The organism is Rhizobium sp. BR 362 (genome assembly GCF_036528765.1).
In the GTDB taxonomy this organism is placed as follows: Bacteria; Pseudomonadota; Alphaproteobacteria; order Rhizobiales; family Rhizobiaceae; genus Rhizobium.
On record NZ_JARWGH010000025.1, the window covers coordinates 1 to 57671 of the forward strand.

50 protein-coding genes and 1 pseudogene (1 of these 51 running past the window's edge) are annotated in these 57671 nt (G+C 58.5%); 19 read left to right on the forward strand and 32 right to left on the reverse strand.

Going from position 1 to position 57671, the window contains the following annotated elements:
- From QDY28_RS22975 to traI, 9 genes are all read right to left on the reverse strand, one after another.
- Positions 1 to 169 (reverse strand): transposase (locus QDY28_RS22975; RefSeq protein ID WP_331383942.1); only part of this gene is annotated, 169 nt, incomplete at its 3' end.
- 71 nt (positions 170 to 240) lie between these two features.
- Entirely contained in the window at positions 241 to 1419 is a 1179-nt protein-coding gene (gene trbL, locus QDY28_RS22980; RefSeq protein WP_028753547.1) for a P-type conjugative transfer protein TrbL, read from the reverse strand.
- A 4-nt stretch (positions 1420 to 1423) separates the two neighbouring features.
- Entirely contained in the window at positions 1424 to 1600 is a 177-nt protein-coding gene (trbK, locus tag QDY28_RS22985; protein WP_028753546.1) for an entry exclusion protein TrbK, read from the reverse strand.
- Positions 1594 to 2397, reverse strand: coding sequence for a P-type conjugative transfer protein TrbJ (gene trbJ, locus QDY28_RS22990; protein ID WP_028753545.1), 804 nt, complete (start codon positions 2395 to 2397; stop codon positions 1594 to 1596). The genes trbK and trbJ overlap by 7 nt, the downstream gene beginning before the upstream one ends.
- Positions 2369 to 4819 (reverse strand): conjugal transfer protein TrbE, encoded by a 2451-nt coding sequence (locus QDY28_RS22995; protein ID WP_028753544.1) that lies wholly within the window; start codon positions 4817 to 4819, stop codon positions 2369 to 2371. The genes trbJ and QDY28_RS22995 overlap by 29 nt, the downstream gene beginning before the upstream one ends.
- A 9-nt stretch (positions 4820 to 4828) precedes the next feature.
- Positions 4829 to 5128, reverse strand: a complete 300-nt coding sequence (locus QDY28_RS23000; protein ID WP_028753543.1) for a conjugal transfer protein TrbD — start codon at positions 5126 to 5128, stop codon at positions 4829 to 4831.
- A complete protein-coding gene (locus QDY28_RS23005; protein ID WP_028753542.1) occupies positions 5121 to 5504 on the reverse strand; it encodes a TrbC/VirB2 family protein in 384 nt (127 codons plus the stop codon). The genes QDY28_RS23000 and QDY28_RS23005 overlap by 8 nt, the downstream gene beginning before the upstream one ends.
- Positions 5494 to 6471 carry a P-type conjugative transfer ATPase TrbB gene (gene trbB / locus QDY28_RS23010; protein WP_028753541.1) on the reverse strand — a complete coding sequence of 326 codons (978 nt, stop codon included), beginning with the start codon at positions 6469 to 6471 and terminating at the stop codon, positions 5494 to 5496. The genes QDY28_RS23005 and trbB overlap by 11 nt, the downstream gene beginning before the upstream one ends.
- An 11-nt stretch (positions 6472 to 6482) precedes the next feature.
- Positions 6483 to 7109, reverse strand: coding sequence for an acyl-homoserine-lactone synthase TraI (gene traI, locus QDY28_RS23015; protein ID WP_028753540.1), 627 nt, complete (start codon positions 7107 to 7109; stop codon positions 6483 to 6485).
- 388 nt (positions 7110 to 7497) lie between these two features.
- On the opposite strand from traI, the gene repA reads away from it, so the two are divergent.
- From repA to QDY28_RS31035, 5 genes and pseudogenes are all read left to right on the forward strand, one after another.
- Positions 7498 to 8712 (forward strand): plasmid partitioning protein RepA, encoded by a 1215-nt coding sequence (repA, locus tag QDY28_RS23020; RefSeq protein ID WP_028753539.1) that lies wholly within the window; start codon positions 7498 to 7500, stop codon positions 8710 to 8712.
- The gene (repB, locus tag QDY28_RS23025; protein ID WP_028753538.1) at positions 8709 to 9734 is read left to right on the forward strand and encodes a plasmid partitioning protein RepB; all 1026 of its coding nucleotides are present in this window, start codon (positions 8709 to 8711) and stop codon (positions 9732 to 9734) included. The genes repA and repB overlap by 4 nt, the downstream gene beginning before the upstream one ends.
- 155 nt (positions 9735 to 9889) lie before the next feature.
- Positions 9890 to 11104 (forward strand): plasmid replication protein RepC, encoded by a 1215-nt coding sequence (gene repC / locus QDY28_RS23030; protein WP_028753537.1) that lies wholly within the window; start codon positions 9890 to 9892, stop codon positions 11102 to 11104.
- Positions 11105 to 11919: 815 nt separating this feature from the next.
- Entirely contained in the window at positions 11920 to 12882 is a 963-nt protein-coding gene (locus QDY28_RS23035; RefSeq protein WP_028753536.1) for a hypothetical protein, read from the forward strand.
- A 23-nt stretch (positions 12883 to 12905) separates the two neighbouring features.
- Positions 12906 to 13410 (forward strand): annotated as a pseudogene (locus QDY28_RS31035) (class I SAM-dependent methyltransferase); the annotation flags it as partial.
- Positions 13411 to 13724: 314 nt separating this feature from the next.
- On the opposite strand, the gene QDY28_RS23040 reads toward QDY28_RS31035, so the two are convergent.
- Positions 13725 to 14642: a recombinase family protein gene (locus tag QDY28_RS23040; protein ID WP_028753534.1), complete on the reverse strand. Its 918-nt coding sequence runs from the start codon at positions 14640 to 14642 to the stop codon at positions 13725 to 13727.
- A 402-nt stretch (positions 14643 to 15044) separates the two neighbouring features.
- Between QDY28_RS23040 and QDY28_RS23045 the strand changes: the two genes are divergently transcribed.
- On the forward strand, positions 15045 to 16181 hold the full coding sequence (locus tag QDY28_RS23045) for an RHE_PE00001 family protein (protein WP_331383928.1): 1137 nt from the start codon (positions 15045 to 15047) through the stop codon (positions 16179 to 16181).
- 122 nt (positions 16182 to 16303) lie between these two features.
- On the forward strand, positions 16304 to 18574 hold the full coding sequence (locus QDY28_RS23050) for a hypothetical protein (protein WP_331383929.1): 2271 nt from the start codon (positions 16304 to 16306) through the stop codon (positions 18572 to 18574).
- 304 nt (positions 18575 to 18878) lie between these two features.
- On the opposite strand, the gene QDY28_RS23055 is transcribed toward QDY28_RS23050, so the two are convergent.
- A complete protein-coding gene (locus QDY28_RS23055) occupies positions 18879 to 19376 on the reverse strand; it encodes a gamma-glutamylcyclotransferase family protein (protein WP_331383930.1) in 498 nt (165 codons plus the stop codon).
- A 355-nt stretch (positions 19377 to 19731) separates the two neighbouring features.
- Here QDY28_RS23055 and QDY28_RS23060 point away from each other — a divergent pair, with 355 nt between their 5' ends.
- Complete coding sequence (locus QDY28_RS23060) at positions 19732 to 20661, forward strand: AAA family ATPase (RefSeq protein WP_331383931.1); 930 nt, start codon at positions 19732 to 19734, stop codon at positions 20659 to 20661.
- Between the two features lie 809 nt (positions 20662 to 21470).
- Positions 21471 to 22883: a S8 family peptidase gene (locus QDY28_RS23065; protein WP_331383932.1), complete on the forward strand. Its 1413-nt coding sequence runs from the start codon at positions 21471 to 21473 to the stop codon at positions 22881 to 22883.
- A 6-nt stretch (positions 22884 to 22889) separates the two neighbouring features.
- Here QDY28_RS23065 and QDY28_RS23070 read toward each other — a convergent pair whose 3' ends face one another.
- The 3 genes from QDY28_RS23070 to QDY28_RS23080 are packed head-to-tail and all read right to left on the reverse strand — an operon-like array spanning position 22890 to position 25380.
- A complete protein-coding gene (locus tag QDY28_RS23070; protein WP_331383933.1) occupies positions 22890 to 23234 on the reverse strand; it encodes a DUF6527 family protein in 345 nt (114 codons plus the stop codon).
- Positions 23231 to 24631, reverse strand: coding sequence for a ThiF family adenylyltransferase (locus QDY28_RS23075; RefSeq protein WP_331383934.1), 1401 nt, complete (start codon positions 24629 to 24631; stop codon positions 23231 to 23233). The genes QDY28_RS23070 and QDY28_RS23075 overlap by 4 nt, the downstream gene beginning before the upstream one ends.
- Positions 24628 to 25380, reverse strand: a complete 753-nt coding sequence (locus QDY28_RS23080; protein WP_331383935.1) for a multiubiquitin domain-containing protein — start codon at positions 25378 to 25380, stop codon at positions 24628 to 24630. Before QDY28_RS23080 ends, QDY28_RS23075 begins: the two co-directional genes overlap by 4 nt.
- Before the next feature lie 228 nt (positions 25381 to 25608).
- On the opposite strand from QDY28_RS23080, the gene QDY28_RS23085 reads away from it, so the two are divergent.
- Genes QDY28_RS23085 through QDY28_RS23100 form a run of 4 tightly spaced genes read left to right on the forward strand, consistent with a single transcriptional unit; the run spans position 25609 to position 29808 of the window.
- On the forward strand, positions 25609 to 25953 hold the full coding sequence (locus tag QDY28_RS23085; protein ID WP_113159258.1) for a helix-turn-helix domain-containing protein: 345 nt from the start codon (positions 25609 to 25611) through the stop codon (positions 25951 to 25953).
- Positions 25954 to 25957: 4 nt separating this feature from the next.
- On the forward strand, positions 25958 to 26920 hold the full coding sequence (locus tag QDY28_RS23090; RefSeq protein ID WP_331383936.1) for an ImmA/IrrE family metallo-endopeptidase: 963 nt from the start codon (positions 25958 to 25960) through the stop codon (positions 26918 to 26920).
- 16 nt (positions 26921 to 26936) lie between these two features.
- Positions 26937 to 27644: a hypothetical protein gene (locus QDY28_RS23095; RefSeq protein ID WP_331383937.1), complete on the forward strand. Its 708-nt coding sequence runs from the start codon at positions 26937 to 26939 to the stop codon at positions 27642 to 27644.
- Between the two features lie 55 nt (positions 27645 to 27699).
- Positions 27700 to 29808 carry a CHAT domain-containing protein gene (locus tag QDY28_RS23100; RefSeq protein ID WP_331383938.1) on the forward strand — a complete coding sequence of 703 codons (2109 nt, stop codon included), beginning with the start codon at positions 27700 to 27702 and terminating at the stop codon, positions 29806 to 29808.
- Positions 29809 to 30045: 237 nt separating this feature from the next.
- On the opposite strand, the gene QDY28_RS23105 is transcribed toward QDY28_RS23100, so the two are convergent.
- The 16 genes from QDY28_RS23105 to QDY28_RS23180 form a co-directional block, all read right to left on the reverse strand.
- Complete coding sequence (locus QDY28_RS23105; RefSeq protein ID WP_028753521.1) at positions 30046 to 31068, reverse strand: TRAP transporter substrate-binding protein; 1023 nt, start codon at positions 31066 to 31068, stop codon at positions 30046 to 30048.
- Between the two features lie 49 nt (positions 31069 to 31117).
- Complete coding sequence (locus tag QDY28_RS23110; protein WP_028753520.1) at positions 31118 to 32989, reverse strand: TRAP transporter large permease; 1872 nt, start codon at positions 32987 to 32989, stop codon at positions 31118 to 31120.
- Between the two features lie 776 nt (positions 32990 to 33765).
- Positions 33766 to 35607, reverse strand: a complete 1842-nt coding sequence (locus QDY28_RS23115) for a methyl-accepting chemotaxis protein (protein WP_245276592.1) — start codon at positions 35605 to 35607, stop codon at positions 33766 to 33768.
- A 441-nt stretch (positions 35608 to 36048) separates the two neighbouring features.
- Entirely contained in the window at positions 36049 to 37326 is a 1278-nt protein-coding gene (locus QDY28_RS23120) for a DUF3422 domain-containing protein (RefSeq protein ID WP_028753519.1), read from the reverse strand.
- A 164-nt stretch (positions 37327 to 37490) separates the two neighbouring features.
- Positions 37491 to 38324, reverse strand: coding sequence for an NAD-dependent epimerase/dehydratase family protein (locus QDY28_RS23125; RefSeq protein ID WP_081670363.1), 834 nt, complete (start codon positions 38322 to 38324; stop codon positions 37491 to 37493).
- A gap of 98 nt (positions 38325 to 38422) precedes the next feature.
- Positions 38423 to 39070 carry a 3-oxo-tetronate 4-phosphate decarboxylase gene (gene otnC, locus QDY28_RS23130; RefSeq protein ID WP_004129830.1) on the reverse strand — a complete coding sequence of 216 codons (648 nt, stop codon included), beginning with the start codon at positions 39068 to 39070 and terminating at the stop codon, positions 38423 to 38425.
- On the reverse strand, positions 39067 to 40341 hold the full coding sequence (otnK, locus tag QDY28_RS23135) for a 3-oxo-tetronate kinase (protein ID WP_028753518.1): 1275 nt from the start codon (positions 40339 to 40341) through the stop codon (positions 39067 to 39069). The genes otnC and otnK overlap by 4 nt, the downstream gene beginning before the upstream one ends.
- A 3-nt stretch (positions 40342 to 40344) precedes the next feature.
- Entirely contained in the window at positions 40345 to 41823 is a 1479-nt protein-coding gene (locus QDY28_RS23140) for an aldehyde dehydrogenase (protein ID WP_028753517.1), read from the reverse strand.
- Between the two features lie 14 nt (positions 41824 to 41837).
- Positions 41838 to 42548: a haloacid dehalogenase type II gene (locus QDY28_RS23145; RefSeq protein WP_004129810.1), complete on the reverse strand. Its 711-nt coding sequence runs from the start codon at positions 42546 to 42548 to the stop codon at positions 41838 to 41840.
- On the reverse strand, positions 42545 to 42874 hold the full coding sequence (locus QDY28_RS23150) for a putative quinol monooxygenase (RefSeq protein ID WP_028753516.1): 330 nt from the start codon (positions 42872 to 42874) through the stop codon (positions 42545 to 42547). Before QDY28_RS23150 ends, QDY28_RS23145 begins: the two co-directional genes overlap by 4 nt.
- The gene (locus QDY28_RS23155) at positions 42871 to 43986 is read right to left on the reverse strand and encodes an isocitrate/isopropylmalate dehydrogenase family protein (RefSeq protein ID WP_028753515.1); all 1116 of its coding nucleotides are present in this window, start codon (positions 43984 to 43986) and stop codon (positions 42871 to 42873) included. Before QDY28_RS23155 ends, QDY28_RS23150 begins: the two co-directional genes overlap by 4 nt.
- Before the next feature lie 12 nt (positions 43987 to 43998).
- A complete protein-coding gene (locus QDY28_RS23160; RefSeq protein WP_281414474.1) occupies positions 43999 to 44646 on the reverse strand; it encodes a GntR family transcriptional regulator in 648 nt (215 codons plus the stop codon).
- Positions 44647 to 44737: 91 nt separating this feature from the next.
- Complete coding sequence (locus tag QDY28_RS23165; protein WP_004129798.1) at positions 44738 to 45598, reverse strand: NAD-dependent epimerase/dehydratase family protein; 861 nt, start codon at positions 45596 to 45598, stop codon at positions 44738 to 44740.
- Positions 45599 to 45627: 29 nt separating this feature from the next.
- On the reverse strand, positions 45628 to 46605 hold the full coding sequence (locus QDY28_RS23170; protein ID WP_004129795.1) for an ABC transporter permease: 978 nt from the start codon (positions 46603 to 46605) through the stop codon (positions 45628 to 45630).
- The gene (locus QDY28_RS23175; RefSeq protein ID WP_013984663.1) at positions 46595 to 48178 is read right to left on the reverse strand and encodes a sugar ABC transporter ATP-binding protein; all 1584 of its coding nucleotides are present in this window, start codon (positions 48176 to 48178) and stop codon (positions 46595 to 46597) included. Before QDY28_RS23175 ends, QDY28_RS23170 begins: the two co-directional genes overlap by 11 nt.
- Positions 48179 to 48232: 54 nt before the next feature.
- Positions 48233 to 49363 carry a substrate-binding domain-containing protein gene (locus QDY28_RS23180; protein WP_028753514.1) on the reverse strand — a complete coding sequence of 377 codons (1131 nt, stop codon included), beginning with the start codon at positions 49361 to 49363 and terminating at the stop codon, positions 48233 to 48235.
- 444 nt (positions 49364 to 49807) lie between these two features.
- On the opposite strand from QDY28_RS23180, the gene tkt reads away from it, so the two are divergent.
- Genes tkt through derI form a run of 5 tightly spaced genes read left to right on the forward strand, consistent with a single transcriptional unit; the run spans position 49808 to position 55173 of the window.
- Entirely contained in the window at positions 49808 to 51817 is a 2010-nt protein-coding gene (tkt, locus tag QDY28_RS23185) for a transketolase (RefSeq protein ID WP_051264138.1), read from the forward strand.
- On the forward strand, positions 51814 to 52836 hold the full coding sequence (locus QDY28_RS23190; protein ID WP_028753512.1) for a class 1 fructose-bisphosphatase: 1023 nt from the start codon (positions 51814 to 51816) through the stop codon (positions 52834 to 52836). Before tkt ends, QDY28_RS23190 begins: the two co-directional genes overlap by 4 nt.
- Before the next feature lie 6 nt (positions 52837 to 52842).
- Positions 52843 to 53892, forward strand: a complete 1050-nt coding sequence (gene fba, locus QDY28_RS23195) for a class II fructose-bisphosphate aldolase (protein ID WP_004129785.1) — start codon at positions 52843 to 52845, stop codon at positions 53890 to 53892.
- Positions 53893 to 53934: 42 nt separating this feature from the next.
- Positions 53935 to 54705 carry a triose-phosphate isomerase gene (locus QDY28_RS23200; protein ID WP_028753511.1) on the forward strand — a complete coding sequence of 257 codons (771 nt, stop codon included), beginning with the start codon at positions 53935 to 53937 and terminating at the stop codon, positions 54703 to 54705.
- Between the two features lie 12 nt (positions 54706 to 54717).
- Positions 54718 to 55173: a D-erythrulose-4-phosphate isomerase gene (gene derI / locus QDY28_RS23205; protein ID WP_013984669.1), complete on the forward strand. Its 456-nt coding sequence runs from the start codon at positions 54718 to 54720 to the stop codon at positions 55171 to 55173.
- A 216-nt stretch (positions 55174 to 55389) separates the two neighbouring features.
- On the opposite strand, the gene QDY28_RS23210 is transcribed toward derI, so the two are convergent.
- Complete coding sequence (locus QDY28_RS23210) at positions 55390 to 56091, reverse strand: FadR/GntR family transcriptional regulator (protein ID WP_004129783.1); 702 nt, start codon at positions 56089 to 56091, stop codon at positions 55390 to 55392.
- Between the two features lie 100 nt (positions 56092 to 56191).
- On the reverse strand, positions 56192 to 56986 hold the full coding sequence (locus QDY28_RS23215; RefSeq protein ID WP_004129782.1) for an SDR family NAD(P)-dependent oxidoreductase: 795 nt from the start codon (positions 56984 to 56986) through the stop codon (positions 56192 to 56194).
- A 151-nt stretch (positions 56987 to 57137) separates the two neighbouring features.
- Between QDY28_RS23215 and QDY28_RS23220 the strand changes: the two genes are divergently transcribed.
- Positions 57138 to 57671, forward strand: the start of a protein-coding gene (locus QDY28_RS23220; RefSeq protein ID WP_028753510.1) for a four-carbon acid sugar kinase family protein. Its footprint extends 819 nt past the window's final position; only the first 534 of its 1353 coding nucleotides appear in the window; it begins with the start codon at positions 57138 to 57140; its stop codon lies off the right edge, out of view.

Sequence of the window (57671 nt, forward strand, 5' to 3'; positions counted from 1 at the left end):
GTCCATAGACGTCGGCGCAGTCCGCCCAGCGGCCACCACATCGCAGGGCATGGACGATTCCGCTCAACACGCGACGATCGTCCACGCGCGGCTTGCCCCGCACATCCGTTGGCAGCAGCGGTTCGATCCGTTCCCACTGCGCATCGGAAAACCAAAAGAAATCAGACATCTCACCGCCCTTTCGTCGCGGCAATGAATCATGTCTCAGCGCTCAAGGAAAGCCAATTATGGGTCCGGACCCTAGTCTTTGCGTTCGGGAGGTGGCTTCGGCCCGCTATGCCCGCTGCGCGCTTGGTCGAGCTTGGCGTTAGCGAGACCGAGGATCGATCCGGCATAGGCTCCGGGAGAACCGATGGCCTTTTCCTTGGCAGCGGACCCCGCCGCTTTTCCCGCGGACCCGATTCCTGCACCGAAACCACGAAGAGCTGCACCTGCAACGGATGACCCAGCAGCGCGAGCAGCCTGGGCAGCCGCAAAGCCTGCGCCCGCCGCACCCGCTGCAAGGAACCCGGCGCCCGTGGCGAAGGATGCCGCTTGGCCGCCGTGGCGGATCGCCTCCATTCCGCCCGAAACCGAGGCGCCCTGGACAACGCCCTGCATGATGTTCGGCACATAAATCGCGACAATGAAAACGACGACGGCAATGCCGGCAATCGCAAGCGCGGTCTGGAATTGTTCGCCAATGTCGGGTTGGTTTGCCAATCCGATCAGAACCTCCGATCCGATCCGCGAGATCATGACCAGTGCCATGAGCTTCATTCCGACCGAGAAAGCATAGATCAAATATCGGACAGCGAAGTCTTTGGTATAGGAGGAACCGCCCAGGCCGAGCATGATCGTGCCGGCGAGCAGGCCGATATACATCTCGACCATGACAGACACGAAAATCGCGGCGACGAGCGAGAACGAGATGACAACGACGACCATCGCAAAAGCGGCAGAGATCGCCAGCGCATTGTCCTCGAAAAGCCCAAACTGGATCTTTTCCGACATCTTGGTGGCGACGGCGAGTCCGGCATTGAAGACATCGGCCGGCGAAGCGGTGCCGCCTCCGGCGCCGATCTGGAACAGGCTATCAACTACTGCCTTGGCGAAGGTCGGCCCTTGTGCCAACACGAAAGCGAAGAAGCCGACGAACATGATCCGCCGGACGAGCTCGGCGAACCAGCTGTCGAGCGATGCAGCTTGTATCGCGAGCCAGACGGCAGCTATGCCGATCTCGATCGTTGCCAGGATCCAGAAAAGCGACTTCGCCGCATCCATGACGGTTGTTTCCCAACCCTTCGCGGCCGTTGTAATCTGGCTTTGCAATGAGGTTAGCACCGAGCCTTCCTGGGCGAGGGCTGGCTGAGCCGCCAGCACGCATAAGGTCGTGAGCAGGATCGCAGCCCTGAGCCGTTGAAGAGATATTGCCGTCATCTCCTCACCACTCGACTTTCATTTTTTCGCCGCCAGAGGTCGGATATTTCTTCGACGAGCCGAAGAACTGGTCACGACGCTCCTGAGCAACCTGCTTTTCGGAGATGAGCAGCCAGATGCCAGCGCTGCCGGCCGCCAGGAAAATCGCGATTGCGACTAGGATCGATTTTGTTCTCACCATTCCACCTTCATTTTTTCGCCGCCGGAGGTGGACGGTGCCGTTCCGCTGAAGAATTTCTCGCGACGCGCCTGCGCGAGGTCCTTGTCGGTCTGTTCAGTCTGGAGCCAGGTGCCCATCATGGTCATCTGCTGGGATACCAGGCCACGAAGCTTCTGCATCTGTGCGACCTGCTGCGCGGCGATCTCGTGTCCGACCTGCAGAGCCTTCATCTGCCCGTCGGCGGTCTCGGACATGGACCGCAGCGAAGACATCGTGCCTTCTTCGGTGTCGAACTGCTCTGCCGTCAGGCTCGCGGCCTTCAGCGTGCTGGCGATCGTGTCCCGGTTGGTGTCGGACCAGGTCTGATAGCTTGACGAAAAGCTCTCGGAGTTAGGCAGGTTGGTCTTGAGACTGGAATAGCTCTGGAAGCGCTGCTGCAGCACATCGTCGGCATTGCCCATGGAAAATGAGATGCTCTGGCCCTGGTCGACGATGCTGCGAAGCTGATTGAGATCGCTTTCGACCTGTCCCCACGTATGCGAGGGAAGCGTCGCGGTGTTTTGCAGCAGGTTCTGGTAGATATTGAGCTGGGTTTCGATCTGTTGCGCCAGCTGGCTGATCTGGGTGAGCTGGTTCTGAATTTGCTCGCCCGATTTCCCGACCAACGCGACCAACTCGCCGTTGTTCAGGACCTGCGTCCATTCTGTGGCGGCACCAGTGGCGGTGCCGGCATCTGCGGGCACGGCGGTGCCGGCCATCAATGCGACTGCCGCCAGACCGGCGAGCAATCTATTCGAAGTTGAGCAGCGATACGGCATCGTGAACTCCTCTCGTTTGAAGCCAGTGGATCGGCCAGTCGTGGCCATGTTCGGAATGGAGCGCGCGGATGCGCTTCAGGTCTTCCTTGCCGGAGGCCCCGACAAAACTGAGCGCCACAGGGCCGAGCGCCATATCGAATAGCCGCCGGCCTTCGGGGGTGACCACGTAGTATTCGCGCTTGGGAGTAGCGTTCGAGACGATCTCGATCTGCCGCTCGTTGAAGCCGATCCGCTCGTAGAATTCGCGCGTCCCAGGCTCACGAGCGGCGCCGTTCGGCAGGCAGATCTTCGTCGGGCAGGATTCCTTCAGGACATCGATGATTCCGGAGCGCTCAGCGTCCGAGATGGACTGCGTGGCAAGCACGACGGCGCAGTTGGCCTTGCGCAGCACTTTAAGCCATTCGCGGATTTTGTCGCGAAACACCGGATGACCGAGCATCAACCAGGCCTCGTCGAGGACAATCAGGCTAGGCGAGCCATCGAGACGCTTTTCGATCCGGCGGAACAGATAGGTGAGAACGGGCACGAGATTGCGCTCGCCCATATTCATCAGCTGTTCGATCTCGAAGGTCTGGAAGGCGCGGAGGGTCAAACCGTCCTGTTCGGCGTCGAGCAACTGACCCATCGGTCCATCGACCGTGTAATGATGGAGCGCGTCCTTGATCTCGCGCATCTGAACGCCGCTCACAAAGTCCGAAAGCGATCGGCCGGCTACGCTCGCCATCAAACCAATCTGACGCGAGATAGCGTTGCGGTGATCTGGAGTGATGGCAACGCCCTGCAGCGCAACCAGCATTTCTATCCATTCCGTCGCCCATGCGCGATCACTATCGGTCGCGAGCTCCGAGAGTGGGCAGAAGGCCAGCGCCTCTTCGTGAGCGTCGCCGCCGATCTCGTAGTGATCGCCGCCTGCGGCGAGTGTCAACGGCAGGAGCGAGTTCCCCTTGTCAAAGGCGAACATCTGGGCGCGATCGTAGCGCCGGAACTGCGCTGCGATCAGTGCCAGCAGCGTCGACTTGCCCGAACCGGTCGGCCCAAAGATCAGCGTGTGACCGACGTCGTCGACATGGAGGTTCAAGCGAAACGGCGTCGAGCCGCTGGCCACCTGCATCAGCGGCGGAGAGTTCGGCGGGTAGAATGGGCACGGTGCGACAGGGCTGCCCGACCAGACAGAGTTGAGTGGAATGAGATCGGCAAGGTTGCTGGTGTTGATCAGCGGTTCGCGGATATTGCAATACCAGTTGCCCGGCAGACTGCCGAGAAAGGCGTCGGTCGCGTTGAGCGTTTCGATCCGCGCCCCGAAACCCTCGGCCTGGATCAGCCGGCGGACAGCCTCTGCCTTCTCCTGCAAGGCTTCGCGATCGTGATCGAAGAGGACAATGACCGGGGTATAGTAGCCGTATGCCACCAATTGTGAGGAAGCCTGGGCAATGGCGTCCTCGGTCTCGGCCACCATGCTCATGGCGTCCTGATCGACTGAGCGGCTTTGCGTCTGGAAGAGTTGATCGAAGAACGGCCTTACCTTCTGCTGCCACTTCTTGCGGGTGCGTTCGAGTTTCTGCCGCGCCTCTTGTGCGTCGAGAAAAATGAAGCGCGATGACCAGCGATAGGTAAGCGGCATCAGGTCGAGGCTATTGAGAATCCCCGGCCAGCTCTCCGCCGGCAGACCGTCGATCGCCACGACGCCGAGAAAGCGGCCTTCGACCTTTGGTGTCAGCCCATGCTCAAGCTCGGCGGTGGCGATCCAGTCGAGGTACATCGGCGCATCCGGCAGTCGGATCGGATGGTTTTCGCCGGTGATGCAGAAGCGAACGAATTGCAGCAGCTCGTCGTAACGGGCGACCCGCTCCCCTCCCCTCTCGACGACTTCGCGCGTTTCCATCCGGCGTATAGACAGGGTGTTGGCAAGATACTGCTCGATCTCGCGCACGGCGTTCTTGAAGACGAACAGCACCGTGTCCGCATAGCTCTTCTTGCGGCTCTCCTCGTCCGAGTAGATGTATTTGCTGAGCGCCGTCTTTTTGGACTCGAGCGGCCGATATGTGAGGACGAGCGCGTGCTTGCTTTCGAAATGTCCCTGCACGCGCGCGAAATGCGCCCGCCGTTCGGCGTCGATCGCGCGCGTGACCGTGTCGGGAAAGTGGCAACGATCATCTGACGGATAGTCGAACGTCGGAATGCGGACCGCTTCGACTTGGATCATCCAGCCGCTTCCGAGCCTCGACAGTATTGTATTGATCTGGCGCGAGAGTTCGTTGCGCTCCAGATCCGTCGCGCTTTCGGAATCCGGGCCGGCAAAGTACCAGCCGGCCATTAGGCTCCCATCTTTCAACAGGAGCACACCATTGTCGACCAGACCGGCATAGGGAACGAGATCCGCGAAGGACGGGCCAGTGGCCCGGAAGCGTTTGAGCGCGACCATGTCTCCTCCTCAATACCGACGCCACGGCGAGGAGGTCGCCTTGTAGTAATGCTTGTAGGAGATATGGCGGACATAGACTTGCCGCATGAGCGGGTCTGCTTTTGCCATCATCCTCAAGACGCCGACGATGACGATCCAAATGGCAACGCCGAAAAGGGCGGAGTATGCCGTCAGCACTACGAAAATGAGAATGCCGGCAGCAAGCCCGGTGAGCAGCACCAGCTCCCGGTCCGCGCCCATCAGCAGGTTCGGGCGCGACAGGGCGCGGTGAATGCGGTTGCGTTGCAGTCCGGACAAGGTCTCAGCCATGACCCCCCTCCCCTGCTGAGCTTGGATCGATGGACGTGGCGCGCTCGTCAGGCGCTCCGATCGAGGCGCCGGTGGCGCCGAAAAGGCCGACGATGTTCGTCGCGCCGAGAAGGATGCCGGCGACAAGCACCACATAGACGAGCCGCCGCGCGAAATCGTTGAGTTCGCCCCCGAAGATCAGCATGCCGCCGGCGATCGCCACTGCTGCAAGCGCGATGGCACCGGCAACCGGGCCGGTGATCGATTCCTGGATTTGTTGCAGTGGTCCTTCCCATGGGAGGCTGCCGCCCGAACTCGCCAATGCAGGGGCAACCGACGCCAGGACGATCGGCGCTACAAGGAGCGCGGCGGCGATAGTAGCGTTCTTACGCGACATGACGCGCCTCCTGTTCTTCCGTGAGCTCATCGGATTCGATTTCGTATTGGCCGTGTGCGTAGCGCTCGACCTGAATGACATCGCGAACGCGTCGGCCCCTTGCCGTCCGTTCGATCGAGATGATGAGATCGACCGCCTCGCCGATCACCTCCTGCATCGGCTGTTGGCTGGCTTCGGCGGTCAGTTGCTCAAGGCGGCGGAGCGCCGACATTGCAGTGTTGGAATGGATGGTCGCGACGCCACCAGGGTGGCCGGTATTCCAGGCCTTAAGCAAAGTGAGCGCAGCGCCGTCACGGACTTCGCCGACGACGATCCGGTCGGGACGCAGCCGCATCGTGCTCTTTAAGAGCCGCGCCATATCGACAGTATCGCTTGTGTGGAGAAGGACAGCGTTGTCGGCTGTGCATTGGATCTCCGCGGTATCCTCGAGGATGACGAGGCGGTCGTCCGGCGCCGACTTGACGATTTCGTTGATGACGGCGTTGGCAAGCGTCGTCTTGCCCGAGCCGGTGCCGCCGGAGATGATGATGTTGAGCCGAGACGAAATCGCGCTGCGGATCGTCAACGCTTGCTGCTCGCTCATCACGCCCGAGCGCACGTAATCCTCAAGCGGGATCAAGCGTGAGGCGCGACGGCGAATGGTGAAGGCCGGCTTGGAGACCACAGGAGGCAACAGTCCTTCGAAGCGATGGCCACCGATCGGCAGTTCGCCGGAGACGATCGGCTGCTCGCTGTCGACCTCGGACTGGAGCGAATGCGCCACGGTTCCGATAATCATTTCAGCACTTGCGGACGACATTTCTCCGGCGGGTGCAACGCCATGACCAAGCCGTTCGATGAACAGTTTGCCGTCCGGATTGAGCATGATTTCGACAACAGTCGAATCGTCGAGCGCGACGCAGAGCTGATCGCCCAGCGCCTCCTGAAGTTTGCGCACGAGTCGAGGATGAGAACGAAGCTGGTTCACGGTTTTCTCCCTTATGCTGCCTGACCCAGCGGACCATCAAATTGCGAGCGATAGCTGGACGGACGGAGCCTCAGAAATGTTTCTACGTTCACCGGAAGGATCCCCGCGATGGCTGTAGTCACGCCTATACGGCTCGGATCGCCGATGCGCTGAAGCGGCCAGCCGACACGTCCGAGAATGCGTTCGAACCGCAGGTCGGTCACAGTCACGATCTCGGTGATGCCGTTTGCGAGGCACCACTCGATGATGCCCGCAAACATCGTCAGCGTTGCCTCATGCACCGAGCCTGCCCCCCTGCCCTCTTCAAGGGTCGTGTCCACGCAGAAGCGGGAGCTCTCGATCATTGCAGGGTGTGCGTTCAGTCCGTCGCTCGGTAGCAGCGACGAAAAGACGTTCGCCACCATCGTTAGGCCGGCGGCCGGCAGAAGCCGGGCGCAACCGCTAACGTTGCCCAGGTCGGAAACGGCCAGGATGTAGGTGGGGTCAAGAGAATCGAAGCCGTCCGATTCCTCACCATCTACGACGTTGACCTCCCAGCCCAGCCGCTCCGAGAAGACGCGAGCGCGTAGCTGGTGATGTTGCTGGATGAGCTGAGCTTCGTGAACATTCCGCGGTTTGTTGAGCGCGAAAACCTGCATGAATTTCTCCGTCGTCGTTGATCGGCGGAGAAGTCAGCATGGAACGGAATTGCGTGGTAGTTGGAGGATCCTGCAATGTTTTGCGAGTGAGTCGGGCGGCAGTGGCCGCGGAGTTTGGTGAAATCAGGTCCCATCACGCCCAATGCGGCTAGTTAGGGTTGCAGGATTCACAGATAAACAGATCGAGAACATAGCCAAAGGCCGGGCCTGTTAACTCCGCGAATATTAACGGAAAATCGGGGGCTATCAATGTTTCTGGCGCGGCGGCGTTAACCTTTCGTTAACCTAAAACCGCTTGCTCAAAATTCAGAATCGGCTCTAATGGTTAGTGGCGGAACTTTACCGGTTTCGCGAAAAATACCGCCACTTGCAGGAAATGGGTTTTGAGATGGCGAAGACCGCCGCAAAAACAGCGCCAGTCGTTGAAGGACTGACCGCATTGATGGAGCGTCACGCCGACGCCCTCTCCAGCCAACTTCAGGCGCATCATCTCAAGGTATTCCCGCCCACGGCTGAAAAAGGCATTCGATCCTTTGCGCCGTCAGAGGTCTCAAAACTGCTCGGCATCGGTGAGTCTTATCTTAGGCAGACTGCTTCGGAAATGCCAGAATTGCACGTGAGCATGAGCCCCGGCGGTCGACGCACGTTCACGATCGAAGATATCCATGCAATCCGCAAGCACCTGGACCAGATCGGCCGCGGGAACCGGCGCTACCTGCCCCATCGTCGCGAGGGCGAGCAGCTTCAAGTTATCTCGGTGATGAATTTCAAGGGTGGCTCGGGCAAGACGACGACAGCCGCGCATCTGGCGCAATATCTGGCGATGCGTGGCTACCGCGTCCTGGCAATCGATCTCGATCCCCAGGCAAGCCTTTCCGCACTCTTCGGCAGTCAGCCAGAAACGGACGTCGGTCCGAATGAGACTCTTTATGGCGCCATCAGGTACGATGACGAGCAGGTTCCGATCGAGCAGGTTGTGCGAGGAACCTACATTCCGGACCTCCATCTCATTCCGGGTAATCTTGAACTGATGGAGTTCGAGCACGACACCCCGCGCGCCCTGATGAGCCGGAAGGAAGGCGACACGCTTTTTTATGGTCGTATCAGTCAAGTCATCGAAGACATCGCGGACAACTACGATGTCGTGGTCATCGACTGCCCTCCTCAACTGGGCTATCTCACGCTTTCGGCTTTGACCGCCGCGACGTCGATCCTGGTCACTGTCCATCCGCAGATGTTGGACGTGATGTCGATGAACCAGTTCCTGGCGATGACCTCGAATCTCCTGCGCGAGATCGAGAATGCGGGCGCTCAGTTCAAATTTAATTGGATGCGCTATCTAATCACGCGCTTTGAACCGAGTGACGGGCCCCAAAACCAGATGGTTGGCTATCTTCGTTCGATCTTCGGTGAAAACGTGCTCAACTTTCCGATGCTCAAGACAACTGCTGTTTCTGACGCTGGCCTGACAAACCAGACGCTGTTCGAGGTTGAGCGTGGTCAGTTTACGCGCTCGACCTACGATCGCGCCTTGGAGGCGATGAACGCTGTCAACGACGAGATCGAGACTCTGATCAAAAAAGCCTGGGGTAGAACCACATGAGTCGGAAGCACCTTCTCGGCGTCTCCACAGACGCGCCCGACACTACATCAGTCGCTGACAATAGAGCGGCCAAGACTCGGTCGATGCCGCTTCTCGGCGTGGCGAGAAAAGAACGTGATCCTGCGACCAAGCTGACGGCAAATATCGGCAACGCACTGCGTGAGCAAAATGATCGTCTTGGCCGTGCCGAGGAGATTGAACGGCGGCTCGCGGAAGGTCAGGCCGTCGTTGAACTGGACCCATCATCAATCGAGCCGTCGTTCGTTCAAGATCGTATGCAAGGTGATATCGACGGTCTCCTTGTGTCGATCCGGGAGCAAGGACAGCAGGTCCCAATCCTTGTGAGGCCTCATCCGGAAGGAGGTGGCCGATACCAGGTTGCCTTCGGCCATCGCCGCCTGCGCGCCGTGTCAGAGCTCGGACTGCCGGTCAAGGCGGTCGTTCGCGACTTGACGGACGAGCAATTGGTCGTGGCCCAGGGTCAGGAAAACAACGAACGCGAAGACCTCACCTTTATTGAAAAGGCGCGTTTCGCGCATCAGCTGAACAAGCAGTTCTCGCGAGAAATCGTCATCGCTGCCATGTCGATCGACAAAAGCAATCTGTCGAAGATGCTCCTACTTGTCGACGCCCTCCCCTCCGAGCTGATCGACGCAATTGGGGCCGCTCCAGGAGTCGGTCGCCCCAGCTGGCAACAACTCGCCGAACTGGTCGAGAAAGCAGGGTCGCCAGCGGACGCCGTCAAATTTGCGAGTTCGGCAGAGGCTCAGACGCTGCCATCAGCGGATCGGTTCAAGGCGGTGATCGGACACCTGAAGCCGCGTCGTATTGCGCGCGGTCTGCCGGAGGTCATGTCGACCCCGGATGGGAACAGACTTGCGCAGGTGACACAGAGCAAGAGCAAGCTGGAGATCACGATCGACAGGAAGGCGACGCCTGAGTTTGCCGCCTTTGTACTCGAACATTTGCCGGCGCTTTATCAAGAGCACCGTGCCAAGCATCAACAGAAACAGGGAGAGTAACCCGCAAAAGAAAAGAGCCCCCTCAACGTTGCCGTCGTGGAAGCCCTTCTGTCTCTTTAGCACGAACAGAATCGCATTTCCTCGAATCTTCGTCAAGAGTCTTTGGCACCGTTTTGGTGAGCGGATTTCTTTTGCCTGCTGAAAGGTGAAAGACGATGCAGACGGGAAGTGTGACGACGCCATTCGGGCGGCGGCCGATGACGCTCGCGCTCGTGCGGCGCCAGGCGGCCTTGGCTGAGATTAAGCAAGGCAAGACAGCGGACAAGTGGAAGGTCTTCAGAGATGCCTCCGCGGCTATGGAGTTGCTGGGAATTCAGTCCAATAGCCTCGCGGTTCTTGACGCGCTGTTGAGTTTCTATCCTGAGAATGAGTTGCGCCAGGACGCGCAACTGATCGTCTTCCCCTCGAATGCTCAGCTTGCACTTCGGGCGCATGCAATGGCGGGCGCGACTTTGCGCAGACACATCGCCATCTTGGTGGAAGCGGGTCTCATCGTTCGGAAGGATAGCGCCAATGGTAAGCGCTACGCCCGCAAGAACGGTGATGGCGAAATCGAGAGCGCCTTCGGCTTCGATTTGTCGCCGCTGCTGGCACGCGCCGAGGAGTTGGCGATGCTGGCGCAGCAAGTGACGGCCGATAGAGCGGCATTGAGACACGCAAGAGAAAACCTGACCATCTGCCGCCGCGATGTCCGCAAGCTCATCACCGCAGCGATGGAAGAGGGTGTTGATGGAGATTGGCAATCGATCGAGGACGTCTACGTGGCGCTTGTAGGACGAATTCCGCGGGTTCCGACGCTCGCAGGCACCACGACCATCCTTGATGAAATGGAGATGCTTCGCGAGGAAGTCCTCAATCGATTGGAAACGCTCGAAAATTCTCAAAATACTAGCACCAATGGCGCTCATAGCGAGCAGCACATACAGAATTCAAAATCCGAATCCTTCAGTGAACTTGAACCTAGCTCTGAAAAGGAGCAGGGGGCAAAGTCGAGTTCGAGCCGCCAACCGAAGAATGAACAGCAAAGGGCTTTCCCATTAGGGTTGGTGCTCAAGGCATGCCCGACGATCGTGGACTACGCGCCGGGGGGCATCGCGAGCTGGCGTGATCTGATGTCTGCTGCGGTGGTCGTTCGATCTGTGCTGGGGGTTAGCCCTTCCGCCTATCAGGATGCCTGCGAGGGGCTGGGCCCGGAAAATGCGGCGGTGGCGGTTGCGTGCATCCTGGAGAGAGCGAATTTCATCAACTCGGCGGGAGGCTACCTGCGTGATTTGACGCGGCGCAGTGAGCGGGGGGAATTCTCGCTTGGACCGATGATAATGGCATTGCTGAAGGCCAACGGGCAGGGGAAGAATTTGAAAGCTGGATAGGTTTGCCCGATCGGCATCCAAGCCTTCACGATTTCGGTCGTGGTCAGCTGACCACAAATCTAACACTTTGGCGGACAATGGCTTTCGAAGATGAGCACCGCAAACGCGGTCAAGTCTTGCTGTCATGTCATTTGGTGGCGAAGGCAATCGATCGCACCTCGGAAGGCCAAGGCCAACGGTATCGGCCGGCCAGGAACGAGGGACGTCTGAGCGGAGGCTTACCTTGTGTCGGCGTCTCTGTGTGGTTCGACGTACTGCCTCCTAGTGCCCGGTGCGGCGAGTAGTGGAGGACGACCTCTTCTATTGGCGGACAGGCAACGCGGGGCTATGAGAGCCACTGCAAGTCGGTCAGAGGCTTGATGCTCGGCTCTATCTCGGCAAATTCCTCAAGGCTCGCTTGACCAAATCGATCCCTTTGAAGCCGCTAAAAAGGGAGGCCTGATGCGGGTGCGCGATGGCATGTTCCTCGGTGGTCAGCTGACCACCGTCCTAATATCTTGAAATAAAAGGGCTTTCGGCGACGGCCATTTCAACTCAATGACCTCTACTTCCGCGTAAATCTGAGTGTACTCCCGAGATGGATTCTGGAAGAGACGTATAGGCAGCTGGAGCGCATAAGTCGTGAGGTGAGGTATGCCCCTCAATGGTGATCGACGAAAGAGGTTCCGAGCGGATCCTAGAGGGGAGCAGTAAACTTGGAAGCAGCGCTGGGGCTGGGCAGGCCGGCATAACTTGCCATCCGCATATTAGGCGATCTACTAGCGGCAAGGCGTTATCAGCGTCCTGCACCGTGCTTCCATCAATAGAGCGATAAAGTGACCGAACCAACTCCAACTAATCAAATTGCTGCTTTTCGTGCGAAATTAGATAAAGCTGTTGCGCAAGGGCGGCGGCAGCGAGAAAAGGTCGAGCGGGAGAAATCGAAGGCTCGCGCCAATGCCTCCAATTATGAACCTGCGATCGTAAGTTTCATCGACGTGCTGGGTTTCCAGGCGCTCCTCAATTCGAGAACTCCTGCCGAGATTCACAACATCATTCTCGATCTGCGGGAATTTTCCACGCCAGATGAGTTACCCGCGAGACGAATGAAGGACGTCCGGCTGAGCAGTCGAGCGTTCGCGGAGTCGGTGTCGGACGCGGTGGTGCGTGTCCGTGTTTTTGATACGCAATATGCTGATGGGGCGCTGTTCAACGAGTTGCTAGACCTTCTCCACATCCAGATACAATGCATTAACAGCGGAGTATTGATCCGAGCCGGGGTCGCGATCGGAGACGTGCATGTTGGCTTAAATGGAAAAGGCCCAATCTTCGGACCGGCGATGGTGCGCGCTTACGAAATCGAGAGCGAGGAAGCCATGTATCCGCGGATTGTCATTGACGAAGCCGCATACAGGCTCTTCCTCGCGGACAGTCGCCTACATAATGAAAATCACGATCCGGAGGAGGAAGCGAGTTATGTCAACGGACTTCTTCGAGTTGGCGAGGACGGTACGCGGTACATAGACTATTTGACTGCCGGCGAGGGGGAATTCGACGACTTCGCGAGTTACCTTCAATTCATGGAAAGGCACGCTGACTTGCTGCGCCGGAACTTAGGCACAACGCATCGACCGAACGTCCATCGTAAATACGTGTGGCTTGCGCGTTATCACAATGACGTTCTGGAAAAGATGCGAGCCGAGTTTGAAAGCGGCCAGCGTTCGCTGCAGTCCTTCCAAGCGATCTGCAGCCGGGACGCTTTGGCTTGCCTCGATGCGCTAATCATAGAGCTAAGCTGATTGGCATCTGGCCACTGGCGTCGGGGGGAAACGTGCTGGGCGTGGACGTATCCGACCGTTGATCAGCAGTGCGCGCGTTAGCGCCGCAGGATAGGCCAGTCCTGTGCCCGGTGGCCGACGCCAGGAACGCCGGTCGGCCAGGGCGCGTTCGACATCCTGTTCTCTCGTTTCGGAGCGATGTTCTTAGACGATTCTAAAGGGGCATTCGCGCGCATATGCGCCGCGCGCTGCGGCCGTGCGGGTGGGTCGCTTTCGTCTGCTGGCGCGGCGCGGACGAGAACGATTGGTTGCGCTTCGATGGGCGCGATCATGGGCATGGTCCCGTCGACGGCGCCGCCCGATCCCGAAGCGCCTGGCCCTTCTTGTTCGGCGACCAGGGCATCCTAACGGCGGCCCGCTGGCACGCGCGCTCGCTTATCAGCCTGGCGACATCCCCGCCCGCGTCGCCTTCGCGGCCGCCGCGGCATGCGGTCGGTGATGATTGACGACACGGCGCGGATCGTCGCCGCGCGCAATTCGGCAAGCTGAAAGGGACTAACATGGGGAGACGCCCGTCTCGACGGCTCGGCGGCGGGTTCGCTTCCGTATGAGAAGTCGCCGCCATCACCGCGGGCACCTGCGCCGCGATCCACGCTCCCTCTCGATGGGCGGGCCGCCGCCATCGCAGGCGCCGGAAGAACTAGCGCCCGTGTGCCAGGTTGAAAGCTGTCCACCGTAGCTGCGGACCGATGGCGAATACCGTTGCCTAGCGCTCCAGATCCTCAAAAGCCAAGTGTGGACGTCGATGCGATCGGATAGCGGCGCGAAACACCCAGCCGGCGCTCGCCCGATGAATTGCGCTGTCACCGGCGAATAAGGCCAGAGCGGTGGGCTTCGTCCAGCAGGTCTCGAACGGATGAGGGCTGCCACTTCTTGCCGCCACGCGCAGGCCGTTCTCCCATCTGGTCCAGTTGCGCGCCAATGTCGCGAAGTGACAGATCGGGATCGGCAATAGAGATCGCCGCCGCCAACTTCATGAGGTGGTCCTCGGGGGCGCGACGCGGGGAGCGGGCCAGAAGTTCTTTCTCCGCGAGCTTTTCGCGAACCAGGCGATGAACGGCGCGACGAAGGCGCTCGACGGTCCAGTCGTGACCGCGACGGTTGAGTACCCGCACGACATTATCCCAGCTATGTTGCGGGCGCAGTTGTCGCACCATTGGCAGCCACATCTGCGCCGACGCGATGAGCTCATCGAGATAAAGTTTCTCCCGCGCTCGTGAAACTGCCCTGATCGCCTCCGGACGCCGTTCTCGCAGGCCCGGGTTGCCAGGAAGTTTACCGCGAGCCTTCGCCGCCTTGATGCCGGCTTTGGTGCGTTCGGCGATCAGCGCCCGCTCGAGCTGCGCGACCGCGCCGAGGACCTGGAGGGAAAACATGCCCTGTGGCGTTGACGTATCGATCGGGTCCCGTATTGACCGGAAATGCACGACCCGCTCCTCGAGGTCCTCGATGACGGACAAGAGATGGCTCACCGATCTGGCCAGTCGATCGAGGCGGACGACGACCAGGACGTCGCCCGCGGTGAGTTCGCCGAGCATCCGCGTCAACACCGGTCGAGCCCGCGATGCGCCGGAGCCGTGCTCCTGATAGATCCGATCGCAGCCGGCTGCCCGCAACTCATCGATCTGGGCATCGTGGATCTGATCGTCCGTGGACACCCGGGCGTAGCCGATCAGCCGCTTAGGAGGCTGGTGGATGTTAACGGTTTGTCGCTTTGCCATGGCGCCTTTAACAGTCTCGTTTCAAGTTAGTTTGTACAGATAAAGAACGCGTGAGAAAATGGTCAGTTGCAAGCGTGTTTTATCTGTTTGAGAACGGCCCACCAGACTCGAAATGCGGCTGCGCATGGGTATCGGAGCGTCCGCAGCGACAAACGTGCGCCAGCGGGCTTCCTTGGCGGAAACGCCGGAAAGCAAGGGAAGTTGAGGAGGGGAGGGGAAGCGAATTGGCGGCAAGAGTGCCGTTGGCGTAGTGCCGGCGAGAGGGGAGGTGCCAACCTAGGCTGCGGCCTGTCTTACACCCCCGATACGCAGTACTTATCGGAGGTGATGGCACCAACTAAAAGTCATACCATGTGAGGAATCGCAATATTCATATAGAGTTCCTTTAACAAATCATTTACCATGATTTCAATGGCTTATGATCTTACGAAAATCAGCATGACGACCTTGATGCGGCCGGCCTTCGACGCCGGTGTCGCTCTAACGCGTCTGGACGAGCGCATCGCCCGTTCGCCGGTCGGGGGAGGCTTCCTCGAACGATCCCAGTTCACCGACGCCTGCGCTTCGCTGTGGATCGACGGCGAACTCGTCCATCTCGAAGACCTCGTCCTCCACGACGCCACGAAGGATATTCGCACACCTACCCATGAGCTGACCATCGCCCGCGACGTGCTGCGAACCCGCCGACGCATATCTGGCCAACTCCCCGGCTGGGCGTTATCGGCTGATGGTGTTCGCACGCTAAGAAAAACCACAGAGATCACATCGGCCGACGCTGACGAGGCGGCGGTCGCCACGGCGGCCCGGCAGACGGTTGCGCTCGATCTGGAAGGGGAGGGCGACGATGACGACATCGAAAATCTACCCGGCGTTGACTACGCCGCTATCGATGCAGTTCTGGCCCGTTCCGAAGCTGCGATCGAGAACGCGACCCGGCCCGGCCGTGGCGGCGCGGCGGAAAAGGATCCGCTCGTCTATGATATCGACTGGGACGAGGATGCGCGGCTTGACGAATGGCGGAGCGTGGTGCGCCAGGTAGAAAACCTGCCGGCGGTGCTGCAGGCCATCGTCGCCCTCGATGCCTGGAACGAGCTTTCCGTCCTTCAGCACGCGCCCTGGCTTGGCCGGCTGTTGGCCGCCTCGATCCTGCGCCAGGCCGGGGTTACCACCGGTGCCCATCTTGCCGCCATCAATCTCGGCCTGAAAACCATTCCCGTCGATCGGCGCCGTCATCGCGACCGGGAGACCAGACTGCTCGCGATCGCCCACGGCCTTCTAGCGGCCTCCGAGCTCGGTCTGAAAGAGCACGACCGGCTGGCCTTGGCGCGCAAGATGTTCGAGCGAAAGCTTGACGGACGCCGGGCGTCTTCAAAGCTGCCGGAGCTGGTCGAGCTGGTGATGGCGAAACCGCTGGTGTCGGCCGGGATGGTGGCGAAGACGCTGGACGTCACTCCACAGGCGGCGCGGCGGATTGTTTTGGAGTTGGGTCTGCGGGAGATGACGGGGAGGGGGAGGTTTCGGGCGTGGGGCGTGATCTAGGAAAGGCGAAAGTCGATGTCTAGGTGGTGGGCGCGACCGGGAGCGGGAGTGGCCACGGGTGTCTAAAGCTGGATATAACGACTCCTATGTCCATCGAACATAAATTGGGGGAATGAGCAGCGATGACCGAACTATCCGTCCGCCTAGACAAGTTGCGGTTTCTCGCTGAGGAGCTCCAGCTCGCGTTCGCTCTGGCAAGCAACGCTCCGGATGCGTGGAGCTCGCGCCTGCTAGCGCGGCATATACTGATCCGGGCGTATGACGTCATAGCTCATGCTCGTCAGATCAGGAAATTGGTCCGGACCTTCGGATCTGATCAGAAGTTTCACGAGGCGAAAGAATCCTACGCCAGTTGGTTCGACGAATACTTCAAGACGGCGCGGCACAAGCTGGGAGCACATGTCCAGGATCTGGATTTCGGACAACGTATTGAACTCTGGAATGACATTGAGACGAGCAAAGTTGGAACTTTCGTTGAGGGCGCAGCTGAGATCTATGGTCTGCTTGCACCCCTCAATCTTCCCGGCTTTGTGCCGTTAACATCTCCGCCGGCGGAACTGGCAGATCCTGCCTTCCTATCGACACTTGCTCAGTTCCAGCAGTCGGCTCTTCCGGCTCGTGCGGAATACGCTTCGGACTCCCTTGCAATGACTCGACCAGGCACGATAGCCGGCTCGGGCAACACGCCGATCCATCACCGCGCCGCTCAACTTAGTCTGATCGCACGGTGGATCCACTGGGATCGAGTGACGCTCGATCGATTCGCGGCTTTCCCTCGCGTGCGGCGTATCCTTCTGTCACGTCTTGTCACCGACGTGGTGAGTTTTGCAGATTGTCTGATAACACGACCTACTGCATCGGGAGCGCTTCAAACTATGGTCGGGTTCAACGATCTGATGGCGGCTGAAGCGGGCGGTCCATCTCCCGCTCTCGCGACGTTCTTGTCCGGATACCAGTTTGAGCCCGTCCTCAGCCGATATCGACCAGTTCGGGATCAGATTGGAGGTCATCTCGAAATCGATCCGATGCAGGTCCTGCCGGCCGTGTTTTTGTTGTTGGACAGCGTCGATCTGGCGGATCTGCACAACTTTTTCGAAGTCATGCGACACGCTTTTTTCGCAGCCTGTAGTGAACGTGTCTACCTGTCGCTGTATCGGGCCGATGGGGAAGCCGTGCGCGGCGGTATTCCTGTCCGTTTGAATTCAGTTGTTGCCTATGACCCGGTTGCAAAGCCGGATCCCGATCCTGAACTCAAGCGTGTCCACGATTGGGGCCCAGACGACTTTAGACAGACAATGGCCGGTTGGTTTAGCGAAGACATCGAAAAACAGGAAACCGCCCTAGACGCCTTCCGATCGGGTTTCTCCCAAAATCGCGGTGAGGAGTTTACGGTCGAACATTCAGCAGGGAGCAGCAGCCGATGGGATCGCACGACCTTTACAATCGCGCACGGTGTTCTGCTGCAGGCGCTCATCGAAGCGCCATCACAAACCCATGCCGTCTTGCTGATCGATTTGCTGTTAAGCGCTAGCCGAGGCCATCCGAACCGAGCCGCCGAACTGCTTATCCGGTACATCGAGCAAAGCGGTCCCCTCTCCAGCGCACCGATCGTGATCCATGCGCTCGGGATGCTGGCCGAATGGGATGTTCCCCGTTTTATGGGGCCACTTGCAATTGGTGCAAAGCGCGGCCAACCTTGGCCAATCAGGCGTGAAGCCATACTTGGGCACTTCCGGATCTTCGTTCGGCATGAGGGACTTCTACGTATCAATAATCAGAGGGTCTTCGCCCAGATGGGCGATGAGATCGAACCTCTCATTGTAGCGGTGTCACCTGAAGAGGAGCTCGAACTTCGGCTGGCTATGGCGAGCGTGATTTGGAATCCCGATCTGAACCTGTTCGCGCAGCGTTTCAAGGACGATCTGGACGCAATAGACGAGCGCCTGCTTGCGATCGTGTCGGCTGAGTTAAACGCTGCTGATCGCTCGGGAGATATCGATGCGGCGCAGCATTTGATCAAAAACCGGGACTATGTCGGGCTAGTTCTACATTTGGCTTTCCCAACTGAAGGTGCGAGCCATCGCTCGCTTCTCGAACTCGTGCGGAAGGGGACAATTGCGCCTGCTCAGAACGATACAGGCGCTCGTCATCTGATCGGCTGCCTCTGGTTTGCCGGCGAGAAGATCGGCGCTTTGTCGGTAGCGGGCCGATTGGTCGAGCGTTCTCCAGGGAACGCGCTCTATGAACTTATGAGACTGGATCTTTTGCGGCGCCTGCCTGGCCATCGTGACGAGGTTTTGGCAGGGTTGACCCGCCTTCGCCGTGATTTTCAACTAACCGCTGACGAAGTGGCGCAGGTCTTGGAACTGGAGAATGCTCCAGAGCTTCGTTAACGCCCCATTCGCTTCACATCTGCAGCAATAGTTCGGTTCGATTGGCTTCGCAAGGGGCTTGGAGAAAGGCCGAGCTTAGAGCACCACTGGCGCAGGATTTGCCGCGCTGAGCATCGTGGGGTTGGCGGTATCGCGCGCCAGCCTCCCCAAGCACACCAATGCATGTCGGAAGGGAGGGGAGTGAAATCGTTAGCGAAAATCGCCCCTCATTTTACCGCTAAACCACCCGGACATGACAATTTCGGGTGCGAAATGGCAAACGAAAAGCCACAACGGCACTGACTTGGCACGGCTCGGCTGGCGCCTAGTCAGAGTGGGAGCTGGCCGGCATGTTTTGAATCGACAGATCGTCGGGCAAGCCGGCGAGGTAGTTCCGATATGCCTCTGGCAAACCGTGATGGGTCGCCCCGTTCCGCAATTGGTCCAGGTAGGCAAGGCTCGGCAGATGCAAGCCTTCCTGAGGCGATGCTAAGTAGGTATCGGCATCCATCCACTCTCCGTTCAGATTGATCTTGATGGTCCGGCGATTGTAGGCGTTTGCGGACGGTTCCCTGTCGCGACGGTAGCCTTCATTGCTGTCGAGCGAGGCAAAATCTTTGTCGCTTAGCTCCCAAACCACACCCCAAGTATCGTGGCCAATTTTCGGAGTGACCGACGACACCCCGCAACCGCGGTTTTTTGATCGACGCGGAAAACAAAGGATGTGATCCGGCAGATAGCCGAGGCCAATGAGCTTCGCGTCGTGGCAACGCTCAATCATCTGATCCGGATCCATGTTGGATCCATAGGCGAAGTAGAGCATATTACCTCCAATCATGAAACGTCCCACTAAGCCTATAGTCCATCATATAAATCATCAAATGCAATGGGTTGTGGCTTAAATGGAAGAAATTTACCATCCGTTATTGAATTCTCGTCCACTTTAGGTGAGACTGCACGTAAGCATACGAGGATTTCCACACATGACGACGGCAAAAGCGGATCTCGATTCCGACATCATCAGCCTTGCGCGCCTGGCTCTCGCCGGCCGAGCTCAGGATATCCAGATGTTGGTGCAACGCATTGCGCGCAAAACACGGACGGACAAGCCTGAGCTTTCCAGTTCGCTGACCGCTCTTCTTCGAGAAGCGCCCTCGAAAGAAACCCCGCTGCGCCGGATGGCCGAAGTCCCGATGCCGGTTGATTCCGATTCGCGCCTTCATCTTCTGAAGATTGAGGAGAGTATCGAGCTCGATCATCCGCCAGTGCTAGCCACGGAGGTTTCCGTCGCGCTCGACCAGCTGATTGCGGAACGAGGCCGGCTCGAAGCGCTCGACGCGGCAGGGCTGGATCCGACCAGGACTGCACTTTTCGTCGGCCCGCCCGGGGTCGGCAAGACTCTTGCCGCAAGATGGTTGGCAAAACGGCTCGGCAAGCCTTTGATGATCCTCGATCTTGCGGCGGTTATGAGCAGCTATCTCGGCCGTACCGGCGCAAATCTTCGCCAAGTGTTGGACTATGCCAAGCAGGCGGACTGCGTTCTCCTGTTAGATGAGCTCGATGCAATTGCGAAGCGTCGGGACGACCGCGACGAGGTTGGCGAACTGAAGCGGCTTGTGACTGTACTTTTGCAACAGATCGATGATTGGCCGGCGCCTGGGCTGTTGCTCGCAGCCACCAATCATCCCGACTTGCTCGACCCAGCTGTTTGGCGACGCTTCGAGATGAAGGTTGAGTTTCCGATGCCAGAGCGACCGGCAATTCAGGAGCTCGTCAATGGCTTGCTTCAGCCCCATGATGAAAACGCCGATCACTGGGCGAATGTCCTTTCGATCGCCCTTCACGGTCAATCGTTCAGCGACATCAGGCAATCTGTAGAGCGAGCGCGCCGTGCCGCTGCGATTTCCGGAGATGCGCTGGAGACCCACCTACAAGCCCTGATTTCGCCCGATCAGCTGTCAAAGTCAGAGCGCATCAATCTCGCGACGATGTTGGTTGATGGTGGGCTTTCCCAGCGGAGCGTGCAGAAGTTGACCGGCGTCGCCCGGGACACCGTGCGCAGTCATTCGCGTGCTGAAGCAAGCCCGCGCAAACGAAAGGGTGGTTGATGGCGACGCAGAATTTTCTCCTGGGAAAAGGCGAGCGCCTGGTATCTTCTGTCACAGGCGTCAGAGGTGGTTCCCCCAAACAGCATCCCTACACGTTTTTCGAATCCCGTTCGCGCTTGGCACCGATGCTGAGCCGTGCGGTGTCTCTGGTCGACAGTTTGCCAGCAGCGGCATGCCCCGATGACAAGGCAGTTCTGTCGGTAGTTCTCAACCCGGAATACATCGCAAAGTCGTTCTATCCGAAGGAGCTCTTCCAGCAAGTCGGCGTTGAGGCCGTCGGGAGCCGTACGAGATCGATCACACCGCAGAAGCGATCGCTTGGCCGGCCGGCAGAAGAAACCCTGACCACCGAGATCTTTGTGATAGGCCCAAGGGCATCGCTGCGCAGCTGGAGCTCCGCGATGCCGCAATGGAATAACGCGTCCACCGCAACGAACGGGATTATCTCTATCGAGGAAATTGGTGCTCCTGACGCAGATGATAAGCTGAAAGGCCATCTGCCGGAAAAGGGGAGTGTGACGTTTGAAGCGGTGCTGCACACTGATGAACTTCTTGGCGAACAGAAAATCGTTCGCGCATTTCGGACATATCTTGCGGAGCTTGGGATCGATGCCCCAATGGGCAACCGCTTTTATGCTGGCGGGCTTTGCTTTGTCGAGTTGACCGCGCCAAGTGAACGCGCCGAGGACATTGCGATATTTACAGCGGTCCGCGCACTTCGGCAGATGCCGACCCTCAGGGTGCTTCGACCAACTATTCGAGCGGCCGCGACCCCTTCGCCTCAGATTCAATATCCTTCGGAAGCACCAATGGATCCGGGAATCAGGGTCGCCATTTTTGATGGTGGTGTACCAGACAATCATCCGGTGACAGCCTGGACCACGCCAATCGATACGACTGGCGTGGGCAGCTCGCATGAGGATCTTCGCCGTCACGGTGTCCATGTCACATCGGCATTTCTGTTCGGCCATATCGACCCGACCAAACCGCTTCCAAGACCTTACGCGCCGGTTGAGCACTATCGTGTTCTCGACACCGACCCCAGCCAGGATCCGGATGGGCTTTACGAGGTGCTCTACCGGATCGATCAGACGCTGCTTGCTCGGCAGTTCGATCTGGTCAACATCAGTCTTGGGCCGAATCTTCCTATTGAGGATGACGATGTACACGCGTGGACCGCGGTGCTCGACGACCGCTTTGCGAGGAACGATACCCTGGCAACGATCGCCGTCGGAAATGATGGAGAGGGGGATGCGGCACTGGGGTTCAACAGAATACAGGTGCCGTCCGACTGCGTGAACGCGATGGCTGTCGGCGCCGCCGATAGCCCCGACGCTACTTGGGCACGGGCGCCGTACAGTTCTGTCGGTCCTGGCCGAAGCCCAGGTCTCATCAAGCCTGATCTTGTCGATTTCGGCGGCTCGCTGCAGCGACCGTTCCTGGTTGCAAGTTTGGACGGAAGGCCACAGCTCGAGGTGACCGGAGGAACTTCCTTCGCCGCACCGAGCCTGTTGAGGGTAGCCGCCGGCGTGAAGGCCCATCTTGGCGCCAATGTCGACATGCTTGCGGTAAGAGCATTGCTCGTACATACAGCCGAAGAAACGTCGATTTCTGCTGAAGAGGTCGGCCGGGGTCGGGTCGCCAGAACGATGGACGACATTCTATTGTGTGACGATGACACCGTCCGCGTCATCTATCAGGGTACTATCTCCGCCCGCAGCTACGTGAGGGCACCGATCCCGGTTCCGGTCGCCGAAATGGAGGGCAAGGTCCAGATAACGGCGACGATCTGCTATAAGACCCTGACGGACCCCCATCATCCAGGCAACTACACACGGGCCGGCTTGGAAATCGCGTTCCGTCCAAAGGATACAAAGCGAAAAGAAGACAAGAAGTTGCATGCCGATACACAGAGCTTCTTCGGCAAAGCCCAGAAAGGCTTGACGGAGGGGGATCTGCGCCGGGACGCCTGGAAATGGGAGAACACGCTCCACGCCTCTGTCGGGTTTCTTGGAAAAAGTCTGCGTAATCCGGCCTTCGACATCCACTATAATGCCCGCCTCGAAAGCCGAGATTTCGAACCGGAAGACGAGTTACGCTACGCGCTGGTTGTCAGCGTTAAGGCAAAGCGCGTGGCGGATCTCTACGATCAGATCGTTCGCCGGTATCAGACGCAGCTCGAACCGCTGCGTCCGGTCGTCGAAATTCCGATCCGCAGGTAGTCCGCATCAATCGCACCAGCGGATCTTTCCGTTACGAATGAAAAAATGGGAGCGGCAACCAACCTGCCGCCAGACCGAAGGGTGGAGCGTGCCTGTTCCATCCTTTTCCACCTTCGCGCGCCAGACGGCTTTCTCGTCAGGCACCAAGTTCATCTCGAGGACAGCGCCGCATCCGCAGGGGCACATCATCGTCGCCTGCCACGGGTCGCCGTCTTCGTTCAAAATGTAGAGGGTCTTCGGGGCAACAAACCGCGGCATGCTGCCTTCGCGGACCACGCCGCGGTAGGGGCGGCGTAGCAGTAGGCGGAATGTCCCCGCCAGGTATTGAGCGGCATCTTGGAACCACGTCATGAACGCGCCTCCGAAAGTTCGGGCAAGCCAAGAAGCGGCGAAATCCGGCCGTGGCCGAGCCACGGGCGCAGGAGTGCGCAATCTTCCAGCTCTTCGTCTGCCGTCAGACGCAACCGACCCAAACTGAACTCTATCGAGCCGACATCGCTGTTCGGCATCTGGCGATATGGGTGTATCCGTGCCAGAAAATCGTTCACCGCCAAGGCTGCTGCGAACATGTTGATGCTGATCACCGCAGGTCGGCTCACACTCAAGCCGCGGAAATATTTGTCGCGAACTTGCTGTGCTTCCGCTTCAGGATCGGAATCGGCCAGACCTTCCTGCGCAACGGTGCGAAGCGAGATCACGTCACGGGAAATCAAGCTCGACCGTCCGGGGACGATGTAGTGGATTGTGCCCAGGATGTCGCGAATTCGTCCCGCTGTATCGCCGTCGCTGGAGGCATCAAGCATGACGCCGATGTCAAAATACGGGATGATATGGTATGTCGAGACCAAGTTCATCGCAAAGCGCCCGGTATGCGTATCGACGCAACCGAAAATGACGTCGCAGACCGATAGGGCATGGATCGCCGCCGGTGACATCAACGTCGTTGGAACCTTGATGATCTTCGTCGGAAGCTCACTTGCGATCGCTGCGGCCTCGGCCACATCGACCTTGAGCCGACCGGCGCGGGCATCGGCGATGCTGCTATTCAAGATCCGGTTCAGATTGCGTTCCTCGACGGTGTCGGGGTCGATGATGACGATTTCGCCGAAGCCGAGGCGGATGAGCTGTTCAAGCAACGGGCTGCCGGTTCCCGAAATACCGACAATGCCGGCGCGCAGTCTCGCAAGCGTTGCCGTCGTTCCATCCCCGAAGGCCTGATCCTGAGATCGGGCGAACGGAGAGTTGTGATTGTGGCTGCTTGCGGGGAAGAGCCGAATGTCAGGCCCTGCAACGCTGATCATGTCCATCGACCGCATCTCGTCGCCTTGCCAAAGATAGCGGCCGAACAGCCGTCCACAGGGTTGCATGATGATGCTGCCGTGAGGAAGATCGGCGCCGATCCAGGAGCGGACCACCGGCAACAGCTCGCGGTCACCGACATCGTCAATTTCGGAGAACTGCGGGAAATTGCCGGGGTGGCAATGAACCTTCACCACACTCAGCCTAAGTTCTTCCGCATGATCGAGATGTGGAATGATCAGGTCGGTCGGCCAAGAAATGCGGTTGTCGAGCCTTTTGCACTTGTCATGATCGAGCAAGACGACGTCGCGAACGGAGAGGCGGTAACGGTCTCCATAAGCGCTTCCGCCGCAGAGCAGGAGGGCGGCGGCCTCAAGGCCGTCGCCGGGGAAGAGATGATGACGCAGCATTTCATGCTGGTCGACCGTCATGCTGAGGGTAACGTTCATCGGGAAGCCTCTTGCTCGAAAATCTCCTCGATGAGGAAGACGTGGGTTTCCAGGCAGTCGACGCCGGGCACCCACAGGTTCACACCGGAGCGATGACGCGACCAACGCTGGAAGATCCTGCCCTCGATCGGCTGCTCGACCTGCGTCTGCGGGATCTCGCGCCCGTCGATGCGGGACAGCTTCGGATGGACGTAGAGCATGTCGAGTGGGGTCATGGGATAACCCTGCTCGATGCGGATCGCGAGCGACACGCTCTGACGGTCGAAGCAGGAGGGCACCGGAAATTCATGAAGGATAGCCCACGTCGAGCCGTCCTTGACGATATCGAAGCGATGGCCGTAGGCCTCCAGGAAGGCCATATCGGCGTCCAGGAGTGGCGCATCGCGCCGCCCCTGAACTTCGCCGTCGGTCTGTTCCTTGCGGATAGCGCGGAACTTTTCTGTGCCTGGATGCCGGAGGTCCACCTTCTCGTCAAGCTCCACCTTCTGCGGCTTGTGGCCGGCGAGCTTGACGCGAAGCGTGTAATTCTCCGGCGGGGTCAGTCCGGCAAGAACGAGAACTTCGCGGCCTGTGATATACGGCTTGTCCCAGACGAACGACTTGTCGTTGATCTTGAAGCGGTAGCCCTTTGCGAGGGGCGGGCGCTTGCCCTCCTTGGCGTAGGTCTCCAATTCGATGATCTCATCAAGGATGTCTTCGAGAAGATCCTCGATGCGGGAGGCCGGGTTTTCATTTCCGATGATGCGCATTTTACCCTCGTGGGTTTGTGGTTGGCTGACTATCCCACCGCGGTCGGTCAGTGAGTGCATCATCATTCAAGCGTGCTAAGTTTGTCAAGCATAAAAATAGCATGCTTGATAAAAATAGCATCAAGCACGCATGCTTGACTTATCAAGCGACGGAGGTAGAATGCGTTGCGCCGCGAAATCCATAGGCAACGCTGGCGCCCGAAGCGTTGCTGATGAAAGAGGAGAGTCGTGAAAGTCACCCTTGGAGAATATCTCGGGTCAATCCGCACCGATAGAAAGCTTACTCTTCGTGGAGTCGAAGAGGCGACAAACAAAGAAGTCTCAAACGCTTATCTAAGTCAGATTGAGAACGGAAAAATTCAGAAGCCGTCCCCAAACATCCTATATGCACTCGCAAACCTATATGGCGTGGACTACGATAAACTGATGGAGTTAGCAGGTTACATTACAACGACGCGTACCGATGTTGAGCGCCATGGGAGGGCGGCGACTTTCTCTGAATTAAACTTGACGCAGAACGAGGAGGCCGAGCTGCTGAAATACCTCGGGTATCTGCGTTCAAAGAAGGATTGACCAATTGAAACCTGACGACAGTTCGCTCACCCCGGGCGAGTATGCAGCAATACATCGCGCCGCGACCGATCTGTTGAACAAGGCAAGCGCATGGGACCGGCTACCTACGCCGGTCCCCGACCTACTCAGCGCAGCAAAGCTGCACGTCGCCCCAATGAGCGCATTCGATCCGCGTTCGCTTCTGCGACACGCCCGCGAATTCGGCGAGCGGGCGGCAAAGCTCGTGAAATCGGCGATCGATAAAGTCAGAGGTATTTTCGATGTCCACGGGGACCTCATTCACATCGATACGACGGTGAACGAATCGAAGCAGAATTTCCTGAAACTCCACGAGGCGGGCCACAAACATATCCCCCACCAGACTGGTCTGTTCCGATGGATCCAGGACTGCGACAAATCGCTGTCGCCGGAAGTTTCCGACCAGTTCGAGCGCGAGGCGAACATCTTCGCGACGGTCGTATTGTTTCAAGATCGTCGCTTTGCGGAAATGGCCGCTGACAGCACGTTCGGCATCAAAGTTCCCCTTGCCTTGAGCAAGAGGTTCGGCGCGTCTGCCTATGCGTCGATGCGAGAATACGTCCGGCGAAGTGACCGTGCCTGCGCGGTGATCGTTCTCAATCCAGCAGACCTTTGCCCGGTACTGGGCATGCGCTCCGAGCTTCGGCGGGTCGAACTGTCGCCACTCTTTCAAGGGCGTTTCGGTGATCTGAAGCTGCCCGAATACATCGACCGGTTAAATCCACTTGCGCAGTTCATTCCGCTCGGGGGCAAGAGAATGTCCAGACCGGGGACTTTGCCTCTCGAGGACAAGAATGGGGACGTGGTGGAGTTTGTAGCGGAAGGTTTCGGCACGCCATTCAATACCTTCATTCTTATCCATGCGAAGGCTGGCCTAGGGAAGTCCTTTGTAATGCCGTCTGTCGTCAGCAAGCCTACCCGTGCGCAAGTGGCGCGCTTCGCCAAATAGTCGTTACAGCAAGATAATGAAATCTATCAGTGAAGCATTCGACAGTTTTGCGCACGCACTGCGGGTCAACACCGAGCACCTTATTCGGGCTCCTGAACTTATGAAGATCGATCCGCAGGAAGCCGCAGGCAATCTCGATCAGGGGCTGTCGTCTATTCTGAACGGCTTCCATAGCATTTACGACGCTGCAAACGATGACCCGCGAATCTCGTTTGCGTGGAACCGGGAGCCGACTACCGCGACGCTCCTCGCAATACGCAACGCTCGCCACCACAATCACGCACATAGAGTCCGAAGTCTGGAAGGCTACTTTACCAGAGCCGGTCGTGCGCATCTGTCTAGAGACTACGACCTTGTAACCTATGGCGAGGGTGACGGTGAGGCGCCACTTTTTGTCCAGGCCCTCTCATGGTCGGACATCAGTGACCTTCTCGATATGCCATTTGACATGACGCGTTTGAGCGCTGCTAAGGTGGGCGCGATACGGGCCTATCTTGGCGCCGATTGCATCGCCACCCATATTGCTGCGCAGACTTCGAACACGCCTGTTTTCTTCGATATGCTGCCGCTTATCGTCAACGCAGCGAAGGCCGCGATTGCTGTGATAGAGCCCTACCTTGAAATTTACTCGATGGAGGGTGAAGGGTTCAAAGAGCATTTCGAGGAGGTCGGGGTGATCGACACGAGCGTGCTCAACTTTCGAGTTTGCACGTTCCGTCTCTGATGCGAAGGTGCCCACTAGCCTAAAGTCCTTCGATCGTACAGGCGGTGCGTAAGCCATGACGTTAGCAGACCATTTCCCAACATCCGCCAAATCGTTTCCAGACCTTCTGCCTTGGCAATTACCCTTCGATTGGATCGGGAGGGGATCGGCTTTTGCTGGCGCCGTTTTGGACTTGCAGATCAAGCTTCAAGAGAATGGCGCCCAGTTGGATGCATTTTGTATTGCCCTTCGAACGGACATAGAGGTTCAAACGGCACGTCAGACTGACCCAACGGTTGCCGCGATGGTCGACGGCTTCCGCTTTGTCACCTCTCAAGTGCAGATCTGTCGGACGATGGCATCAGGCCGTATGCGGACATGTTACGACTGGCTGCTCTGGTCGATTTCTCGAGAGCACGTTTTCGGTCGGACTGAAAACCATGCGATGTACGCGCTTCCGCCCTACGCAGGTGCCACAGAAGCGATGAACCAGCTCGCGCTCGAAGTCGCAGTTGATTGGGTCTGGGCGGCATACATTGTCGCGCACAAGTTTGGTGGTCTTGATGACCACTGCACGATGTTCTTCGAGGCTGCGGTTGCGATCGGTCTGGAAGCAGGTTCTGGCAAAGGAACTATGGCGTTGACCGCCATCGCCGCTTACTCGGCTGCGAGGAAGCTGGAGGCTACGCAATTGCCGATCAATGCTTTGTTGAAGTTTTTAGAGGATCCCGACACGCCCGCGCGGGAGAGAGCTCAAATTCAGGTTGCGATGTCGACACACGCCGGCTTCTATACCGATACACACCCGGTCGAATGGGCACGCCGGACACTTTCAGATTTAAGATCGGAGTTGAAGGAGCACGAACCGCTGCAGCTTCTTGGGGTCACTTTGGTAGACCAAGAGGCCTGGGTTGCAACACGGGCAGAAATCCAGTCGGAGATCCAAGCCCTTTCCAAGCTCTACCGCTCCGGAAGTTCGCGGCAAGTTGCACGGGTCGCTCTGGATTCGCGTGTCCTCCTACTGCATCCGATTATCTATGCGCTATGCAAGTTCGGTTCGACCGAAGACCTGATGACGGTTCTGCATGCATGGTACGCGGAGCCCGACTCATCCCCCGCTGACGCCGATATCCTTTTCGTATGTCCCAACCATGGAGATGGGGTTGCTTATGTTTGGCCCGATGATCGTCATTTTGCATCCAATAGCGCGGCCGAATCTCTTGAAAAGGCTCTGATCGCAAACTCAAATGCGCTCAACGAGTATTTCCGTGGGCCACAAGGAGATCGGCAAATTAGGGTAGATGAACGGCTGAAGACTACCCCGGCCTTCGAATTCGGCGCTGAGATCTGGGCGGCGATGGGAGATCACTACAGACTATCGGAATTAGCCGATAGGCTGCCGCGTGGCTGGGTCCCGCGATCTGTCGTGGTAATGCCGGCCCATCGTGACCCATTGCAAGCCATGATCCTGGATCGCCTTGGCTGGATCGCCCCCTTGGAAACGTCTCTAACCATCTCCGACGACCTTAGGCCTATCAGGGTTCTTTCGATTTGGCCCGGGTCAACGCACACCACTGAGGCCGAGGTGGAGGTCCTGATGCACGTCGCGGCTACCGCTGGCTGGCGTGCGAAGGTGACGTCAGGAGGGCTCGATCTGAGAGCGTTTCGTCAATTTTACGAGGATTCCGAAGCCGACGTGCTGTGGGTCATTGGGCATGGCGAACAAACATCGGACGACGCGAGCCAGACCGGTATCGTGATGGAAGATGGCACTATGGCGTCGCTTGCTGATCTTGCAGAATTTAACGTGCCTCGCACGGGGCGCCGGCTGCTCGTCTTGAACATTTGTTCGAGTGCGACAGCGCAGACGTTTAACGGAATGGCTCGGTCGGGCCTCGCTCAAGAACTCGTCTCTCCTTCGCAGCAGGTTATCGGCCATCTGTGGCCGATCGACTATTATGCCGCCTTGGCCTTCGGTAGCAGTCTTGCCATGGCGCTGACCCGCCTGCCGCCGGCTACTGCCTTGAAAGAAACCTTGCTCATGATGCGCAATCAAGGTGAATTGATACGAGTGTTGCAGGAGATATCACCGGATCTGCAAGCTATTCGGCGGCTCGATGGGCAGCGGGCAGCCGAGGTCATGGGAAATGTCTTATCTTGGGGGTGCCCCGTCATTCTGACATAGTTCTTGATAAGGAAGCCCAAGGAGCGAAAGATTTCTGCTTTTCAGTCGCTTACGAATTTCCTTGGGCTGGCTGACGGTTCGAATCCGTTCAAGGCGCCCGAGTATGATCCGCCGGCGCCACCCGCTGCACGCGATTGCCACAAAGTCACGAAAAAAGCCGGGTCTCGTGATGTTCTCACGAGACCCGGAAGTCGGCCGGACAGCCGGCCTCTGGGAGAACATATACCTTCTAGGGGCCTACGTGAGTTTCCCTACCGTCTTCTCGAGAATTGCCCACAATTCCTCGCCATATTTTTCGCGCCAGCCGGTGTAGAAGCCGCCGTCGCGAAGTTTCTGCCTGAACGCCTCAGTGTCGGGCTGATTGAATACAAGGCCCTGTTTGGCCAGGACCTCTTTGAGGGACTCCGACAACTTGGCCATATCTTGGCGCTCATCAAGCGCGGCTAGGTTGATGTTGCGGCTCACGACCTCCTGCACATCCGCCGGCAGGCTTGCCCAGTTGCGCTTGTTGGCAACGCAGAAAAACGCGTCCCACATGTGCCGGGTTAATGCGCAGTATTTTTGGACCTCGACAATATTTGCGGTCTTGATGTTGGCCAGCGAATTTTCCTGTCCATCGACGACCTTCGTCTGAAGTGCAGAATAGAGTTCGTTGAAATTAATGGACGCCGGAGCTGCCCCAAACGTCTGGAACATGGAGGTCCACAGCGCTCCGACTGGAACGCGGATTTTCATACCGGCGAGATCTGCGGGCGAGTTGACTGGGTGCGTACTGGTGGTGATGTGCCGGAACCCGTTGTCCCACATCTTTTCCATCGGGAGGAGATTCACCTTTTCGATGAGCTTATGCAGAGCGGCACCGAGTTCACCATCCATCGTCTTCCAAACCGTATCATAGTCCGGGAAAATGAAGCCGAGACCGTAGATCGAGGCCGCCGGGACCATCGTGGACAGTACATTGATACCAGAGTTCAGGAACAGATCGATGCCGCCTGCTCTCACCTGCGACAGCATATCAGTGTCGCTACCAAGCTGGTTGTTCGGGTAGACCTGCAGTTCCACCCGCCCGTTTGTCTCGTGTTGGATGCGTGCTGCCGCCTCCCTTGCGCGCGTGGTGATCGGATGGGTCTCGGCCAGATTGAACGCGAACTTCAGGGAATACTCGGCTGCGGCCGCTCGCTTCATCGAAAACCCGAGCGCCGTGGCGCTGAGACCAAGCGTCGTCGTCACTGTGAATGCGCGTCTTGTCAGATTTACCATTTCGTTCTCCTCCAAATAAGCTCTGTAATTTTGGTTGGTCGAGGTCGGGCTACAGGAAGCCGATCGAGAGCCACGGAACCGCAGCAACCGCAGCAAGACCAATGGCCATGGCGACGATGTAGCCGACGATCGGTTTCATGCCGGCGTCGGGGCTGACTCGGCTGATTGCACAGGCAGCGTAGTAGCCAACACCGAAGGGTGGAGCGAAGAGGCCGATACCCATCGCCAACACGACAACCATGGCGTAATGCACCTGATGGATGCCCAATTGCTGAGCAACCGGGAACAGCAACGGTGCGAACAGTACGATTGCGGGTATCCCCTCGAGCACACTGCCGAGGATGATGAAAATGACGATCGAGACGATCATGAAGGTCACCGCACCGCCCGGGAGCGTTGAAAGGTTTTGAGCCAGCGCTGTCGAGAAGCCTGATTGCGTCAGGCCCCAAGCCATCGCCGTGGCCGCGCCGATAATCAGAAGGATCGAACCGGATAGGCTCGCCGTCTCGACAAGCATCGGCTTGAGTCGGCGCCAATCGAACTGACGGTAGAACAGAAGGCCCGCGATTACCGAGTAAGCAATGCCGATTGTCGAAACTTCCGTCGCCGTGGCGACACCTTCGATGACAGCTGAGCGGATGACGAACGGAAGCGCAAGGGCAGGCAGTGCAGCGAGAAGCAGCTTGCCGATCTGCCGTCGACTTGCCCTCTTGACGTGGCTCGGATCATCGTTGCGGCAGCGCCAGCGGACCAAGAAGCAAAGGGTTACCGCCAGAATAAGGCCGGGGAGAAGACCGCCGGTGAACAGCGCGGCGATCGACACCCCGGTAGCGGATCCCACTGTAATCAAGACGATGCTAGGCGGGATTGTCTCAGTCTGGGCGCCCGTCGCCGACAGAAGTGCGACAAGATCGCCTTCGTCTGCGCCGCGCGCCTTCATCTCCGGAAACAACACGGGCGCGACGGCGGCCATGTCGGCGGCCTTCGATCCTGAAATCCCAGATACAAGATACATCGCAGCCACCAGCACGTAGTGAAGCCCGCCGCGCACATGGCCAAGAAGGCTGGCGAGGAACGCAACCATCGCCCGTGCCATACCCGTCATCTGGATAAGTTGGCCGAGAAACACAAACAGAGGGATCGCAAGAAGGATCAGATGGCTGACACCTTCATCGATCCTGCCGACAATGATCAGAGGCGGCGTTCTGGTGGTCAATATAAGGTAGCCGAATGTAGCGATCGCGAATGAAAAGGCGATCGGCACGCCGCCGAAAACACACGCCGCAACGCCGCCGACGAAGAAGACGAGAAGATTGAGGTTTCCGAGACCGGCGAAGACCGGCTTCAGCGCCCAAAACAAGCAGAAGACCGCTGCCACGGCAGCAATCGCACCGAGCGCGAGACGGAGATTCGAGCTCTGCAGAAGCCGCAACACCGCGAAAACAAGCATCAAAGCGAAGCTCGTCGGCAACGCCGAGGCGCGCCATGAGTTCTGAATATTCATCGCGGGCGTCCAGACGTAGGACTCTTCGGTGGCATATTCCAGAGATGCGGGCAGGATTAGTACGAGAAAGGCAAGTGCTGCGGCGACCGAAACCAGTTCGACGAAGCGGCGTGTATCGCCCTTCAATGCGGTGACCACCGCCGTCATGCGCATGTGTTCCTGCCGCTGAAAAGCGACGGCGGAACCAAGCATAGCAAGCCAGAGGAACAAGATTGACGCCAGTTCGTCCGACCAAACCAGCGGGACGTGGAATACGTACCGGGCGACAACGGCTGAAAACAGTAGAAGAATTTCGCAAAGCACCAGAAGTGCTACCGGTATCTCCAGGCACCTTACCAAGGCATGTTCGATCTTGCGTGCCATTGCTGCCAGGCTTGAGGTCCTTGCGACATCTTCGATGGCTCCGTGAACCGTCATAGTGGCCTCCCCATTAGGTAAGGCCTGATCGTTTGCGTGCGGATGCAACGCAGTCGGGTATTTCTCAAAACCTGTCCTCCCACGCTCGCGCGGGCGCACTGCTCCTCTCGGAAAAGCCCGATCGGTTTCCGGAGTGGTCTCTAAAGTGCGTTCCCACGAATTCCGCGCACTGTGCTCCTCTGCGCGTAGGTATAAGGTATGATGTCATACCCAATATGGCAAGCACTTTTTCTGCCGTTTGGTGGAGTCTTGAAGGGCAACGAGTACGGCCTCCGTCGAGGCATCGATCGGTCACTGGATTGATCGCAGAGAATTGCCCTCGACCACATCGAGGTTCCACTGCCTTGTGTGCACAAATGTTAGGAGATCTTGGAGCCGACGAGTCCTGTTTGGCGACCAGGGCAAGCCGCATCCTATCATCGCGCCGTCGCAACTCGACTCCCGAAAACGGCAACCGAACGCTTGTGCCGGCTCGATGTCCCTATTCCGTCCCTAGTCCTTCGAGAGCGGCGAACCTGGCGCGTCTTAAGTGGAGAACGTGCCTTGCCGGCTTAAAACGCCGGGCCGCCTTATTGACCTTCCGGTTAATAAAAAGGCGTCTCAAAAATTCCGGCCGCTTACCGCAGGTCAGCGGCCCTCTGAGTTTCCAGCGCCGCCAATCTCCCCTCCGTAGATTGCTGCGTCGTCGGGTTTCGGTCCTCGGCAGATGCTAGTCCCTCTGGGGGAGGGAGATCACACCGGGCATAAAATGAAAGTCCTGCTTTGCATCGGCTCTGCTATGCCACGACTAGATAAAGCGTTGGCTCCTCTGCGCGGTTCGTCTTTGCCGGCCCATCGGCAATTTGGAACCTGGATAGCATCTCGAAAAGCGATGCGGTCTCCTTCGCGAGATTGTTCACGGCAGCAGTCGACTCTTCCACCATAGCTGTGTTCTGCTGTGTCGCTGATTCGATCTTACCGACTGAGAAATTGATTTCCTTGAGCCCGTCGGCTTGGACGCGAGAAACCTGAGCAATGGCGTCGACGTTCTGATTGACGCTCTGCACCTGAACAACGATTTGGCCCAAAGCGTTGCCGGCCTGTTGCACACGCTGGACCCCATCATTGATATGCAGGTTGGATATTTTGATCAGAGACTTGATTTCTTTCGCCGCCGCCGCAGACCTTTGCGCCAGGTCTCTGACCTCCTGCGCTACTACCGCGAACCCTCGGCCAGTCTCCCCGGCCCGAGCCGCCTCAATGCCTGCGTTCAAAGCCAAAAGGTTTGTCTGAGATGCGATTTCATCGATGACACCGATAATATTGCCTATTTCGACCGAAGAAGACCGAATGTTTGTCATGGCCTCAATAGTCTCGCGCATTATGGTGCCTGACCTCTCGGCATGTTCCTTGGTCTCGCCGACGAGGATCCCTGCTGCGTGAGCTTTATGGCTTGCGTCCACCACCTGCCTTGTCATGTCTGCGAGGACAGAAGCCGTTTGCTCGACGACTATAGCTTGCTGCTCCGTTCTCACCGCGAGTTCGTTCGAGGAAGTACGGATTTCTTCAGCCCCCGCAGCAATCGCCTGCGCATTGTCGTTTACTTCGGACATTGCATCGCGAAGCTGGCTAATCGCTGAATTGAAGTCCAATCTGAGCGGCTCAAGAGCTCCCGTGAAAGGCCGATCAAGCTGAATGTGAAGGTTGCCTTTCGATAACTGCCTCAGTGCATCGGCAACTTGTTCGACGGCGGAACTGGTCTGTTCGGCAGCCCGCTGGCGCTCCTCTCCTTCGTTCTCCAAACGCCGCCGCTCGGCATCCTGTCGATGATGCTCGGCGACCGCATCGCGCTCCGCTTTTTCTGAAAGATGATTCTTAAGGCCGGATATCTGCCGCGCGAGCTGACCGATTTCATCCTTCCGTCGCTCGAGTATTTGGTCAATTTCCATGTCGCCGGCGATCATTTGCAGGACTGACTGCTGTAGTTTCGCCAGAGGCACGATGATGGAGCGGATAGTGAGCGATGCCGCGGTTACTCCGAACAAGGCAGCTATGCCGAGCGCAGCTAGCGTCAGAAATTTAAATTCATCAGAAGCTGCTTTAACTTTGCCACCAACGCCTTGGTTTAGAGCTTGCTCGTAATCGATCAACTTGTTCAGAGCACCAATCCATGCCGTCAACTTGGGTCTCAGTTCATTTAAGAGCAGCGGCTTTGCCTCGTCTCTTTTTCCGTCGAGCGTCAACTTGGTGACGTCGGCAATCAAAGGCTCGGCGTCATTCTGAAAAGCCGTCAGACCCTCAGCGAGGCGACGCTCTGCGGGGGTGCTGGCGACGTCGGAATTAACGGCCTTTTGCAACTCCGCGAAGTTGGAAGCGTAGGATGCCTGTAGCTTTCTCATCATCACGATTGTCGTGGCTTGATCCGTATTCGAGTCAGTCAAAACGATGTCGCGCAATGCTACCGCTCGATCGCGGACCGAGCCCAGCATATCGATGCCATTCCGAAATTTTTGGCTATTACTGCCATTTATGAGGCTGAGCTTCCCGTTGATCTCGTCGACCTGGCTGATTGACGAAAGAGACAGAACTCCCATTGCGCACAACAGCAACCCGAATGCGATAGACAAACGTATCGCCACGCCAAATTTCCGAATCCTCCACATTATTTCCCCTCCGCCCGAGCAAACCTTTTGAACTCCGTATGAGGTATAACCTTATACGTAATACCTTAACCGAAATTGAAGGGCGCAAAGGCCAATGCAGGATACGATCGAAAGAACCCTCAGCCGGCTGGCGAGCGGATCAAGGCTCTGGCCGACGACGGCTATTGCGTAGGCCGATCAACCGGATCAAAGCTCCCATCGGAATTTTCGGCAAAGCTAAAAGTGCGTCGTCTCTGGCATTATTGATTGTCGCCGACGTCGTGGTGGCGAGAATGCCTGCCAAATCTTAGATTCAAAACGCAGTCCCCGAGCGAGCCATTACCTGAAGAAGAGATGACCGCCTCCGCTGAACCGCCTCGTGGAGATACTCAAGAGCTGCTTGATTGATCGAGCTTGTTGAGGCGAGGTTGCGCGCCGCTAGCTCTCTGCTTTCAGCGCATGCTTGACGCGCAGAATAGTGATCACAACAGATCCCACAACGACCGGAACAGCGAGGAGCATGATCATTGGATCGAAATGGAACCCAGCGTGGTCTGCCGTTTCATACACGAACTTCAGCAAGCTCAACAAATAGTAGCTTATTGCAATGATCGAAAAGCCTTCGACCGCGCGCTGGATCTTGACCTGCGTCGCGGCGCGATCAGCCATGGCCTGGATCTGTGTCGCGTTCTGGAATTCGATCTCGACCTGAATTCGGGTTTGCAACAAGTCGAGCAAGTGCATCGCGGCCCTCGATAGTTGCTCAAGCCTCAAGGCGGTCGCTTCACAGGTACGCACCGCTGGCTTGAACCGCCGCTCCACGAAGGTACCGAAGCGTTGAAAGCCGACGACGTGCGTTTCCCGTAAAAGCGCGATCCTCTCCTCAACGATCTTGGCGTAGGCTGCGGTTGCGCCGAATCTGTTTCTGGTCTCGGCGGTGGCCGAAATGACATGGGATGAGAGAGCGGTAATCTCCTCGAGCAATTGCTTGTGCTGATGTGCGGGCGTACGAAGATTGCGATTGGTCAGTTGAACCAACTCCGTGTCATATCCGCCGAGAAGCGGGGCGAGACGACGCGCTTCCGGCAATCCGAGAAGCGCCATGGATCTGTAGGTTTCGATCTCGAAGATGCGGCGTACCATGCGCCCCAGTCGGTGTGCGTTCAGGTCCTTGTTGAACAGGATAATTCTACTTGAATTGTCCCCTCGAACACGAAAATCGGAGCAAACCTGCGCCGCGCCCCCACCGATCAATGAGGCGGCGGTATCACCGAAGCCGAAGGTTTCCAGCACCGGTCCCAGCTTGTCAGGAGGGTTCCCGAGGACAAGGATGCTGACGTGACAAACGAGCAGCGGTGAGTTCAATCCTGCGAGCTCGGCAAAATCACTTTCAAGGAGGTCAGATTCCGGCCAGCCCCCTGGCTCGCTGTCAAGTTTCCGGACGCGCGTAACCGTCACGAATTCAGTGTGCCTTTCGACTCTAACCGAAATCGTGCCATCAGCTTCGAGACTGTCGTGGAACTCCTTGATCACACCGTCTATGGGCATGAAAGCAACGTGCTCAACAATTGCCGGACCGGTGAAATAGATCGACGGTCGAGCGTGAAGCTCGGAGTTGAAGTCTGCCGTCTGCTGTTTGAAAGCAGTTGGACGAGAGATGTGTACACAAGGAGACGTCGTTGCCGACGCTGCTTCTTCCGCACCCTTCGAAATCACGTCTGTGTTCCCCATTTTCAGAAGTGCAAACACCGGCGAACCTTATGAAGCGAATGCAAGCAACTTGGAAGCCCGCCCGGATATGATAAATCTGCTGATCCGCGTTCGACCTTCTTTTGAAAGGTCACAGCAGCCTAAGAAGCTAGGAGACCCCCGCTGGTATGTCACGCCAGCTGTACTTCGGGCGATATCATAGAACGTCTCGGGGCCACTAGGCTTGAGACAAGACTGCCATGTTCAGCACGTTGTCCTTGTAGCGGTACATTGGGATAATAAGCAGCCCTAAGGGCACGTGTGGGCCGCGCCAACACGGTATCATCTGCTGCTATCACGAAGTGATGGAAACCATTGAGGCTTGCGTTGAGCGCAAGCGAAATGGCCTGGGCACAGTCCCGTCTGTCAACATAGGACCACAGGTTCCATTTCTGAACGCCGGGATTATCTTCGCAAGCTTTCATTGCATCATATTGGTGGGGCTCTTTTACCCAAGAAAACCGCGGGCCGATCATTTTGAGCGCGGGATCCGAGCGGCAGAATTCGGCTGCGACGGATTCGTCTACAAGTTTGGAAAGCGCGTAGCTACTCTCAGGCTTCGAGGTCAGCTTGTCATCGACCGGAAAATAGGCAGGTGGATCGTCAAACGGGACGCCCAGCAAGGTCTCACTGCTCGCAGAAACAATGTTCTTTATGCCCGCGATCCTTGCAGATTGGAAAACATTGTAGCTGATGGCGGTATTGGTGTGAAATATGTGCGTGCTCGCAGCGACTTTCGCGCCTACTATCGCAGCAAGATGGACGATGCCATCAATCCCGGATTCGATATCGGCGACCGCATCAAGGACCTGGCCATAGTCCCGCATATCGACGCGGGCGAACGGGCACCTCATGTCGGATGACGGCACCTCGTCGATTCCGATGACCTCGTGCCCCTCTTCGAGAAGGCGTTCAATCGCCGCGCGCCCGATTCGTCCGCTGCTTCCAGTGACCAGAAGTTTCATGGCATTTCCCCTTTACGGGCCGCACAATGGCACGAACGAGAGTGCAGGTTACGGCACCCAGACCCGCTGGGTTCCTCCTGGTTCGTAACGCGCTCTTGTCACCTCGAGAGATTGATCAAGGTGGCCCTTTCCTCGGCGGTGAGCGGCCGGACCTCGTGGTTCTGCAAGAGCAAGAAGAGCTTCGCCGTTTCCTCCAACTCCTCTGTCGCGTACTGGGCGTCCTTTAGGGACTTGCCCGCGACGACAGGTCCATGGTTTGCCATCAACACCGCATGATGGTTCGCGGCGGCGGCTCCCACCGCCGCCGCCAGCGCTTCGTCTCCGGGAGGAAAATACGGCACGAGCGGCAGGAAACCGATACGCATGACATAGTAGGCGGTCAGGGGCGGCAGAACGTCGCGCTCGTTGACCTGCTTCAACAAGCTGACGGCAACCGAATAGGTTGAATGCAGGTGGACGACGGCTCGGCGATTGTCCTTACCGCAATACATGCACTTGTGGAGGAACGCCTCCTTGGTGGGCTTGTCACCTCCGACATGCACGCCTTCCGCCGAAAAGCAGGACAGCCGTGCTGGATCGAGCACGCCCAGCGAAGCGTTGGTGGGCGTCATCAAAATTCGACCGTCCGACAGACGGACGCTGATGTTGCCGGTCGATCCTGCGGTCAGCCCGCGGTCGAAGAGCGAGCGACCGACCTCGACTATCTCGTCGCGGACCTTCGTCTCTTCAGATATGGAGCCTATCATCGTAGCCGGTCCCAAGCGTTCATGAAGAAGTCCCGTTCGCCGAAGTTGCCGGACTTCAACGCGAGCGACAGAGATCGCCCCTGGCTCTTTGCGTGTACCCACGGCACTCCGGGGGCGATTTCGTTGCCAATCGAGAGCTGGTCGACGCCGAGCGACTTCACCACCGCTCCCGACGTCTCGCCGCCGGCGACGATGAGATCGCTCACACCCTTCTCGACGAGCCTTCGCGCGATTGAGGAGAGGGCGGCCTCGACCATCTCGCCGGACTGCGCGGCGCCCAACTTGCGTTGGTTTTCCTTCACCTCGTCGGGCAGAGCCGTCGCATAGATGAGAACAGGCTTGCGGCCCAGACGGGACGAGGCCCACTCGACGGCCTCGCCGACGACATCGCCGCCGTCCGCCAGCTTTGAGAGGTCGACGCGGAAACCCTCGTGGTCTGCGAGCATCGCCTCTACCTGTCCGTTGGTTGCGACCGAGCAGCTACCGGAGACGACGGCTCTGTAGCCTTCTTCCAAGTCAGTCGTAACGGCAGCGTCGCGGCTGTTCCCGCCGGCAAGAAGAACACGAGCCAGCCCATATGCCAGGCCCGACGCACCGGTGAACAGCACGAGATCCTTGAATGCCTGGGCAATCTCGACAAGGTCCTCGTCAGCCAGGGCGTCGATGACGACAATACGCGTGCCGTCGCCGTGAATGGGGGCGGCCCATTCGGCGATGGCGGACGCCCCTTGCTTCACCGTCTCGTAATAGCATCCGGTGATTTCGGCCCGCGACTGCGGCCCGAGCACCCGCAGCAGGTTCGCGTCTGTTATCGGCGTCAACGGATGATTGCGCATGCCGGACTCGTCCAGCGGCACGTCGCCGACGAACAGGTTGCCCTTGTAAACCGTCCGGCCGTTGGCAGGGAAGGCGGGGCAGGCGATCGTTATGGATTGGCCAAGCTCCGCAAGCATCGCGTCGGCGACCGGGCCGATGTTGCCCTTCGCCGTGGAATCGAACGTCGAGCAGTACTTGAAGTAGTACTTCTGCGCGCCACAGCCACGCAGCCATCGCAGCGCGGCCAAGGACTGCTCGACCGCCATTTGCGGAGGTGTCGTTCGAGTCTTGAGGGCGACAACGATTACGTCGGCGTCAATGTCCCTGTCGTCTTCAGGAACGCCGATCAGCACCGTCGTTTTGAGGCCGGCGCGCGCGAAGATGTTCGCGACGTCGGTCGCTCCCGTGAAATCGTCGGCGACGCAGCCGACCAGCAACTTTCCGGCGGCCACCATGAATCACCTCATGATGAAGGGGTTGGCGACGTCTTCAGCGGTCGAGATCATCACGCTCTTCGTCTGCATGTAGTTCTGGATCGAGGCGATGCCATTCTCGCGACCGATGCCGGAGTGCTTGTAGCCTCCCAGCGGCGACATATAGCTGATGACGCGGTAAGTGTTGACCCAGATGGTGCCAGCCTGGATAGCGGCCGAAACCTTCAGGATACGACGCATGTCCTGGGTCCAGAAGCCCGCGGCCAGCCCGTAATTGGTGTCATTGGCAATATGCACGGCTTCCTCATCGCTGTCGAAGGGGATGACCGCCAGAACCGGGCCGAAGACCTCCTCCTGCGCGATGCGCATGTCGTTTCGGACCCCGGAGAAAATCGTAGGTTCGACGAACCAGCCCCTGGAGAGCTCGGCATTGTCCGGCCGCCCCCCACCGAGAACGCATTCGGCGCCTTCGCCTTTTGCGATGTTGATATAGCCGAGGATCTTCTCGAGTTGCGGCGGCGTCGTCACGGGGCCAACCTGCGTCGACGTCAAGAGCGGATCGCCCATTCTCGCCGTTTTTGCGAGGTTGACGATCTTCTCGAGAAACTGGTCGTGGATCTTTCGCTGCACGAGCAATCGTGAGCCCGCAATACATGTCTGTCCGGTGGCAGCGAAGATGCCGGAGATCACCCCGTTGACGGCATTGTCGATCTCCGCATCGTCGAAGACGATGTGCGGGCTCTTGCCGCCGAGTTCAAGCGTAACCTTCTTGAAGTTGCGCGCTGCAAGCTCGCCGATCTTGCGCCCGGTGCCTTCACTTCCCGTGAAAGCGATCTTGGCGACGTACTTGTGGGTCGTCAGCGTCTCGCCGACATCTGCGCCGAACCCTGTGACGACGTTGAAGACGCCCGCGGGAAAGCCAGCCTGCTCGACGAGCTTTGCGAACTCAAGGGTCGAAGCAGACGTGAACTCCGAGGGCTTTGCCACGAATGTGTTCCCTGCGGCGAGTGCCGGTGCCAGCTTGTAGGCGAGCAGCAGGAGAGGGGAGTTCCACGGCGTAATCCCGACGCAGACGCCGAGCGGCTCATTACGAGTGAAGTTGAAGGTGTCCGCCTTATCGATCGGGATGACCGCTCCTTCGATCTTGTCCGCCAGCCCGCCGAAGTAGTAGTACCACTGCGGGATGTATTTGAGCTGAAACAGCATCTCGTTGATGAGCTTGCCGTTGTCCGTAACCTCGATCGTCGCGAGATGCTCCGCATTCTCGGCGATCAGGTCGCCAAGACGCCGAAGAAGGTGTCCGCGGGCGCTCGCGGTGAGCTTCGGCCACGGACCGCTCGTGAAGGCGCGGTGCGCAGCCTCGACTGCTCGTTCCGCATCTTCCCTGCCGCCCTTCGGAATAGCGGCCCAGGTCTGCCCGTTGAAAGGGTTCTTCGTCTCGAACGTATCTCCGTTGGCAGCGTCTTCCCACTTGCCGTCGATGAACATCTTGTATGTCTGCATTGTCTTTCTCTCTTCTAGCATCCGAGTTGTCGGGCGAGGTCTTCGAGATCGTCGGCGACGTAATCCCAGCGCTGCTCGGCTGTGAGGTCGGTCGTCTGGCCCTCGCCGTATTCGGTGGGTCGTGCGATGAATGCGGTTTTAAGGCCAAGGCTGCGCGCGGCGGCAAGATCGTAGTTGTGGGCAGCGCACATCATGACGGCCCCGGGCTCCAGATAAAGGAGTTTGCAGACCCCGAGGTAGGTCTCAGGATCGGGCTTGTAGTGCTGGAAAAGCTCGCAGGAGAACACGTTGTCCCACGGCAAGTCGGCATGCTTTGCCATATTGACGAGAATCGCGACATTGGCGTTGGACAGAGGGCCGATGATAAACTTCGACTTCAGCCGGTGTAGCCCGCGCGATGTGTCGGGCCAGCCGTCCAGGCGATGCCAGACCTTGTTGACGTGCATCATCCGGTCGTGGTCTAGTTCGGCCAGCCCCATCTCTGCGAACACTGCCTTCAAGGCATCGAAGTGAAGTTCGTCCAGGTTCGTCCACGGCAACTCGCCGCTGCGCACCCGCGCTTTCTGGGGATTGTAATGGTCTCGCCAGCGGTCGACGAGACCGGTCCAGTCGATCTGCAGGCCCTCCGCCGCGCCCCAGGCGGTGAGATCGCGGATGATCGAACCCCGCCAGTCGACGACAGTGCCGAACGTGTCGAAGACAATCGCCTTGACGCTGCTGGTCATCTCGCGCCCTCCTTCTTGTGGGACGAAATGCGCTCGAACGTTTCCACTCGCTTTTCGGCCACCCAATCTCGAACCATCGCATCAAAGCTCGTGAAGTGCGGCGTCTTCAGGTGGAAGTCGAAATCGGCTCTTGAGCCATAGACTTCATAGAGGTAGATTCGCTCGGGCCGCTCAGGATCGCGGCAGACATCGAACACTTCGCAGTTCGGTTCGTCGCGCAGCGACGTCGCCGCATTCTCGATTATCGCCGCATCGAAATTATCGGCGAACTGGTTTCGAACGACGAACTCTACGACCACGACAAAGCCTGTGGATGCCGAACTCATGCGACCTCCTTGCGGACGGCACCCAGAGCGCCGATCACGCTGCGCGTCATCTCCGCGCAATTGGCGCTTCCGCCATACTCCATTGGAACCGCGATCTTGGTCGACAAGGTGTGCTCGACCGCGGCCTCGATCAGCCCGGCGGCGTCAGCAAGCCGCTGATCCCCGTGCTTCACCGCCAGCCAGTCGAGCATCATCGCTCCCGACAGGAACATTGCGCCCGGATTGGCGACGCCCTTGCCCGCGATATCGGGAGCGGTCCCGTGTGCCGGCTGGAAGAGGCCGTGCGTATCGCCGATGTCCGCCGAAGGGGCCATACCCATGCCGCCGATCAGACCGGCCGCAAGGTCGGAAAGGATGTCGCCAAACATGTTCTCGGTCACCAGCACGTCAAGCGTCCAAGGCTTCTTCACCATGTTGAGCGCCAGCGCGTCGACATAGGCATAGTCCTTCTGCAACTCGGGGTGCTTGGCGGCGATCTCATCGAAAACCTTCCGGAAGAAAGCCATCGAACTGAAGACATTCGCCTTGTCGACGCAGGTCACCGTGCCGGCCTTGCCGCGACGTTTGCGCTGGGCGGCCAGCTGGAAAGCGAATTCGGTAACGCGCTCGGTGCCGGCCCGCGTGATCTGCATCGTGTCGTAGGCCTCTTGGTCGTTTAGCACTTCGCCACGGCCACGCGCATAAAACAGTCCTTCTGTCTGCTCGCGGACCAACACGAAGTCGATTCCTTCGGCGCGAGGATCGGACAGCACTTTCGGAAGGCCGGGAAACCACCGGATCGGACGGACACCTGCAAACAGGCCGAACTCCATGCGCAGGTCGAGCTGCGGAATGATTTCCGTCCCGTCCGGGAAGCGGATGTCGGGCCAGCCCATCGCGCCGAAGAGGATTGCGTCGGATGTCCGGCAGGCCTCGAGCGCGGCGGCGGGCAGGGCCTCGCCGGTCTCCGCGTAGTGCTGGGCACCGGCCTGATGCGTCTCGAACACGAGCGGTGGCGCGCCCGCCTGGCTGACGGCGGCGTCGATCAATTCCAGGCAGGCAGGCATGACTTCCCTGCCGATCCCGTCGCCGGGAAGGACTGCGATCTTGAGAGTGTTGTACAACGATGACATTTGAAACCTGTCCTAGAGGTGGTTGAGGCCGAGGCGCTCGAGAAGGTCGAGCAGTTCCTTGCCTGCCCGCTCGCGGTGCGCCTTGTGAATGTTTCTTGCTTTTTCGCGGTCGCCTTCGCGGATTGCTTGCACGAGTTCTGCATGTTCGCGGGTTGAGTTAACCGGCTTGGGACGCATCTTCAGCGTCACCATCCTGACGCGATGTGCGCGGTCGATGAAATTGAGGACGACCGACTTGAGCATCTGGTTGCCGCCAAGGTCGAGCAGTTGCTCATGAAATCTTGCGTCCGCCTGCGCCCAGCGCTCCAAATTATCTTGTGAAAGCGCATGGTCCATGTCGGCCGTCGCCTTTTCGAGACCCCGGAGTTGATCCTCGGAAAGCTGGCGGCTGGCGGCAAGCTCTGCAGCCGTACTCTCGAGCGACGTCAGGATTTCGTAAATTTCCTTCATGTCAGAAATAGAAATCGGCAGAACCCGCATTCCGTGCCTCGGGATCACCGAGACAAGTCCGTCCTGCTGGAGGCGCATGAGCGCCTCCCTTACGGGCGTCCGGCTCATCCCCAACTGGGACGCGACTTCCTGTTCGGTCGCCTGGTAACCGGGCGCCCACTTGTTATCCAGGATGAGCTGGCGCAACCGAAGGTGCGCTGTCGCGGTCATTGTTTTCGCGAAGGCGTCCTCTTTGATCTCTGAGACCGGTGCTGTCTGTTTCCTGGTCGGCATTTTCTTTCCCTTCAAGCTGGCTGATTTCTCAGGAGCCTACATATTTTCGCCAGCTATGTTCAGGCTGGTATCCGAGAACGCTCTTTGCTTTGTCGATCGACAGCAAGGTTTCGTTGTTCCCGATCTGCTTCTTGAACGGGACCCCCGGATACCACCTCCTGACGAGTTCCTCGTTGGAGGTGGTCATGACCCCATCGTCGTTTGCGATGATGAACACCTCGGCACCTTTGCCGCTCCACTCGAGCGAGCGACGGATCGCCTGTGCCCCGTCGCGGGCGTCGATATAGGTCCAAAGGTTGAAGCGTCTGCTGCCCGGGTTCTGCTCGAAGGCCGGGAAGTCCGCATACTCGCTCTCGTCCATAACGTTGGAGAAGCGTAGGCAAACGATCTTGAGCTCGCTGTCCCAGCGGCAATACTGCTTTGCCATCTCCTCGCCGAGATGCTTCGAGAGGGAATAGGAGGTTTCCGGGCGCGACTGATAATTCTCGTCCGCCGGCAGATAGTCAGGCTTGATCTCGTAAGGAATGCCGAGCAGGGTCTCGCTCGACGCCCACACGATGTTCTTGATGCCGAGCAAGCGGCATGACTCGAAAACATTGAACGTCGAAATGGTGTTGACCCGGAAAACATCCGCAGGAGCAACGCGCCCCGGCATCGGCACAGCGGCCAGATGGACGACGGCTTCAGTGTTGCGATTGTGGTCCCAATCAAAGCCACTGATCGCCTCGATCGTGGCGCGCATATCCTCGAAATCGACCCTGACGAAGGGGCAGAGGTTTTCTGGCGGAGCGATCGTATCCGCGTTGATGACGTCGTGGCCGCTCTCAACCAGATGCTTGATCGTGGCTCTACCCAGTTTGCCGCTGCCGCCTGTGACTAAAACTCTCATATCGTAATACCTCCGTAGAACCTTCCAGGTTAGCGGCTTCGGCCGACCGCCACAGCCAGGATGATGAGCATTCCGCGCGCGATGAGCTGCTGGCTGTAGTCGAGGCCGCCAAGAATAAGACCGTTGTTGATGACACCGATGAGCAGGGCACCGACGATGGAACCGATCACGGTGCCGCGTCCGCCGAATAGGCTGGTACCGCCGAGAACCACGGCTGCAATGACAGACAGCTCATCGCCTTCGCCAAGCTGGAAGCGTCCAGACTGCAGGCGTCCAGCATAGAGCATGCCAGCGATCGCAGCGGCCATCCCCGTCAGTAGCAGCACCTGGAACTTGATTTTCCGGACATCGACGCCGCTGTAGCGAGCTGCGACCGAGTTTCCGCCTGCCGACATGACCTTGCGGCCGAACGGTGTCTTTCGGAGCGCGATATGGGCGATCGTGCCCAGAACGGCGACCCAGACAACGAGGACAGGAACAGGGCCGATGTTACCGGAACCAAAGACGAAAATGAACGTATCGTTGATAATTGGAACAGGCGAAGTGCCGCTTACCCACATTCCGACCCCTCGCGCGATCCCCATCATGCCGAGTGTCACCAAGAACGACGGGATGTTGAGATAGGCAGTCAGGCCGCCGTTTACGGCGCCTACCAGCAGCCCGAGGGTCAAGCCCGCGAGAATGCCGGGGAATAGACCGTACTTGCTCAGCACCAGGCCAGCGACCACCGACGACAGTCCGGCTATGGCTCCGACCGAGAGGTCGATCTCGCCCGCCGAGAGTACGAACGACATTGCCATGGAAACGATGGCGACGATCGCAGTCTGCCGCAGGATGTTGAGCAGGTTGTTTGAAGATAGGAATCCGCGATCCTGCAGCAGGATCGCGAAGACGATGAAGATGACGACGAAGCCGATGTAGACGACGTAGTCGCGCCAGTTGCTGTGCCACGGCCGCATGTGGGTTGCATCCGTCTCTGTGTTCAATGTCTTGGCTTCAGTGGACATTTTGGGTTGCCTTCTGAATCGCGACCTGCAGACCGAGTTCGGTGCGGATCAGCGGAGATTGAGTTTCGTCGCCGGCAATCGTGGCCCAGCTTTCGATTTCGTCGCGCTCGATTTCGCGCGCGAGACGTCCGTTGTTCATGACCAGGATGCGGTCGCTTGTTGCCAGAAGCTCGGCTGGTTCCGACGAGATGACGATGACGGACTTTCCGGAGGAGGCGACGCTCCGAATGAGTTCAACGATCTCGGCCTTTGAACCGATGTCTACGCCTGCTGTTGGTTCGTCGAGAATGACAACCGAAGGATCAATCGCTAGCCATTTGGCAATAACGATCTTCTGCTGGTTGCCGCCGGAAAGGTTCCTGACCTTGTTGTCAGCGGACGGCGTCTTGATCCTCAGTTGCTTGATGAGATCGGAGGTCAGTGTTCCCTCGCGTCGACGGTCGATGAAGGGACCGCGGACGAGCTGACCGATCTGCGGCAGTCCAAGATTGTCGCCGACGCTGTGCTCGACAACCAGACCTTCCTCGTGGCGGCTCTCCGGAACAAGCACAATGCCAGCCTTGATCGCATCCGAAGGTGACTTGAACTCAACGGCAGTGTCGCCGAGTTCTACGGTTCCCGCAGTTTTCTTATCGACGCCGAAAAGAAGGCGGGCAAGCTCGCTCCGGCCAGCGCCCATGAGGCCTGCTATTCCCACAATCTCGCCCCTGTGAACGTCGAAGCTGACATCGCTGGGTTTTCCCGAAGGGCCCGAAAGGCCACGTACGCTCAGCGCGGGTTTGCCGCTGCGATCAATGGCGCGCGCCTGGTATTGGAAACCGGTGACACGCTTGCCGACCATGTGCTGCACGATCGAGTCGAGCGTGAATTCGGATGTCTTCCCGGAGGTCACGTTCTGACCGTCACGCAGAATTGTAATCTCGTCGGCGATCGTCATGATCTCGGTCATGCGATGGGAAACGTAGATCACGGCTGTTCCCGCCGCAGTGAGCTTCTTCAACATGCCGAACAGAGTGTCGGCTTCCTGTGCGCTCAGCGACGAGGTTGGTTCGTCAAGGATAAGGATCCTGGCGTCCTGGTGGATGGCCTTGGCGATCTCGGTCAGCTGGGCCTGGCCGGGGCTGAGTTCAAAAACAGGCGTCCTCGGATCAACCCTGAGGTTGAGTTGGCCGATGATCTCGGCTGCCTGTGCGATTTCCCTGCGCTCGTCGACCAAGATCGACAGGCGGCGGGGCTCCCGGTTGAGGAAAATGTTCTGGGCGACCGTGAGGGTGGGGATCAGGCTGAGGTCCTGGAAGATCATCTCAATGCCGAGCCTGCGGGAATTCTCCGGAGAGCTTGACGACATGTGTTCGCCAAAAACCTCGATGGATCCCTCCGTGGGTGTGACCACGCCCTGCAGGATCTTCAACAGCGTAGACTTGCCGGCGCCATTTTCGCCGACCAGCGCATGGATTGTCCCGGGTTGGATCGTCAGGCTGACACCGCGCAATGCGTGCACGCCGCCAAACGATTTCCTCACGTCGCGCATCCTGACGGCGGCGAGGGTTTCGGTGACTGCTTGAGTGTTCATGGTCGTTGTCCGCCGCTGGGGACGGGGAGCGGCCGGAGCCGCTCCCGCGCACCGTTAGTTCATTGCGTCGGTGAGAATCTTCGGTGCCTGGTCGCCGTTCGACTGCGGCCACGCCTCGATCAGGTTATCGCGGGTCACCGCAAGGGCCGGGAGCACGACGTAGGGAGGTGCGTCCTTTCCGAGTAGGGCGTATCCGGCAAGGATGCCCTCGGCATAACCGGCGCCGTACGGACGCTGGGATCCGGTTGCCTTGACGTAACCCTTCTTAGCCATGTCGATCGAGATGTTGACGCCAAGGTCGCAAGTGGTGATGACGAGGCTCTTGGACGCGCCCGCTGCGCGCGCCGCTGACAGGACGCCTTCTGTTGGAACGTCCCACACGGCCCAGATGCCATTGAGGTTGGGGTGGGCCGTCAGCATTGCGGAGGCGACGCGCTCGGATTCGCTTGAGAAATCAGGGCCTCCGACACCGGTCTCCTGGACGATCTTGATATCCGGATAATCCTTGATCGCTTCCTTGAAGCCGACCACGCGTTCTTTGGTGGCAAAAAGGTCGGACGCATGCGGGATGAGACCGATTTCGCCCTTGCCGTCGAGCGCCTTGGCCATGAGCAGTGCGGCGACCTTTCCCATCCCGCGGTTGTCGGAAGAGACGAGGCTCACATAGTCTTTGCCAGCCTTCATCCCGGCGCCGGTCTGGTCAAGGAAGATGATCTTAATGCCAGCGGCAGCAGCTTTCTTGTATGCTGCGGCCGTGGCTGACTGCTCGGCGGGAACGGTGATCATGACGTCAGGTTTGAGCGCCATGACGCTTTCGATGTCTGAAACTTGCTGCTCCGCGCGATATCCAGCATCAGTCGTCGCAACGATTTCGACGCCGAGCTCTTCCAGGGCCTTCTTTTGCCCGGCCATCTGGGCCTTGGCCCAGTCAGACGCCGTGTAGTGCATCACAATGGCCGCTTTGGCATGCTTCGCCTTGATCTTTTCGATCTCTTCGGCGGATAGCTTCAGGTCGCTCGCGAGGGTCGCTTTTTCGCCGTTGGGCCCGCTTGCCGGGTGACTTTCAATATCCTTGATCTGTTTATCGACATCGATCGCGAAGGCGCTCGGCGCATAGGCAGCGCTGCCGCCGAGGGCAGTGGCAAGGGCGATCATCTGTAGGGACTTGCGCATCGTCATAGGCATTTCGGTTCCTCCCTTTAAGGCCTATTGAGTTCCTCGAATTCAATAACGTATACGTTAATGCATTTGTAAAAGCTGTCAACTGAAGAAATGTCGGGAAACATCGGCGAGCCGAATTGAGCATCCCGCATTTGGGATGGTTTCAACCACCGTGAGTGCCCAACGCGGTATTCATCACGGTGGTCGTCTTGTCCGTTTGCCACCAAACGGATCGAGGCAGACCGCCCCCATGAAATCGACCCGGAACGATCCTTACGGCTCCCGATCGACGCGGTAGTCAAATAAAAGCTATTGCGCAAATAGAGAGGTATAAGGTATGAGGTATGATGTCGATGGGCAGACTTTTTGCAGCGGAATGTGATATTGTTATGTTTGTCGTATATAATACGTTATTTTGTGTTTCGATATTGTGATATCCAGAAAAGTGCGCCACATTAGTCGCGGTTTATGAGGGAGGAAGAATTGACAGCAGCAGTTTCGATCCGCGATCTCGCGAACGCTATCCGTGTCCTGTCGATCGACGCGGTTGAGGCCGCAAAGTCCGGGCACCCCGGAATGCCCATGGGCATGGCTGATGCGGCGGCGGTGCTGTTCGGCCGGCACCTCAAGTTCGATTCAAGCGAACCTGGCTGGCCGGACCGCGATCGTTTCGTCCTGTCGAACGGCCATGGCTCGATGCTGCTCTACAGCCTTCTGCACCTCACCGGGTACGAAGACATGACGATTGAGCAGGTTCGCAACTTCCGCCAATGGGGCTCCAAAACGCCAGGTCATCCCGAATACGGGCACACCGCTGGCGTCGAGACGACCACCGGGCCGCTCGGACAGGGGATCGCGTCGGCTGTCGGAATGGCTATCGCGGAGCGGCGCCTATCAACCGAATTTGGCGCAGCGCTTGTCGATCACCGGACCTACGTTTTCTGTGGAGATGGGTGTCTCATGGAAGGTGTTGGTCAGGAAGCTGCTTCGCTGGCCGGCCACCTGCAGCTCGGCAAGTTGATCGTCCTTTACGACGACAACTCCATCACCATCGACGGCTCGACCGCAATCGCGTTTTCGGAAGATGTGCTCGCGAGGTTCGACGCCTACGGATGGCACACGCAGCGCGTTGACGGTCATGATCCGGATGCGATCGACGCGGCGATCTCGCAGGCGAAGGCGGAAGGATCCAGACCATCCCTCATAGCCCTGAAAACCATCATTGGATACGGCTCTCCGTCAAGGGCAGGAACAAGCTCCGTACATGGTGCACCGCTCGGCGCCAGCGAAGCCGCCGCGACGAAGGCAGTCTATGGCTGGACGGCGGACACTTTCGAGATTCCTGCTCCAATCCTCAAAACTTGGCGCGAAGTCGGCGCGAAGGGCGCCAAGGCGCGCAAGGACTGGCAAGCGCGGCTCGAAGCAGCGGGCGCAGATGTCAGAAGTGAGTTTGAACGCCGCACCGCCGGCTCATTGCCAGCGCGATATGAGGAAGCGGTCAACGCCGCCAAGGCAAAGCTGCTCGACAAGCCGCAATCAGTGGCAACGCGTAAGGCAAGCCAGATCGCACTGGAAGCGCTGACGGAGCTGCTTCCGGAAATGATCGGCGGGTCCGCTGACCTCACCCACTCAAACTTGACCCGGGTTCCGGCCGTCGACAGCGATTTCACCGCCGCTGCAAGCGGGCGGTATGTCAGCTATGGCGTTAGAGAGTTTGCCATGGCCGCCGCGATGAACGGTATGGCGGCTCACGGCGGCGTCATACCCTATGGTGGCACGTTCCTCGTCTTCTCGGATTATTGCCGCAATGCCATTCGTGTGGCGGCTCTGATGGGCGTCCGCTCTATCTTCGTGATGACGCATGACTCGATCGGTCTTGGCGAAGACGGTCCGACGCACCAGCCGGTCGAGCATCTTGCCAGCCTCAGGGCAATGCCGAACTTGCATGTATTCCGGCCGGCCGACACCATCGAGACGCTGGAATGCTGGGATCTTGCAATAACCAGCAAGAACACGCCGTCGGTTTTGGCGCTCTCGCGGCAGAATGTCCCGCAACTGCGCGCCCAGCGTGACGGCATCAATCGCTGCGCACGGGGAGCCTATGTGCTGCGGGAAGCGAGCAGCGAACGTGCCGTCACAATCATCGCCACTGGAACGGAAGTCGCGCTTGCGATCCAGGCTGCCGACGAGCTTGAGGCGAGAAACGTTCCCGCCGCTGTCGTCTCGATGCCGAGCTGGGATCTCTTCGAACAGCAGCCCAAGGATTACCGCAGCTCGGTCCTCGGCAACGCGCCGCGCATTGCCGTGGAAGCGCTCTCGAAGTTCGGCTGGACTAGGTATGTCGACAGCGAAGACGACGTGATTGGGATGTCCGGCTTCGGAGCGTCTGCGCCGGCCGAGACGCTGTACGAGCAATTTGGGATCACGCGTGACGCAATCGTCACGCGCGCCCTAGCAAGGATAAGGGGCAAGCAATGAGCGCGCCGGCGACACCCGGAAATGACGAAGCGGGCGTCCAGTATGGTTCTGTCGATGAGTACCTCTCGACCTGGGCTGCTGAGGATTTGTCCCGTCAGGGGGTGGCGGCTCTAATCAACGGTGTGTTGGATGCCGCCTGTCTTTTATCCGCACGCATCGCAGCCGGTTCCCTGGAGGGCGATCTGGCCCACCTTGTCGGATCAAATACCGACGGTGATGCGCAAAAGGCAATCGACATCGCGTCGCACGAGTTGTTCGTCGAAATACTCGCACGCGCAGGCGCTGCCAGGGTCCTGTCCGAGGAGGCCGACGCGCCAGTTATGCTCAATGGCCAGCATTTTGCGGTCGCAATCGATCCGATCGACGGTTCAGGCAATGTCGGGCTGGGCACGCCCGTCGGCACGATCTTCTCGATCATGCCTTTCTGCGAAGCTGAAGATCCCTTTTTAACCCCTGGAAAGCGCCAGGCCGCGGCCGGTTATGTCTCATTCGGCAACACGGTCGATTTGGGCTTTTCGGTCGGTGAGGGTGTGCTGCTGGCGACGATGCATCCCCAAACCGGCGAGTTCCTGATCGTCAAAAGGCAGGTTCAGATACCTCGCGACACGTCCGAGCTTGCATATAACGCTTCCAACCACCGTCACCTTCACCCTGCCATGAGCCTGTATCTTCAGGATTGTCTGACCGGCAAGGAGGGAACGCGCGGCCGCGATTTCAACATGCGTTGGCTCGGATCGGCAGTCGGAGAGCTCCACCGGATCCTGATCAGGGGCGGTGTGTTCTTCTACGCCGGCGACAAGCGACCCGGCTTTGAAAATGGGCGCCTTCGCCTGGTGTATGAAGCGAATCCGATCGCGTTCCTGATGGAGCAGGCCGGGGGGCGGGCCACCGACGGCACGACCGCCATCCTGGACAAGATCCCGACCTCTCACCATTGCCGCACGCCGCTGGTTTTCGGTTCGGCGACGGAGGTCGACGTGATCGCAAGCTATCTCAATTCCAATCCAACCAGCGAGTAACACGTCATGGCCAGGATTACTCTCCGCCAGCTGCTGGATGATGCCGCCGAACACGGCTACGGCGTACCGGCGTTCAACATTAACAACATGGAACAGGCGCTTGCCATCATGGAAGCGGCCGACGGAACGGATTCGCCTGTGATTCTCCAGGCGAGCCGTGGGGCCCGAGCCTATGTCAACGACATCATGCTCAAGCACATGATGGAGGCTGTGACGGAAATCTATCCGCATATCCCCGTTTGCGTCCATCTTGACCACGGAAACGAACCGAGCACCTGCGTCACCGCGATCCAGCATGGTTTTACGTCCGTCATGATGGACGGATCGATCCTTGCTGACGGGAAAACCGCGGCGGATTGGGACTACAACGTCAAGGTCACGAGAAGCGTCAGCGACACGGCCCATTGGGCAGGGGTTTCGGTGGAAGGGGAGCTTGGCGTTCTGGGCTCGCTTGAGACCGGTACGGGCGAGGCGGAAGACGGTCACGGCGTCGAAGGCAAGCTCGATCCGCATCAGCTTTTGACCGATCCGGAGGAGGCGGCGAAATTTGTCGCGGAGACCAAGGTGGATGCGCTTGCCGTCGCAATGGGCACCAGCCATGGCGCCTACAAGTTCTCACGCCGGCCGGACGGTGACGTGCTGGCAATGGATGTTATCGAGGCGATCCACCGGAAACTTCCGAATACCCATCTCGTCATGCACGGTTCGTCAAGCGTGCCGGAGGAGTTGCAAGAAATTTTCAATCGCTTCGGCGGGCGGATGAAGCCCACCTGGGGCGTGCCGCTCGAGGAAATCCTGCGCGGCATTCGGCATGGTGTGCGAAAGGTCAACATCGACACTGATTGCCGCATGGCAATGACCGGGCAGGTGCGCCGAGTGCTGTCCGAAGATCCGACAGAATTCGACCCTCGCAAATATTTGAAGCCTGCAATGACGGCGCTTTCAAAGCTGTGCCGCGAGAGATTCGAAGCTTTCGGAACGGCAGGACGCGCAAGCTCCATTCATGTTGTGCCGCTCGCGGAAATGGCGAAGCGGTATCGAGCCGGCTCGCTCTAGGTCGGCCAACATCCATTTGAACGCAAACGTGGTGAAGCGGCGATGACCGAGAAGAAAACCCTCTGGATTGGCACCAGCTGGAAGATGAACAAGACGCTTGCCGATGCCGCGCAGTTTGCGCACGGTCTCAGGGCCGCAGACATCACGTCCCATCCGCGCATCCAGCGCTTTGTCATCCCTCCTTTCACTGTTGTCCGGGAAGTGAAGACCACGTTGGCGGGCACGTCGGTGAAGGTCGGCGCGCAGAACATGCATTGGGACGAGGAGGGCGCCTGGACGGGCGAGATTTCACCCTTGATGCTCAAGGACTGCAACCTCGACATCGTCGAGCTTGGTCACTCCGAGAGGCGTGAACATTTCGGTGAGACGGACGTGACGGTAGGACTGAAAGTCGGGGCGGCGGTTCGCCACGGCTTGATCCCGCTCATCTGCATAGGGGAGACACTTTCCGAACGCGAGGCCGGGCGAGCCCGCGACGTCCTCGAGCGCCAGGTTCGCGGCGCGTTGGGATGCCTTTCTACAGACCAGAAGCACAAACCGATACTGCTTGCCTACGAGCCTGTTTGGGCCATTGGCGTCGATGGGATCCCCGCGACAGCGGACTACGCCGACGCCCGCCAGGCCGAGATCATCGCGTTCGCGGAAGCCGTGCTCGGCCGGCGCATTCCCTGCCTCTACGGCGGTTCGGTCAACGCGGACAACTGCGAAGAGCTCATATCCTGCCCCCATGTCGATGGGCTGTTCATCGGCCGCTCGGCCTGGAAGATCGAGGGCTACCTCGACATCCTCGAAAAGTGCGCGGCCAAAATCTGAGGAGTGATGAAGATGAAAATTGCAGTAGCAGGCGACAGCGCGGGCGAAGGCCTCGCCAAGGTCCTCGCCGATTATCTCAAGGACCGTTTCGAGGTGTTCGAGGTCTCCCGGACGGACGCCGGTCTCGACGATTTCTATGCGAACCTCTCCGACAGGGTCGCCAACGGCGTGCTCGACGGCACCTATGACAAGGCCATCCTGGTGTGCGGCACCGGGATCGGCGTCTGCATTTCGGCAAACAAGGTGCCGGGTATTAGGGCAGCCCTCACACACGATACTTATTCCGCCGAGCGGGCGGCGTTGTCGAACAACGCCCAGATCATTACCATGGGCGCCCGCGTCATTGGATCGGAACTTGCGAAGACGATCGTCGACTCCTTCCTCGCCCAGAGGTTCGACGAGAACGGTCGCTCGGCCAGCAATGTTGCCGCCATCGACGAGGTCGATACGAAATACCACACCCGCTAGTTGGAAGGCTGGGCAAGCATTGCTCGCGGTCGACGCGCCAGGCGCAATCAGCCTGGCGCATTATCGTTTTCTGGCAATTTTCAGAACCCGGCGAATAGGCCGGGCGGCATACGGTATCCGGGCTTCGCGTCCGCCTTCAGATGCCGCCGGTGATGATCGCAGTGCGACCTGCGGGAAATGCAAGATGCGCCACGCCTTGACGTGATGCCCTGGCTGTCATTTCAGCAGGGATGTGCGGAAGTGTTCCATGTTTTCCTCGACGCTTTCGCGGCTGAGGTCACCGGTCTTTCTGTCCCGGATCATCTGAAACATGTGTTCGTGGAGATCGACTGCGCGCCATTTGCCACTGACCTCTAGCGATTTTTGCACCCAAGGCGCGACCATCGTCAGCACGAAGTCGGCGATCACGACGATCAACGGGTTTCCGGCAGCTTTGTATATTGCTCGGTGGAAATCGAGATCGGCCTTGAGGAGATCTTCGATCGCGGAGTTCGCATCCTCCGACAGCCTTTTTAGTCGGTCGATGCACTCTCTCATCGTGGCGAGGTCTTCGTCCGTACGCCGCAGCGACGCGAGTTCTGAACAGTTGCGGTCGAAAATGTATCGCAGTTCCATCAGCATCTCAGGCGTCGAGCTCTGAAGATAGAGCTGAAACATCGCGAGCGGCATCGCCGGAAGGCCTTCGTCCTTACGGATGTAATTTCCAAAGCCATGACGCGTCTCGACAAGACCCGAGACCGCGAGCGTTTTGATCGCCTCTCTGATTGGAGTGCGACTGATCCCGAGAAGCTGGGCCAGCTCTTTTTCATTGGGAAGTTTGTCACCAGGCCCGAGGTTGCCTTTGGCAATTTCGCCCGTAATGTAGTCGAGCGCTATGTCCAGCCGGCTTGGGATTTTCTTTGGGTCAACAGACAGCATTCCTGGTCACGCTCCAATCAGAAATCGAAAAGGTACGAGGTCATACCGCGTTTTACCGCTTGCGACAAATGCCGAACGTCGAACTGGCCACTTCTCCAGGTTATTCGCTGATTTGTCCCAGCCGCTTCGAGGCTTTTGGATCGAATGGGAACATGAGGCCAGCGGCCAGGAAGCCGCCGTCGACGTTCAGGGTGTGCCCCGTAATATAGGCAGCATCGTCGCTCGCCAGGAACACCGCGGCATCAGCGATTTCCGATGGTTCGCCATAACGGCGTTGCGGAACTAGCCGATGATAGGCGTCACGCGTTTCGACCGTGTGCATGACTTTCGAGACCTCGGTCAATATCGGGCCCGGTGCGATGTTATTCACGTTGATTCCCGATTCCGCGAGTTCCACCGCCATAACCTTCGTGAGGAGTTCGACGCCGGCCTTTGAGGCTCCATAGGCCGAACGTCCGACACCGCCCTTCTGACCGGACAGCGAAGCGATATTGATGATCCGCCCATAGCCTTTGGCGGCCATGATCCGAGCAAAGGCTTGCGCCACGAGGAATGTTCCGGTCAGATTGATCCGGACGACGCGTTCGAATTCCTCCCTTGAGCTTTCGAGAAACAGAGTGGTTGCGCCCACGCCCGCGTTGTTCACGAGTATGTCGACCGTGCCGAACCGGCCAATCGTTTCCTTAACGATCGTCTCAACGTCTTCGTTGACCGAAATATCGGCGCGGACGGCCAAAGCCCGCTCCCCAAGCCGCTCGGCGGCTTCGTTCGCCACTTCCAGATCGCGGTCGACGATAACGACATTCGCGCCTTCGCGAACATAGGCTTCAGCGATTGCCAGTCCGATGCCCCGGCCAGCGCCCGTCACCACGGCAGTGCGTCCAGAAAGTCTCATCTCGTCGTCCTCCAATTTTCTCGATATGAGGTATAAGGTATAAGGTATGACCTTGACAGAGTTATGAGCTGCTTCTATGAGTATTGTCAAGAGTGAAGCCCGGCTGATGTATGGAGGAAGATATCCTCGGCCGGGATATTGGGAGGATCCGATGACATCAGCTGGCAAGCTCAAGGCCGTGTTTTACGGCGACGACTTCACGGGTTCTTCCGAAAACCTGGCGCAGTTCCATCGCAGTGGTGTGAAGGGAAAACTCTATCTCGCACGCCCTTCAGCACAGACGGCGTCAACAGATGCTCTGTCTTATGATGTGCTTGGCTTCGCCGGTACCGCAAGGGCGTTGTCCGGCGTCGAGCTCGACGAGGAGCTTGACAGCGCGTTTTCGATCATGCGCACCCTCAACAGTCCGCTTATCCAATACAAGATCTGTTCGACGTTCGACTCGTCGCCCACCGTTGGAAGCTATGGTGCTGTTCTGGCGCGCGCTGCGGCTCACTTCGGCAAGAGGGACGTTCCAGTCCTCGCCGCGACCCCGGACTTCGGGCGCTACACCTGTTTCGGAAATCATTTCGCGCGCTTTGCCGACAGGATTGAGCGGCTCGACCGGCACCCGAGCATGTCGCGCCACCCCAGGACGCCGATGCACGAGGCGGATCTGCGCATGCATCTGGCTGGGCAGACAGAT

Coding starts and splice junctions, on each gene's coding strand:
- trbL (WP_028753547.1), bottom strand. CDS start 1,419: ATGACGGCAATATCTCTTCAACGGCTCAGGGCTGCGATCCTGCTCACG.
- trbK (WP_028753546.1), bottom strand. CDS start 1,600: ATGGTGAGAACAAAATCGATCCTAGTCGCAATCGCGATTTTCCTGGCG.
- trbJ (WP_028753545.1), bottom strand. CDS start 2,397: ATGCCGTATCGCTGCTCAACTTCGAATAGATTGCTCGCCGGTCTGGCG.
- QDY28_RS22995 (WP_028753544.1), bottom strand. CDS start 4,819: ATGGTCGCGCTCAAACGCTTCCGGGCCACTGGCCCGTCCTTCGCGGAT.
- QDY28_RS23000 (WP_028753543.1), bottom strand. CDS start 5,128: ATGGCTGAGACCTTGTCCGGACTGCAACGCAACCGCATTCACCGCGCC.
- QDY28_RS23005 (WP_028753542.1), bottom strand. CDS start 5,504: ATGTCGCGTAAGAACGCTACTATCGCCGCCGCGCTCCTTGTAGCGCCG.
- traI (WP_028753540.1), bottom strand. CDS start 7,109: ATGCAGGTTTTCGCGCTCAACAAACCGCGGAATGTTCACGAAGCTCAG.
- repA (WP_028753539.1), top strand. CDS start 7,498: ATGGCGAAGACCGCCGCAAAAACAGCGCCAGTCGTTGAAGGACTGACC.
- repB (WP_028753538.1), top strand. CDS start 8,709: ATGAGTCGGAAGCACCTTCTCGGCGTCTCCACAGACGCGCCCGACACT.
- repC (WP_028753537.1), top strand. CDS start 9,890: ATGCAGACGGGAAGTGTGACGACGCCATTCGGGCGGCGGCCGATGACG.
- QDY28_RS23040 (WP_028753534.1), bottom strand. CDS start 14,642: ATGGCAAAGCGACAAACCGTTAACATCCACCAGCCTCCTAAGCGGCTG.
- QDY28_RS23045 (WP_331383928.1), top strand. CDS start 15,045: ATGATTTCAATGGCTTATGATCTTACGAAAATCAGCATGACGACCTTG.
- QDY28_RS23050 (WP_331383929.1), top strand. CDS start 16,304: ATGACCGAACTATCCGTCCGCCTAGACAAGTTGCGGTTTCTCGCTGAG.
- QDY28_RS23055 (WP_331383930.1), bottom strand. CDS start 19,376: ATGCTCTACTTCGCCTATGGATCCAACATGGATCCGGATCAGATGATT.
- QDY28_RS23060 (WP_331383931.1), top strand. CDS start 19,732: ATGGCCGAAGTCCCGATGCCGGTTGATTCCGATTCGCGCCTTCATCTT.
- QDY28_RS23065 (WP_331383932.1), top strand. CDS start 21,471: ATGGATCCGGGAATCAGGGTCGCCATTTTTGATGGTGGTGTACCAGAC.
- QDY28_RS23070 (WP_331383933.1), bottom strand. CDS start 23,234: ATGACGTGGTTCCAAGATGCCGCTCAATACCTGGCGGGGACATTCCGC.
- QDY28_RS23075 (WP_331383934.1), bottom strand. CDS start 24,631: ATGAACGTTACCCTCAGCATGACGGTCGACCAGCATGAAATGCTGCGT.
- QDY28_RS23080 (WP_331383935.1), bottom strand. CDS start 25,380: ATGCGCATCATCGGAAATGAAAACCCGGCCTCCCGCATCGAGGATCTT.
- QDY28_RS23095 (WP_331383937.1), top strand. CDS start 26,937: ATGAAATCTATCAGTGAAGCATTCGACAGTTTTGCGCACGCACTGCGG.
- QDY28_RS23100 (WP_331383938.1), top strand. CDS start 27,700: ATGACGTTAGCAGACCATTTCCCAACATCCGCCAAATCGTTTCCAGAC.
- QDY28_RS23105 (WP_028753521.1), bottom strand. CDS start 31,068: ATGGTAAATCTGACAAGACGCGCATTCACAGTGACGACGACGCTTGGT.
- QDY28_RS23110 (WP_028753520.1), bottom strand. CDS start 32,989: ATGACGGTTCACGGAGCCATCGAAGATGTCGCAAGGACCTCAAGCCTG.
- QDY28_RS23125 (WP_081670363.1), bottom strand. CDS start 38,324: ATGAAACTTCTGGTCACTGGAAGCAGCGGACGAATCGGGCGCGCGGCG.
- otnC (WP_004129830.1), bottom strand. CDS start 39,070: ATGATAGGCTCCATATCTGAAGAGACGAAGGTCCGCGACGAGATAGTC.
- otnK (WP_028753518.1), bottom strand. CDS start 40,341: ATGGTGGCCGCCGGAAAGTTGCTGGTCGGCTGCGTCGCCGACGATTTC.
- QDY28_RS23140 (WP_028753517.1), bottom strand. CDS start 41,823: ATGCAGACATACAAGATGTTCATCGACGGCAAGTGGGAAGACGCTGCC.
- QDY28_RS23145 (WP_004129810.1), bottom strand. CDS start 42,548: ATGACCAGCAGCGTCAAGGCGATTGTCTTCGACACGTTCGGCACTGTC.
- QDY28_RS23150 (WP_028753516.1), bottom strand. CDS start 42,874: ATGAGTTCGGCATCCACAGGCTTTGTCGTGGTCGTAGAGTTCGTCGTT.
- QDY28_RS23155 (WP_028753515.1), bottom strand. CDS start 43,986: ATGTCATCGTTGTACAACACTCTCAAGATCGCAGTCCTTCCCGGCGAC.
- QDY28_RS23160 (WP_281414474.1), bottom strand. CDS start 44,646: ATGACCGCGACAGCGCACCTTCGGTTGCGCCAGCTCATCCTGGATAAC.
- QDY28_RS23165 (WP_004129798.1), bottom strand. CDS start 45,598: ATGAGAGTTTTAGTCACAGGCGGCAGCGGCAAACTGGGTAGAGCCACG.
- QDY28_RS23170 (WP_004129795.1), bottom strand. CDS start 46,605: ATGTCCACTGAAGCCAAGACATTGAACACAGAGACGGATGCAACCCAC.
- QDY28_RS23175 (WP_013984663.1), bottom strand. CDS start 48,178: ATGAACACTCAAGCAGTCACCGAAACCCTCGCCGCCGTCAGGATGCGC.
- QDY28_RS23180 (WP_028753514.1), bottom strand. CDS start 49,363: ATGCCTATGACGATGCGCAAGTCCCTACAGATGATCGCCCTTGCCACT.
- tkt (WP_051264138.1), top strand. CDS start 49,808: ATGAGGGAGGAAGAATTGACAGCAGCAGTTTCGATCCGCGATCTCGCG.
- QDY28_RS23190 (WP_028753512.1), top strand. CDS start 51,814: ATGAGCGCGCCGGCGACACCCGGAAATGACGAAGCGGGCGTCCAGTAT.
- fba (WP_004129785.1), top strand. CDS start 52,843: ATGGCCAGGATTACTCTCCGCCAGCTGCTGGATGATGCCGCCGAACAC.
- QDY28_RS23200 (WP_028753511.1), top strand. CDS start 53,935: ATGACCGAGAAGAAAACCCTCTGGATTGGCACCAGCTGGAAGATGAAC.
- derI (WP_013984669.1), top strand. CDS start 54,718: ATGAAAATTGCAGTAGCAGGCGACAGCGCGGGCGAAGGCCTCGCCAAG.
- QDY28_RS23210 (WP_004129783.1), bottom strand. CDS start 56,091: ATGCTGTCTGTTGACCCAAAGAAAATCCCAAGCCGGCTGGACATAGCG.
- QDY28_RS23215 (WP_004129782.1), bottom strand. CDS start 56,986: ATGAGACTTTCTGGACGCACTGCCGTGGTGACGGGCGCTGGCCGGGGC.